This window comes from Robertmurraya mangrovi, from assembly GCF_034427655.1.
GTDB lineage: Bacteria > Bacillota > Bacilli > Bacillales > Cytobacillaceae > Robertmurraya_A > Robertmurraya_A mangrovi.
The window spans coordinates 1-57,671 of the sequence record NZ_JAXOFX010000005.1; the positions used below are offsets into that span (position 1 = coordinate 1).

Here is a 57,671-nt window from a genome sequence, read left to right on the forward strand (position 1 = left end):
CCGCCGCTAAGTTTCAAAAGCAAGCTTTTAAAACTTCGCTCGACTTGCATGTATTAGGCACGCCGCCAGCGTTCGTCCTGAGCCAGGATCAAACTCTCCAATAAAGAGTAAGATTTAGCTCTTAAAAAAATAAAAAAATTTAAACGTTGACGTATGATTTGTTCAGTTTTCAAAGAACAATTTATCCACCGCTCAAAAGCGACTTTATTAATTTACCACACCAGTAATTCAATGTCAATAACTTTCTCACTAATTTAATTTCAATTAGTAACAAGTAATTCCGGTGAGGACAAAAAATAATATACCATGATATATAAACAATTTCAATATACTTTCTTATTTTTTTAAAAAAACTAGTTTGTAGTCTATTACCTTCTATTAATTAATTCATATTGCAATTTTTTTATAAAGATGCTTTTGAAAGTAATAGTAATAGTAATAGAGTTAGCTTCATATAAGTGTATAGATATCTTTACAATTTGGAAAGGAAGGAATTAAATATGCTAGAATCTGTTGCACTCTATCTATCACTAGTCATGGCCATTTATTTATTTGCATTCTCTTTTTGGGAAGGTATAAAAATAGCTAATTCAGATGAAAAGGTATTTGGTGGTACTTTTATTATCTCCATTACGTCTGCTTTTATTTTCTCTGGGCTTACATACGCCTTTAATTAATATAAATTATTATAAAGCGAGTACTCTACAAAGAATACTCGCTTTGCTTAGTTATTTATAGGATTTTTTCTAAAACTTTGTTGCTTCTCATATATATAAATTTACCTATAATGTATACATGCTATATTGGGCTTAAAAGGTTATCAGATTTAGAAAAAGCCTTACCATCTAAATTTGTAGCACTCTTTAACTACTTAGGGGTAAAAATCGGCTTTTGGATTTTTACAAATAAGAACAATCATTACGAAAACAGCCTATTTAAAATAATCTTCCTTAAGGATAGCTGATATTGCTCCATCTAAAAAATTACCCTTTTCAAAAAATCTTTTTCTCAAAACTCCTTCAAAAATAAATCCGTTCTTCTCTAACACTTTCCGGGAAGCTATATTTTCCGGATCATAAAATGCCTCTACTCTATTTAACTCCATTTTATTAAATCCATAATCTAAAATTTTTGATATCACTTCTGACATAACACCCTTGTTCCAGTAATTAGGGTGTAACTCATAACCAATTTCTACTTTAGAGTGTTCTGGCTCAATACTATGAAAACCACAAGTTCCTATCAAATTATCAGTTTCCTTTAAGGCAATACCCCATCTTATTTGTTTCCCTTCTTCAAATCTAGTTAATAGGCGTTCAATCAAGTCGGTAGCTTGTTGTTCAGAAGTAAAAGTTGCTAAATCATAGTATTTAGTAACCTCATCTTTAGAAAAGTAATCAAACATGTTCGGTGCATCACTCATTTTTAATTTTCGCAAAATAAATCTATCTGTTTCAAGTTCAGGAAATTGTTCGAAAACGAAATCTAGATTCAACATTTATTTTACTCCCTCTCTCTTAATTGATTCCTCTAGCCTTTTATTTAGTAAGTGGAGATCATTCCATGAGTAGGCTATTTCTTTATGTACACCAGTACCAATTTTTATTTGTTCCTCCGCTATCATCTCAGGTTGGAAGCTTTCATAAAATCGCTTACTTGGATTTTCATTTAACACCCATACCATCAATGACTTAAGATTCAGCTTAAGTATTTGTTGTAAACCAGCATAAAATAGTTTTGAACCAACCTTCTGGCCTTTGTATCCATCTAACAAATAAATGGCATAAAGTTCAGCTTCAATGCCAAACTTCTTTGTTCTTTCCACACCGAAAGAAGCAAAACCTACAATTTCACCTGATTCATTTTTCGCTACATATGCGTATCCATTTTGTTCAGATTTAAGTGATTCCTTCCAAAGCTCATACCTAGATTCTTCTTTTAAGCTATCTAGAAACTCTTGATTAATTATTCCTCTATATGTCTCTCGCCAACTTTGAACATGAACGGATGCAATTCCTTTAGCATCTAGTTCAGTCGCTCTCTCTATTAACATCAAATCCCCCCTAAATTTTAATTTTCGATATTTCTCCCCGTTGTTTTGCTTTTCTTTCATCTAATAGGAAAAGTGAAACACCACCTATTACAACTAACCCTCCAACAATCTGTGTTAACAACACATGTTCGTCCAAAAGATAATAAGCTAAGATAGTAGCACCTACAGGTTCAAATAATATAGCCATAGAAATAGTAGAAGTGCTTAACCATTTAAGTGACCAATTAAACAATGTATGTCCAAGTAAGGTCGGAACAATAGCGAGAAGGATAAAGTAAACCCAGTCACTTGTGCCGTAACCAAGTAAAGGTTCCTTTGCTAATAAAACATAAATTAATAAAACAATGGTGCTAATCCCATAAACAACAAATGTATATGTAATAAGTGATAATCTTTGTCTAACGGTTTGACCAAACATTAAGTATGCAGTAACTAAAACACAGGCTAATAAGGCTAAAAAATCCCCAAACAATGCCATTCCGCTTATTCGGAAATCACCCCAACTTATAATAACGCTACCTATAACAGCAATAAAAGCACATGCAATAGCTTTAATAGAAAACTTTTCCTTAAAGAATAGGTATGTACCGATAAAAGCAAACAACGGTTGTAAGGTTACTAATACAGTTGAACTAGCGACAGATGTGTAATTTAAAGATTCAAACCATAGAATAAAATGAAAGGCCAGGAACACACCAGCGAGTATACAAAAAGCCCAGTCTCTCTTCGTAATAAGTTTTAACTCATGAACATACTTTATTAGGAACACTGGTAACATAAATAGAACCGAAAAAAACAAGCGGTAAAAAGCAATTACTCCTGATGGTGCTGTTGAAAACTTCACTAAAATAGCCGAAGCAGAAACAGAAATAACACCAATTGCCAAAACAAAATATGGATTAATCTTCTGCCCTTCCATTAAAAACCCCTTTTTCTGTATGAAATGATGTATACAATATTTTACAACGTTCAGAAGATAGATACTATTGTTTTTATTTTTAATGTTACTCTCACCTGACTGGAGGGATGAACATGGGTGCAATCGACATGGATATTCTAATGAAATTAGGAGTTTCAGCAATCCTTGGCCTTGTAATTGGTTTGGAGAGAGAATTAAAAAGAAAACCTGTTGGCTTAAAAACCAGTCTTGTTATATCAATTGTAAGTTGTCTTTTAACCATCGTTTCAATTGAATCTGCTTATCTCTTTCCAGGTGATGAGGATGTGAACATCACCATGGATCCTTTGCGTTTAGCCGCACAGATTGTATCTGGAATTGGTTTCTTAGGAGCTGGAGTTATACTTAGAAGAGGGAATGATAGCATTTCGGGTCTAACGACTGCAGCATTAATTTGGGGAGCAGCAGGAATCGGAATTGCGGTTGGTGCTGGCTTTTATATTGAGGCTATTACAGGAGTTATTTTATTAATTATAAGCGTTGAAATTATTCCCATAATTGTAAGTCTTATTGGACCAAGACAGTTAAGAGAGAAGGAAATTCGACTTCAACTAAAAATAAAAAATAAAAAGGACATCTCTGAAGTTATGCACGCTCTTAAGAAAGAGAAAATAATCATTAGAAATATTCGAATTAAAGATTTAGAAGATGGCGAGCATTTTGTGCAACTTTTAATCACTGTTAATTATAAGCGTAAAACAACAGACGTTTATTATAGTGCTTCAAGCATCGAAGGAGTTTACTCAGTAGAAATCGAGAGCTTGGATTAGGGAATTTTGTCGCAAAAAAAACTCCACAAGTTTGAAAATTCACTTGCAGAATGCTGCAAGTGAATTTATAATTTTCCTTACACGGGGCATTAGCTCAGCTGGGAGAGCGCTACGCTGGCAGCGTAGAGGTCAGGGGTTCGAGCCCCCTATGCTCCATATTAAATAAAAGGTCTCAAGCTCTTTTATAAGCAAACGCCCTCATTTAATGAGGGCGTTTGCTTATTTATTTTACCTTAAATAATAATGCAGAGTGTTGAAGATCATCTGCTAGTTGTGAAAGATTTTGCGTTGCTGATGTGATTTCGGTTAATGATGCATTATGTTGTTCTGCAGAAGCTGCAATATTTTGGGAGTGGTTAGAGCTTTCCTCTGCAGCATGTAAAATAGAATTCATTGATTCAACTAAATGCATTGTATTCTCATTATTAACGGTGATTACATTAGAAATATCATTCATTTGAACTGCCACAGTTTCAACTGAGGCTAGTATCTTTGAAAATGCATCTTCCGCTGTAGAAATGAGGGCTGTTCCTTCTGTCAATGAAGTGCTAGTTGAATTCATTGATTTGACAGCCTGATTTGTATCTACTTGTATTTCTTTGATTAACTGATTAATTTGTTCTGCTGCGGTTACTGTTTGTTCAGCAAGCTTTCTTACTTCATCCGCTACAATGGCAAACCCTTTCCCATGCACTCCAGCTCTTGCAGCCTCGATTGCAGCGTTTAAGGCTAATAAGTTTGTTTGGCTTGAAATATCTGTAATGATTGATACAATTTGGCCAACCTGAGAAGATTTCTCTCCTAATTTATTAATGATGTCTGCTGTCTCGTATGCTTGTTTATCAATATACCCCATTTGTTCAATTGTTCTTGAGACAATTTTATGTCCCTCTTCTGCTGATTTTGATGAAGAAACAGCAGCTGAAGTAGCAGATTCAACTCCTCCAGATAATTGTTTCATTTGATTAGTAAAGTGTGACAGGTGTTGATTCGCCAATTGGATACTTTCTACTTGTTGATCAATTCCTGAAGAAACTGTTTGAATCGAACTTGTAACTTCATCTGTTGCCCTTGAAAACTGTTCACTTGATGCAGCAATTTCTTCGGAAGTGGAAGCAACTAATAATGAGCTATTTGTAACCTTTTCTATTATCTCTCGTAAACCCTTAATCATTTCATTAAAATTGTGCGTTAATAGTCCTATTTCGTCTTTCGAATTGTACTCGCCAGAAACACGCAAATCACCTTTTTGTGCTAATGACATTAATGATTGAATCATGCTTATCGGTTTTTTAATACTTCTAGCTACTACAAATCCAATGAGCGAGCAAATAATAATGGCTGAAATACCAATAATTATTGTTAATAAAACCATTTGGTTAAACTTTTTTTGGTTTCCATCATTGGCAATTTTAGCATCTTCCTGATTTAATTGAACAATGGAAGATAATGCATTGACCATCTCTGAACGTATTGGTTTTAAATCAGAGGCATATAAGTTATAGGCTTCCTGACTTCTATTAACAGCTGCTAATTCATCAACCTTTGCTTTTGTTTCATTACTCATCCCAGCTAGCTCTTTATACTTTTTAAACTGCTCACTAACGGAAGGTGACATAGAGATTCCTTCAAGCTGTGGCCAAACTTCTTTATTAACAGATACAATGGCAAGAAATTCATTTTGTAACTCTTCCTGACGAGATGCATCCGTTGTTAATATTTGCTCCAAAATGATAGAATCAATTTTCGTATTATTCGTTAAAATCGTATTAAACATTTGGTTTATTACAAGCTTATCATTATAAATTGAGCTAGCACTTTTATTAATTGAGTTAAGTGCTACATAGTTAATTACACTGATTCCACCTAGAAACAGAATAGAAACAACTATTAGTGTAAAAATTTTAGTGGATACTTTCAAATTTCTAAACATAAATATTATCTCCCCCCCAGATTTGTTTGTTCTATATGTACCTTTGTGTCTCTCCTCAACAAAAATATTTTCCAATTTCGACAATAATCGTAATTATTTTCCAAAGGAATAAAGTAGATTCTAGCAAATAGGGGAACCGCTTTCAATACACGAAAAGGGACGATAGACCTAGAAAAAATAATATTCTAACAGATTAGTATTTTAATATCCTTTTTCAAGAATAAAACCTAACTATCCTATTAAAACTATTCTTTTTTTCGTTTTTTTAATATATCAATTTTTTTTTGCACAAATTTGAAGTTTTTCTTATAATTCTTCACTCTTTATCGATGCTAGTGATAATATTTCATCCAGAAGTAAGAGTTTTCCTCAACATTCAAGCCCATACCATGGAATGCTTTTTTCCAATTCGTTTACCATCGCAGACTCTTAATTTGTTGCTGTTATTTGTTCAGACTAGGCAGTAGACTTCTCAGAATTGGCTGAGACCTCTTGATTTTAATCCGATACTAAAAAGGCAGCTTCCCCTTTCTTTTACCTACCAATTTAAACATACTAGAAGGTTTTCCCTCCCATATAATTAGAAACCAATCATCTTCCTTTAGGACAAGCATAATATGTAAAGAATCTGTTTTTCTGAAAGGATGCATCTCCCATGACACAGTTCAATTCAAAGTTAACCGCCTCAACTTATGCAACGATGTCAATTAGTTTTTGGGGAGTCTCATTTGTATCCACAAAAGCTGTGTTAGGAAAAATTGATCCGTATACATTACTCGTCCTTCGATTTGGGATAGGAGCTTTATTCTTATTATTGCTATTACTTTTAATGCGTTATCGACTATCCATTTCCCTAAAACATGTCCCCCACTTAATTACATTAGGTATTCTTGGAGTTTTTGTTCATCAAGTGCTTCAGGCAACCGCTTTGTTAACAATTGAAGCTTCTTCAGCTGGCTGGCTCATTTCACTTTCACCCATTTTTACGGTTATTCTGTCCATGTTGTTTTTACACGAAAAAATGAGTGTTTCTAGAGCTGTTGGAATGTTACTTGCCATTATAGGTGTTCTCCTTATTACAACAACTAGAAGTGGGCAGTCTATTGACTTTACTCTAAATCTAGGCTTTTTTCTCATGATTTTAAGTACATTAAACTGGGCTGTTTACTCGATTCTTTTAAAACATCTAAAAATACCTTACCCAGCCCTTGTAGTTACTTTTTATATGAGTTTAATTGGTTTTATGTTAACCACACCTTTTATCATTAGAAACAAAGGTTGGGAATCCTTAACGTTATTAACTCAATCAGAATGGGCCCATTTAATTTTTCTTGGAGTGTTCGTATCTGGCATTGCCTATTGGTATTGGGGAAAGGCACATGAAGTATTGGAAGCTTCAAAGGTTTCTATGTTTCTTTATTTAGAACCGATATCCACTCTTATTGCCGCCATAGCACTCCTACACGAGAAAGTATTTTTTAGCAGTATTGCGGGTGGGATCATTATTATTATGGGAGTGATTACAGTTAATGGTCAGTTTATGCCTCTACTAATAAGATTGGTTTTTAGAAGAACCTAGTAATCTCTTTAAAATACAACTATATATAACAGAAGTTAATGATCAGATGTTTCAGCAAGTTGTTCGATTAAGACAACTGATTGAGGAATGTATTGAACAAGAGGTGGTCCCTACTCATGAAAAATATTATGAAGCCTTAAAAGGAGAGCAATAACCATCTGTACCACGAAATATATTGTGTTACAATCACTCCCTTTTACAAATTGTTGGTAAAAATCTACAACTAACATGCTATAATAGCTTTATCTATTTACCGGAAGTGAAGACGAATTGGACACACTAAATATAAATAACATCGTTAATACGAAAGTTACTGTTAAGGAAGCCATTGAGCTGATACCCTTTCCTACTCTATTAGGTAAAGACGGGTTCTTTGTCCATGCAAATCAACTTGCTCTTACTTTATTTGAAGCGGATGACTTATATCAAATTGTAGGAAAGTTTGCATTTGATTTTGCCTATAGTGATGAGGATGTACAACAGATCATAAATGATTTTGAAGTAGCCAAGCATCGTAAAGATCGTTTTTCTACTAAAAGAATTCTTACTGTAAAAAAAAATGTGAAGTTAGTAGAATCCACTTTAATACCTGTCCAAATGGATGGTATAGACTATGAATATATAATTGTAAAAAGTTATACAGAAGCTTCTGTTATTAAAGAACAATATTCGATGCAACAAAAACATTACCAAACATTAATAGATAACTCGATTGATACAGTGGCTCTACTGACTGATTTTACTTTTAAATATATAAATAAGGCTGGTTTAGAACTCCTAGGGGCTCAATGTGAAAGTGAAATAATAGGAAAGTCCATTTTAGATTTCATGCACCCGAAATACCATTTGGATGTAATTACAAGAGGGCAGAAGATAATACATAATCAAGAGGTTGATCTTGCTAAAGAGAGAGTCATGGTACGAATAGATGGTGAACCGATTTATGTTGAAACAGTAGTTATGCCGTTCTCTTTGGAAAACAGACCGTCCTTACAAGTAATTATTCGTAACGTAACGGAGCAAAAGAGAAGTCTTAAGCGAACCATTCAGACAGAAAAGTTGCTGACTGCAGGACAGCTTTCAGCCGGAATTGCACATGAGATTAGAAATCCGCTCACGGCTATAAAAGGATTTCTACAGTTTTTTGAAGGAAGCTTTCCACCATCACAATTACCGTTCTTAAAAATTGTAAACGATGAAATTGATAAAATTGAAAGAATAACCGGGGAAATGCTATCACTATCCAAGCCGCAAGCGATTATATATAGTAAGCATAATCCTATTTCTCTTATACATGAGGTTATAACCCTGCTAGAATCACAAGCTAACTTAAAAAATGTTGAATTACTATTAAATTATGATTGTAAAAATATTTTACTGAATTGTGATAGATCAAGAATTAAACAAGTATTTATTAACTTGATTAAGAATGCGATAGATTCTATTGACCAAAGAGGGGGAACAGTTACCCTAAATGTCCGTTGTCACGATGAACAATATGTCTTTATTGACATTTCCGATAACGGGTGTGGGATTCCCTCTGAACTATTAGAAAAAATCAACGAACCTTTTTACACAACAAAGGGTACAGGAACCGGTTTAGGCCTAACCATATGTAATAATATAGTTAAGGAACACTTTGGAGAGATATCTATCCAATCTAAAGTAAATGAAGGAACTACTTTTACTGTAAAGTTACCAGTTGATGAATTCGAACCTGAAGCATAGGTTTAGCAGAAGTAAAGAAGTAGAGCGTTTCTCGCTCTACTTTTTTTCTACCCGTAATTAGATTATTTATCCTTGGCCAAATTGACATCGGAAATCACTTCCAATACAATCAAAACTAAGAAGGTTTGTATAGCAACTATTAGCAGGTGATTGAATTGAAACTATCTCTTAACGACTATATTAGCATCTTTATTCACCAGACAGATTTGCTCCTTACTAACTATGTTAAAAACCAACTCGCACCTTTCAACATTGCTCCTGAACAGAATCTTATTATGATGGTTTTATGGGAGAAAGACGGTTTAACACAAAATGAAGTAGGACAAAAAGTTGACAAGGATAAGACCAACATAGCACGTATGGCTACCAGCCTTGAACAAAAGGGATTTATTAAAAGAAGTACTTGTCCCTATGATCGTCGGTCCCAGAGGCTTTACCTTACAGAAGAAGGACGAAAATTAGGAGAAACAGTAATTCCGATTGCTGAAGAGTTCAATAACATGGTTTGTAAAGGAATTTCAAATGAAGAGCTTATTGAGGTCAAGAGAATTTTATCTATAATGAGAAAGAACGTGCAGTAATGTATGTTCTCTCCGTTAGTTGCTACAACAACCTCTCATATTCTAGAAAAATACTATATCGGGGGAATCATTCATGTATGAAATTATTATTATAGGTGCTGGCCCAGCTGGAGCTAGTGCTGCACTTTTTGCGGCAAAAGCTGGTAAAAAAACATTAGTGATTGATAGTGACAAGGGAATGACGAAAAGAGCTTGGATTGAAAATCACTATGGAGTTAAAGAAATTACAGGCCCAGAACTAATCGAATTAGGAAAAGAACAAGCAACGAAATTTGGTGCCGAAATTATTCAAGGTGAAGTAACAAACATCTCTCAAACAGACCAAGGTTTTCAAGTTGAAGCGGAAACAGGAGTAGTAGAAGCAAAACATATCATTCTAGCAACTGGATTAGGTGTTGAGCTAGCGGAGAAGCTAGGTGTTCAAACAAAACCAGGTACGGAACCTCGTATTAAAACCATCATTGATGTTGATCCAAATGGAAAAACGAATGTAAATGGTTTATGGGCAGCTGGAACAGTAGCTGGAGTAAGTGTTCATACCATTATTACAGCAGGTCACGGGGCTACAGTTGCTATTAATGTAATCAGCGAATTAAACGGCGAGCGTTACGTTGATCACGATATATTAAAAGGATAATTAGTAATTAGAAAACTAGACTAGTAGAAATAACATGCACCTCCTTGCATGTTATTTTTATATTATATGCGGATACTAAGTTGATTGGAGTGGAGGGCGACGACTCCTGCGGGATGTAGTGTGAGCATTGAGACCCCGCAAGGAGCATGGCGACTGAGGAGGCTCAATTCACACCCCGCGGAAAGCGTTCGCCCGGAACGGAAATCAACGGTTATTTAGACATAACCTTCTAATTTGTAGAAGCAAACCATTCAGCCGTTTTACAGATTCCAAGTTCAATTAGTTGCTATAACAACTAGCTGTTTGTATAATGATTTTTGAGTTCAATTTAGATGAACGACACTTTTTTTATCAGATAGTTGCTATAGCAACATTATAAAATCATAACAACTTGGAGGATTAATCATGTCAAACGTATTGTTTATCAAAGCTAATTCTAGACCAAAAGAACAAGCAGTAAGCGTAAAGCTTTACCATGCTTTCTTAGATAGTTATAAAGAGTCACACCCTGAAGACATCATTACAGAACTTGATTTATTTAAGGAAAATTTACCTTATTACGATACCGATATGATCAATGGTATGTTTAAACTGGCAAAAGGATTTGATTTAACTAATTCAGAAAAAAATGCTACAGCGATCGTTAATAAATATTTAGATCAATTCCTTAACGCTGACAAAGTAGTATTTGCTTTTCCACTTTGGAACTTTACTATTCCAGCTGTATTGCATACGTATTTAGATTATTTAGCTCAAGCAGGCAAAACTTTCAAATATACACCAGAAGGCCCAGTTGGATTACTTCCTAACAAAAAGGTTGCCTTACTAAATGCAAGAGGTGGGGTATATTCCGAAGGTCCAGCACAATCAGTGGAAATGTCTGTTCACTATGTAACAACAATGTTAAACTTCTGGGGAGTTCAGGACATTACAACATTAGTGATTGAAGGTCATAATCAATACCCAGATCGAGCGGAAGAAATTATTGATGAAGGCTTAATAAAAGCGGCCACTCTTGCTAACCAATTCTAAGAATTTAAGGGCTTGCACCACATAGGTTCAAGCCCTTAACAATAGTTTTAGGATCACACCGTTACTTTATCATAAAAAGGTTCCAAATCAACTCGGACCTTGTCACCTTTTCTTAGTATTTCAAGTACTACTTGTGCTTCGTAGCCTACTGTAAAATCATAGATTTCTGCTTTTTCTCCTTTTATTGCCTTGATAACATGTGACAATATCCAAGGATAAGCAAAAGGTTCTTCTAACTCTACCTCTTCGATTGGAAAACCATTCTTCCCTGCCTTCACACCTTTAAAATCAAATACGACCGTTCCCTCTGAACCAAGGGCAGTTAGAGACACATTTTCATTGGCCGCTTCTGTTGTTCCATTTACTAAAACAGTTAGACCGTTAGCTAAAGTCATTGTCGCTTTTACTTTATTCTCTGATTCGTTTGGGGCAGGATAATGAACTTCACTTTGAATACTAGCAATTTTACCAAAAACTCGTTGGATTGCTTGTATAAAATGAATTCCTTGTTCAAGTAAAAATCCTCCATCGCGGGTTGATATCCAGTCATTCTGTTGATATTCCGGTGGCCAGCTACTATACTGCATATTCAAATTTACTTGCTTGATGTCCCCTATGTATCCGTCAGTAATCATTTTATGAAACTTATTCAGTGTAGGAAGATAATTTTGACCAAAATGTAAAGCATGGACCACGTTTGCTTGTTTAGCAAGGTCCTTCATTTCTTTGGCATCGTTAATGGAATTTGCTAATGGCTTTTCACACAAAACATGGATCCCTTTTTCAATAACTAGGCTTGTAATTTCCCCATGAGTAGAAGGAGGAGTAGCAATATAAACTAAATCTAGTGAGACGCTGTCTAACATTTTTTGATAAGATTCATACCAGTGAGGTATTTGATACTCATTCGCTATACTTTTTGCTCTTTCAAGATTGATATCACAAATCGCTACAACCTCAATCTCTTCCTTTGTATGAAAAAAAGAAATTGGATTAAGTATCCTCGCACCGAAACCGCCTAAACCGATAATCCCCATCTTAATAGGTGTACTCATTTGATCCACTCCTAAGTTTAAAACTAACGTTTGTTCATATATTATCACATGAATATTGCTCTCTCAATACTATTGCCAAAAATTTATGTAAAAAATAGGTTATTATTTTACAAGTTATGCATAGTTAAAATAATAGAAGTTTTGTCGAAAACTGTAGAATTCTTAAAATTCTGTAATATAATAGTACTATACCAAAAGATTACATCAGGAGAATATACCTAAATGAAGAAGTTTATATTTATAAGTCTGTTCGTTCTACTTATTCTGAATATTCCATATATGAATGGAGCAGCTGCAAATGACTCTATCATTCTCTTAAGCGATAACCTCTCACATGGTTTAACTAACGATATATATTATTTAGAAGATAAAAATCACGAATTTTCTATTCAGGATGTATCTGAGAAAGATGGAGAATTTCAACCCCTTACTACTAATTCCCCTAATTTCGGATATACTTCTTCAGCCTATTGGCTTCGCTTTACAATGAAAAATCAGTCCTCCATTTCTAACTGGATGCTTGAGGTTGGATCTCCACCATTAGATTATCTCTCATTGTACCTACCGAAAAAAGAAGGCACATTTAGCGAGATTCATTATGGAGACCTCTATCCTTTTTCAAAACGTGAGGTTAACTATAGGAATTTTATATTTAACTTGGAAATAAAGCCAGGTGAACAGCAAACCTACTATTTAAGAGTTGAAACCGAGGGTGCTATGAGCTTCCCTATTTCTATCCATACGGAGAAATCTATTTTGTCCAAAAGCCTAATACATACGGCCATACATTTTCTCTACTATGGGCTAGTCCTTATTATGTCCATCTATAATTTCTTCTTGTTTGTCTTTTTAAGAAACAAGAGTTACTTGTACTATGCATTGTTTTCACTATCATTTATGTTTATTCCAATGTCTAATTTAGGAGATGCTTATCAATGGCTCTGGCCTGATTCTCCGTGGTGGAATAATCGCTCTATTGTTTTCTTTATGTGTCTCTCTATTATTCTCTCTTGCGTATTTGTAATGAGATTTCTAGATACAAAAGAGTACTTACCAAAGTTTCATCTACTATTAAAAATATTTAGTTGCTTACAGTTAATTACAATCTTTATTTTATTATTTATCAGTTACCCTATTGCGCTTAAGGTTGTTGTTTTCACTTCCATCCTACATGCTCCATTATTTCTATTCCTTGGCATAAGGGCCTATTATAAAAAGCATATTCTTGCAAAATACTTTTTACTGGCGTGGGTTTTATTTTTAATAGGAAATACCATTTCGACATTAAGTGATGCGGGCATGATTAAAGAGATGTTTTTCACAAAGTATGCTGTGTTTATTGGTTCTTCTAGTGAATTATTGTTATTTTCCATTGGATTAGCTGCCCAAGTAGATCGAATTAGGAAACAAAAAGAGAAATTAGATTTCGAAGCTGTAGAAACACAAAAAGAAGTAGTCTTTACGATGGGAGAAGTAATTGAAGCACGTTCAAAAGAAACGTCTAATCATGTTAAAAGAGTTGCAGAGTACTCAAAAATTATTGCTCAAGGCTATGGGTTAGCAGAACGGGAATGTGAGTACTTGAAGATGGCTTCCCCTATGCATGATATCGGAAAAATTGGGATACCAGATGCGATTTTGAACAAGCCGGGGAAATTAACTTCGGAAGAGTTTGAATTAATTAAGACTCATACTACTATTGGTTACGGAATGTTAAAACATTCCTCAAGGGATATTTTTAAGATAGCTGCTGTTATTGCACATCAGCATCATGAAAAATTTGATGGGACAGGATATCCTCAAGGATTAAAAGGAAAACAAATAGACATTCATGCTAGAATAACCGCCCTTGCTGATGTTTTTGATGCATTAGGAAGTGACCGAGTTTATAAGAAGGCTTGGGAACTTGATCAAATTTTGAATTTAATCAATGAAGAAAGAGGGAAGCATTTTGATCCCAAATTAGTCGATGTTTTCTTTGAGAATATTGAAAGTTTACTAAGTATAAAAGAAAAGTTTCCTGATTAAACTTTTCTTTTATACTTTTTTCATTAGAGAATAACTATTAAATCGCTTTTTCAACCTGTGAATTATTTAGATAAATCTCTTGTTTATTCTTAGATAAATATATTTTATAAGATAGGTAGAAAAATAAAATACTTAATAAACAAATACTCGAAAGAACCAAATACATAACCCTTCCTCCGAACATATCTAAAATATATCCTCCTAGTATCGGAGAAAGAAACATTCCTAATAATCCGAAGTTTTGCGCTCCAAAGTAAGCACCTTTCATTTTTTCTGGTGATATTTGATCAATAATTACGTTATACATAGGGCCTACCAATGTTTCAGCAAGACTTAATATGCAAATAGCTGTCACTAGTATCACTACATTAAATGAGAGACTAAAGCCTAATAAACCTGCTGCTGCTAAAAGAACCCCCACTACGAGCGCAAAAATAGGGCTCTTCCCTTCTGACCATTTCGACATTGGGAGCTGGAAAACGATAATAACTACAGCATTAATAACGAGTAACAAGCCAAAAATCTCAGTTCCATTATCAAACGTACTAGTCACAAATTGGGATAATAATATTGGAAACTGCGCCCAAGCTATAGCCATAATAATGCTTCCGATTACAAACAAGAATAATGCTTTGTCTCGACTCATCATTTGAAGTGATTGCTTCATGCTCGATTTTTCTGTCTCCTGCTGTACATCTGTTTTAGTAATGACAAAAAATTGAAGCGCTATTCCCATAGCAATGGCATACACCATATATATTGAACCAGTCACAATAAACGGAGTTGCAGAGGCAGCAAGCCCAAACAGTACACCAATTACTGGTCCGATAGCCCAACCTATATTAAACGCTAAATTTTGTAATGAAAAAACCTTTACCCTCTGTTCTTGTGTAGATAAATCTGCTATCAATGCTCTAGATACTGTTCCAAAAATCGAGGAAGCAATCCCTCCTAAAAATATAAACATTACAATAAAAATGGTACTACTAGAAAAGGCATATCCAAAAAATACGGCACTGGACAAGCATAAAGATAAAATCAGTAATGATTTCCTCCCTATTAAATCGGACAACATCCCTCCGATAAATCCTCCAAATGCACCTGCTAATGGCCCTACCCCTATTACAGCTCCAATTACAGCTGCACTTAAATCTGTGTTTTTAGCCAAATATATAGCTAGAAACGGGCTACTCATTGAAATTCCAATAATCATAAAAACAGTCCCAGCTAAAAGTGTATTTACAATAGGATGGAACTGACGTAGTGAAACGATCATGTCTCTCATTTTATTTACTCCTAATTATGTAATTTAAAAATCTAATATAACAATGTCTAATATTTGTTAAACAGTTATTTAACATCTTATATTATTAAATAATAATTAATAAAATAAATTTGTCAATATATTTTTAACTTAATATTAATCTGAACAATAAAAAGAGGGGTCATAATAATTTTTTTATATGACTTCTAATTTTTATAATAATGGCAAAATTGTTTATTTCTGTTAAAAATTAATACTTTTGTCCTGGTAAATGTGGTAATGTTATTTAAAAGGTAATGCTTTTTACCTATATGTTGCTACTACTTTTAAATGTGTTGAGTTTTTCAAATTATATTTTTAGCCTATGGAGGAACTGATTTTGAAAAGCATTAAGTCAAAAGTTATGTTAGCTGTTACTTTATGTTCAATTGTTTCTGTTTTATTAGTAGGTTTGACAAGCATTTTTATTAGTAAAAATATGTTAGAGGAGTATTCTTATAAACACGCCGAATACTTAGTTAAAAGTGAAGCAAAAGAGTTAGATAATACGATTGGAAAAATTGAAACTTCTGTAGATGGACTAGCTTACTCAGTGGTTTCCATGCTGGATGATGTCGAGGCATTTAAGAAAGATTCAAAGTATGTAGAGGCATTTCAAGAAAAAGTTAGACCGATGGCAGAAGGCATAGCAAATAATACTGATGGATCGATGGCTTTTTACATTCGCTTTAATCCTGAATTCACTGAGCCAACATCAGGAATTTTTCATGCTGATACAAATGGAGATGCTGTCATTGAACAACTAGTTCCAACTGACTTTAGCCAATATGATCCTACTGACTTAGCACATGTCGGTTGGTATTATATCCCTGTAAATGCAGGGAAACCAGTTTGGCTTGACCCCTATCGTAACGAAAATATTGGAATTGATATGATTAGTTATGTTGTTCCAATCTTTAAAGATGGAGTTTCAATTGGTATTGTCGGTATGGACATTAACTTTGAACTCTTTACAAATACAATTAATAAAATTAAGCCATACAAGAGTAGTTATGGTGCTTTACTGAATAGTAATGAAAACTTTTTAATACATCCTTCGTATAAACAAACAGATAGTCTAAAGGAAATTAATCAATCCCTTTCAAAGGAAATTAACTCAAAAGATTTTGGAGTATCAAATATTTCCCTTGATAAGGCAGAATCAATGATTTCTTATGGTAAACTTTCAAACGGACAAACATTGTTAATCTCCTCCGCAAAGAAGGATATTTATAAAGATATTGATTATATGACACAAGTGTTAGTCATTGTTTTAGCTGGTGTTATTATACTAGCTATCCTTATAGCTATATTTATGGCCAGAACCATTTCTAAACCTTTAATCTCGTTAGTATCAGATATGAGGAAAGTAAAAGATGGAGATTTAACCGTTAGGACAAAAGTAAAGAGCAAAGATGAAATCGGTAGAATTGGTGATAACTTCAATGAAATGGTTAATGAACTAGGGAATCTTACTCGCAGCATTCATTTGATGTCATCCAATATTAAATCCTCCTCTATTTCTCTCAATGCTGTTTCTGAAGAGGTTACAGCTTCGGCGGAAGAGGTCACAGCCTCTGTTGAGGAAATAGCAGAAGGGAACAAGATTCAATCCATCTCTACTGAGAAATGCTCTGACATCGCATCGGAATTACTAAATCAATTTAACCAACTAAACACTAATTCTAGTACGGTATTAGGATTAATCAATAACATACATTCAGAGAACGAAACAAGCCAAAAACTAATAAACGGACTCGAAGAAAAAAATAGATCGAATCAACAGGCAACTGAAAACATTGAAAACATGATTGAAGAGCTGAACAGAAATGCTCAAAGCATAAATCAAATAGTAGAAACAATCAGTGCCATAGCCGAGCAAACTAATCTACTAGCTTTAAATGCATCTATTGAATCTGCAAGAGCTGGTGAATTTGGAAAAGGCTTTGGAGTCGTAGCAGAGGAAATTAGAAAACTTGCCGATCAATCTAGAAAAGCGACAGACGATATTAAAAAGATTATCTCTACCGTTCAAGAGGACTCTCTCCACACTGTTCATGCTATGGGGGAAGTGAAAGAAATAACATCTGAACAATCCCAAGCGGTTTTAGAGGTAAGTGAGGCATTTAACAAAATTTCTCATTCTATTAACGACATTACACATAAAGTAAATACTAACAGTGAATATATTACAACCTTAAACAATCAAACAGCTGAACTTGTAACGGAGATAGAAGGCATTTCAGCAATCTCCGAAGAAAGTGCTGCCTCTTCTAAACAGGTTGCTGTCACTATGCAGGAGCAATCCAATGGCTTTGAAACAATTGTCGAAGCGGTTGAAGACTTAAATCAGCTTGTTAGTGATTTAGATGATTTAGTTAAGAAATTTAAATTACAGTAATTCCCATGAGCAAGAGTGCCAGAATAATCTAGCACTCTTTTTTCATTACCACTTTTCATCAATATTTTTTGCATAAAAAGATAGCGCCCTTTTGTATGTGTTAATCCATTTGTCAGAAGAAGATTCAATAATGGTTTCAAGTAAATTCTCAACTGACTCTTTATATTCACCAATATTGTACAGAGTCATCGATAAAAACACCTTCAATGCATGATTATTAGGAAACTCTTTTAAACCTTCCTTAAAAATCACAAGTGCATGATCATATTCACCAATACATCGCAAACTACTCCCAAGTTGGACAAATGCTTTTTCCTTAAGCTCACCTTCCATGCCATTTTCTAAAGCCTTTTGGTAAAAGGGGATTGCTTCTCTTTCAAGCCCAAGTCCATCATGAGCTTCTGCACAGTAAAAATTAATTAAGTAGTCTTCTGAATTTTCCACTATTAAATCTAATAGCAATTCTTTTGCCTCTTTATAGTTGTTTTCCTCCATTAGTTTAACAGCACTATCTATCATCAAAATCACCTCAACTATGGGTTCTTCTCAAATATATATTATAAATAATATATCATCGTGGAATTGAATATGCTTCTAAGCCGCTCTCCTTTAAGAAAATCCCTAAGCTAGTGGTACTTTATTCTTTCACCATTGATAGTAAAATGTTTTCAAGCTCCTCTTGAGATAATAGGTCAGAAATAATAACAATTTTATAGCCTTGGTTTGTGTTCGTTAAACGCATCCCTTTTACTTTACTTCCATCAGAGTACTCATAATCTATCGTAAAATTCTCCAGTGTATAAGAATCTTTATGATCAAATACTCGTCTTTCTAGTTCATCTTCTTCCTTATTGGATAAAGAACTTTGGAAAATTCTGTATCCAAACTCACCATGCTCGTAATGTAATTCAATGGTCGGGTCCTGATTAATATTTTTCTCATTTGTTTTAGCAAGTTCATTTACTAATACATATCCTTCTGGTACAAAGCTCGGTTTTTGCATTGGATAAGTAACCATTTTCTGAGCTTCTTCAAATGTTTTTGTAGTTAATTGAGATAATCTTGAACGGAAAACTTCTATCTTTTTGCTAATGTTCTCGAACCTATTTTGTTCATCCTTGCTTAATAGCTCAGGATTTTGAATATCCTGCCCATTCTCTTTTACAGTCATCTTTTTAACTAATTGTGCAGCTTCATTATGTAAAGAAGCATATTGACTAAACTCATTTTCTGTCAAATGTTCTTTTGCTAGCTCTAAATGTTGTTCATAATTACCTATATCGTCAACACTTGCCTGAGGATAACTTTCTTGAATTTCATTTCTAGAGCCAAAGATTTTATTAATTAATGTCTCTGTTGCATCGACTCCTCCCACTGCCCATGTTCCACTAAACACAACAACTGCTGCCGCTGCACTTATCACTATTTTTTTCATCGGTAACCTCTTAGAATGCTTGTTTTTTTCCTCCATCCATGCCTGATTAACACCTAACTCAACCCTAGAATGAAGCTCTTTTGGAATTTCTATATTTTCGACTTCCTCTTTAAGATTAATTTTCACAAATATCATCCTCCTTTAAGTGAGTTCGAAGTTTGCCTAAAGCACGATATAGAATCGATTTGACTGTACCTAATGGAATATCTACTATGTTTGAGATTTCAATAAATGTGTGATCATAATAGTATTTTAATAGAACGATGCTTTTTTCATTTTCCGATAATTTTTCCATAACATCCTTTAAAGTAATCGAGAGGTTCATGTCCTCTTCAAGCGAAACAGACTCTATTAATTCTGGTACTAGTTGAACAACTTTCTTTTCTTTTCTAATTAAATCAAGCGCAGCATTAATGGTAATTTTTAATAACCATGTTTTAAAATACTCAGGTTGTTTTAGAGCCCCAATTTTACTAAATGACCGATAGGCGGTTTCTTGAACGACATCAAGAGCATCATCCTTATTTCTTACATATACATAGGCCATACGATAGATATCCTCTTCGTATTGTTGTAAAAGGGTTATGAAAGCTTTCTTATCTCCCTTTTGTGCCTTCTTTACTAAATGATTAATGATTATTGCCTCCTTTTTTTGTGTTTTATATCTATTAGACGCACGTGCTCTAAATTTAGCTGAAAATTTATAAAGAAATTTTTAAATATAAAAAAGAGCGAACCATAAAAGATTCACTCGTCCACTTTGCTTATGTTAATTAGCAAGCCATTTATCAAAGAAATTTTTATATCCTTCCTTCATTACCTTACTAGAGAATTTTCCAAATGCATATTCTCTGTTTTCCGTTGAGACCTTTTGATTAGAGCCCACTGCCATGTTTACAAGCTCAAACCAATTTTTTTCATTACCAGCAAAAGAATGCTTCGAGCTTATATGGTCATAGCATGGATGTTCTGGCTTTACGACGATTTTTCCCATCGCAAGTGCTTCCGTAAGCGGCATAGCAAACGTATCAAACTTTGAACTGCTCCAGTAAACTTTAGCTGAATTCATCAAAGAAAATACCTCATCCTGTGTTAGAGCAAATTGCAGTTTTACATTATTGGGAATATCGTATTTCTTCATGCTCTCTTTATAGCGCACTCCACCAAAAACCATATACACTTCTTTGTCTGGATTTTGTCTCGCGTACTCTAGAACTAGATCAGGGCGCCTATTTTCTTCATCTCTTCCTATCCAAAGAATTCGATTATCAACAATTTGAGATGGATTGTAATGCTTCTCTGCCAACTGTTCACTAAAACCAATCGGAATGACGGTTACATCTTCAATCCCAAAATTCGTGTTCATTTCTCTCTTTAGGAAATCTGTTTGAACAATGGCTTTATCAACTATTTGATAGAAAGGTTTCATCATTTCGTATCCCGTTAATGCAAGGTCAGGAAAGCTATGAGGGAATAGGACACTATTTTTAAGAAACATTTTTAAATACGTAAACCCGGAGACTGTGTAAATAACATGGTCAATGTTTTGGGAGTAAATTTGATCGAGAACAATATCATAATTTACTAGGTCTCCCTTTTCATGCTCATACCCTGGTACCCAATCGTATCCACTTACATGGCGCTCAGGTGAAATAAACACAATATCTACACCAAATTCTTTACTAATTTCTTTTAATCGGTCCGCAAATACTCTCGGACCTTGTGCTTCTGTGAATTGTATCTTTCTCATAACTAGTCCGACTTTTTTCATGACTTACCACCTAACAATATTTTTTCAATTGCTCCACACACTGTTCGAAACTTGAGGTAGTTTCTGCAAGCTGATTTTTCAATTGATCTTTCGGCCACTTTTCATCGTTTCTATTCAAATCTCCCTGTATAAGAGAAATCATCCAAATGGAAAAAACAGCTGCAAATACATAATATTCCTTTTTAAAAGCATCCTTATCTTGTGTAAATTCTATAATATTAACCTTATTTAAGTATTCATCTAAAACATGCTCTCTTAATTTTTGGGAAACCTCTTTAGGAAACAACGGATGAGACATATCTAACAAGTGGTACAAATCCCAAAATGGTATATTATAATGAGCATGTTCCCAATCTAAAACCACTAATCTATCCTGAACTATACAGTAGTTTCCTAAATGCAAATCACCATGTGAGAAAACCATTTTCTTAGAGAACTCAAAATGCTCGAGGAACGAGTAAACAAAGTCTAGAAACAATGCATGTTCTGGTAAGCTTTTCAACACTTCCGTTCTTTTTACCTTTAAATCAGCCACTATATCCTCTATAAAAGGTTTTGGCCCCTTTGAGTCTTTTTCTTTTATAGAAATATTAGAATTAGAATGCCAGTCCGCTATAAATTTAGACATTTTAGTGGCAATCTCTCCATTAAATTGATGCTGAAGATGGCCTAAATCTTCAAAGATAATCCAGTTACTATTAAGAACATTGCTTATGGACTTTTCAAAAACCCGAGGATAAATGGGTGGCAGAGATGGAAGAACTTCATCGTAAATCCATATTTCTTTGCCTAACTGGCTGTTATTTGTTAGTGGTTTAAATATAAAGCTTTGAGAATTAGAGACATAAAATCTCTCTACATTTCTACCGTTCGTTCCTTTATATACGATTTCACTTTTCTCTATCTTACTATAGTCAAGATAACCGCTGGGTAATACGATATCTTTTAGTAAATCCATATTAATCACTCATCTATGTGAAATTTTTATTCAGCTCAATGTTTCTAATCTAAACCAAAATTATATCATATTTTGGGATGAATTTTTTTATTTGCTTGTGGAACAGGATAAAATGTAAAAAAGGCATGTTGCTGGGAACATGCCTTTTACTAAGATTATAGAGTTTACATTGGTGGTTGGATTGGATGAGTTCCACCAGTGTTAATTTCAACATCTGAAAACTGCTGAGTGCTTCCAAAGGATCCTACCAAAACAAATCCTAATACCACGATGGAATAAAGTACTTTTTTCATATTTTTCCTCCTTAAATTAATTTATTCATATAATACAATGCTTCTTTATCCATTCCCAGTTGCTTATAGTGCTTAGAAAGAAGTTTATAGTATATAACAAGGGTATCCTTATGTTCATTCTTGCCTTCTAAAAATGGAATAACCGTTGTTATTAAATACTCAATAGATTCCTCATTTTCTTCTATAGACATAAGATTATATTTTGCTAGAATTTCATACTTCTTCATTCCAATTTCTTTTGCTATTCTTAATGATTCTTCAAAAGAATCTCTTGCTTTTTCATATTCTTGAAGAGAGTAGTATACTTCTCCAATGTCATATAATGTAATTAAGTAATGTGTATTGATATTCGACTGCATCGAAAGACTTTTCTGAAAAAAATGTAAGGACTCTCTTTCTTTACCCATCTTACTATAAAGAAAACCTAAATTATGATAAATTTGTGGAAGTAATCCTTTTTCATTCAAGAGCTCCGCATTTCTCACTAGATGTTGAAAACAACTTAGGGCTTCTTCATAGATTCCAGATTCAGTATAATTGATTCCCAACAACATAAGAGTATGTAGGATCCTGATAAAATTATGTTCATTCATATAAAACTGAAGTGCCATTTTACCAAAATGAATCGCATGACCTGATTCACCCATTAAACTTTTCACAAGTGCACGGTAGTAGATAATTTCACCGGAAGCAATATCGTTGTTAATTTGCAATAAGATAGAATCAAGCAGTTTATCCGCTTTTAAATGATTCCCCTTCAACATATACAATACAGCATTATAATATTGGAATAAATAGGTTTCACGTTGGGAAAATAACTTCTTTTGTTTATATAATAGATCCCTTTGCTCATCTGCCTCTTGAACCTTTCCACTAAACAAAAGATATCTAAATTTAGTTAGTTCATAAGGATATAGAAAAGCTGTAAAGGGTATGATTCCCTCGTACTCTTTTAACTCAAGCATAATCTGCTCTACTTCTTGCCTTTGATAAAAGTTAATCATCTGGTTTAACTGATGAAGATGTGTCCTGATTAACTCTTCCTTTTCTGTTACTTCCTTTATATCAATGTCTAGCCTATTTAGTAATAAAACAATCGTTTCTTCATTTGCGTCCTTTGTGTTATTCTCAATTTTACTTAGATGGGAAATTGAACATATGCCCTCGGCTAATTCTCTTTGTGTAATCCCTCTTTGATTTCGATAAAATTTAATTAAAGGACCATAATCCAACGTTCTCCCCCCAAATAACTAGTAATTGAGACTTTATATTGATTATATATAAAGTTATATAAATTTTTCAGATTTTTTAGCAAAATGGTAGTTTTGTCCTATGAAATTAGTAGAAGAAAACCATCTGAAGCTTTCCAGATGGCTTTCCTCCATTTTATTTTACTCGTGGGAAACCAAATCCTGATGCGTGATCATCACCAGTTTTAGCTCCAATACCACCTTTAATGTCATATAATTTTGCACGGTTTTGCAACTCTGCTCTAAGCGCTACGTGAGTTAACGAAGGATTAGCAGCCCAAATTTTAGCAGCTAAGCCTGACACATGTGGAGTTGCCATTGAAGTTCCGCTGATTGTGTTATATGAACCGTTATACCAAGTAGATTCAATTGCACGACCTGGTGCTGATACTTCTACATCCTTTTCTTGGATGACATAGTCCCCAGCAGTAGTTGGGATTCCTCTAGAAGAAAAATCTGCTACACGGTATGTACCGTTTTGTTGTACATTTTCTAATGCTGCAACTGCTACAGCGTTTACTAAAGCCCCAGGATATCCGATCGTATTATCTGCTGAACCACTGTTACCCGCTGCAGCAATGACAAGAACACCTTTACTGTAAGCATAATCTACTGCACTAGCAATCATTGAATCTTTTGCACTTGAACCTAGTGACATAGATAGAATCACTTTAGATCCTGTACGGACTGCTTCATCTGCAGCATGACGAATAGCTCCAGCAATATCATCAGAGTAGCCTGATCCTCTATCATTTAATACTTTATACGCCCACAGAGTTGCCTCTGGCGCCACTCCATAAATCCCTAATCCATCATTTCCACCATGTGCAAGAACAGAACCAGCAACATGTGTCCCATGACCATTTTTATCTGTACAACTTCCATTGACTAAAGGTGATTTAAATTGAGTAAAGTCTTTACATTGTTCAGCTGATCCAGCTAAGTCAATATGATTGGTATAAACACCTGTATCTAAGACCGCTACCTTAATGCCTTTACCACCAGAAGTAGCTTTAATTGTACTATCATTGTAGATAGCTTCAATTCCCCAAGGAGTTTGGTCACTTGGCAGCGCTTGTGCTGTTGTCCCTCCTGGTTTTGCATTCGTTTCAGGGCGCGTTTCTAGCTGAAGTTCTGAAACTAACTCTATTTTTAAATTCTTATTTTTTAGTAGAGCATGGTATTGATTTTCATTTACTGTAGTTGTAAAACCTTCTGTTCCAAAATCCCATCGAGCTCCGTAATGATCTTTTACTTTAACCTTTTCTTCGCTTGGCCCTTGGATATGAACCCTATACGTTTCTTTTGAGTTCATAGATTTTTGCTGACCAAAAGCTCCTGTTGTAAATAGTGAAAGTCCCATTGCTGCACTTAAAAGTGCCACCCCTAATGTTTTTCTTTTCTTCATGTAATAGCCCCTTTCACAAATGTAATGACAGCCATCAAGACTGTGTAATAACTATATTGCAAATTTTCTGACTAAATCAATGGTTTTTAGACATTAGGAGGTTGGGAAAATATTTAAATCTATAAAAATAGTGCAACTTATTTTCTTAAGTACTTCTGTTGGTAGTATTTTTAGGAATTCTATCTCACTCTCTAACAAATAAAAAGGTAATCAAATTGTGGAAGATTTATCAGATAACACTACTTACACATGTTTTAACACCCATATTCTGATATAATCTAGTAACTACCATTATTTTGAATAGGAGGTTTATACATGTCAGAAACAAAAAAAGTAGGAATTCTAAAAAGCTATCGGTTCCCCCTAATTTTGTTATTATCGATTATTATTGGTAGTTTAATAGGGATTTCCATGGGGGAAGATGCGGCCGTTCTACAGCCTTTAGGTGACTTATTTCTTAACCTAATGTTTACGATTGTCGTTCCATTGGTATTTTTCTCGCTAAGTGCCGTTGTAGCGAACATGCAAAACTTGAAACGTCTAGGCTCTATCATGGGTTCAATGATGCTTGTTTTTATTGTTACCGGTATTATCGCTTCTATGGTCATGATCGTAGCAGTTACCATGGTTCCACCATCAGAAGGAACAACCATTGAGTTAACTCAACCTGAAGAAGTGGAAGAACTAAGTCTTGGGGCACAAGTGGTAAAAGCCGTTAGTGTACCGGACTTTGTAGATTTATTTTCTAGAAGAAATATGCTAGCACTTATTGTATTTTCTGTATTATTCGGATTAGCAACCAACCTAGTAGGTGAAAAAGGCAGACCTGTTGCTACTTTCTTAGCTTCTGCTTCAGAGGTTATGGGGAAATTAGTTAAACTAGTAATGTACTATGCACCTATTGGATTAGCAGCCTACTTTGCTGCACTAGTTGGAGTGTTTGGTCCAGAATTATTAGGTAGTTATGCACGAGCTATGATTGTTTACTATCCCGTTACCGTTCTATACTTCTTTATTGGTTTTACGATTTATGCTTACATAGCAGGTGGTAAAAAAGGAATTAGTCGTTTCTGGAAAAACATTGCTGCACCAGCGATTACTTCTCTTGGAACTTGTAGTAGCGTAGCAACCATCCCAACCAATGTAGATGCAGCTAGAAAAATTGGGGTGCCTAAAGATGTTCGTGATGTTGTCATTCCGATGGGTGCTCAAATTCACATGGACGGTTCGGCTTTAGGAGCGATTTTAAAAATTTCCTTCTTATTTGGAATATTTAATATGAACTTTAGTGGAATTGAAACCTTTTTATATGCCATTGTGATCTCAATCGCAGCTGGAACGGTTATGAGTGGAGTACCTGGCGGTGGATTTATCGCTGAAATGTTTATAGTAACGATTTACGGTTTCCCAATGGAGGCACTACCTATCTTGGCTGTGTTAGGTACATTAATTGATCCACCAGCTACGATGGTAAATGCTACTGGAGACACGGTTTCTAGTATGGCTGTCACTAGATTGGTGGAAGGTAAAGAGTGGATTGAGTCAGATATTGAGGAATCCAACCAATTAACTGCGTAACACTTCATGAACTGGACTAGGATGAATTCATCATTCTAGTCTTTTTTTGTTTGGTTGTGAGCCTTTACAAAAAACATAATACTACCATATAATGTAAAGTGTAATCATATTTTTTAAAGGAGGAAAAGAGTCCGATGAGATTACCTGTTGTTTTTTGAATTGACCGAGCTTAAACGGGATAAGTATGTCCTTTTTTTAGCAAAGCCAATCGTGAAACAACAGACAATCTGGCTCTTTTCTTATATATACATTCGGCTTATGTGTATTTGTCGAAGTCACGGAAAGGGTAGAGTGTATTCACTGTACCCTTTTTTATATTTTTTTATCAGTACTCCAGCTTGTTTGTAAATATAAACACTTCTTCCCGTTTTACGATTGGTCTCAATACCAATTTTGAAGGAGACTACATTATGAGTATTTTATCAGTACAAAACTTAACACATTATTATGGAGCAAAATTAGTCCTTAAAAATATAAACTTTAACTTATTGAATCAAGAACGAGTTGGTCTCGTTGGAACAAACGGTTCTGGCAAGTCGACTTTACTTCAGATCCTGAACGGAACATTACTACCTGATCAGGGTGATATTGAATGGCTACCGAATGTAAAGGTTGGCTATCTAGATCAGCATATAAACCTAACCGAAGGAATAACCATTAGAAATTACTTGAGAAGTGCTTTTCAGTATTTATACGACGCCGAGCTTGAAATGCTAGAAATATCTAATAAAATGGCAGATTGTCTCGGTTCCGAATTGGATAAACTGTTGAATCGGTTTTCTGTTCTACAAGGGTTGTTAGACCATGGGGACTTTTATGGGATTGACTTAAAAGTTGAAGAAATTTCTGCTGGTTTAGGGATAGATGTATATGGTTTAGAAACGGATGTTAGTCAATTAAGTCGCGGTCAAAGAACCAAGTTACTGTTAGCTAAACTGTTGTTAGAAGAGCCTCATGTTTTATTGCTCGATGAACCAACGAACTATCTAGACTATGAGCATATTGAATGGTTACAAAGCTATTTAAAACAGTATCCACATTCATTCATACTCATTTCTCATGACACGCATTTCATGAACGAAGTGGTGAATATCATTTATCATCTTGAGCATCAAAATCTAACAAGATATATAGGAAATTATCATAAGTTTATGGAAGCTTATGAGTTTAGAAAACATCAAACATTTTTAGCCTACGATAGGCAGCAAGCTGAAATAAAAAAGCTTGAGACGTATATTAATAAAAACAAAGCTCGTGCTTCAACATCTAAACAAGCAAAAGCTAGGGAAAAGAAGCTGTTGAAAATAGATCGAATCGAAACACCTAGTCCACCTCCAAAACCTAAGTTTTCTTTTAAGGTTTGTGAAAGGCCAGCTAGTTTAATCGTTGAAGTAAGTCAGTTAGAGGTAGGGTATGATAAGGTTTTACTACCTCCTATGTCCTTTGCTTTAAAAAGAGGAGAAAAAGTAGCCATCATTGGTCATAATGGAATAGGAAAATCTACCACATTAAAAACCATTATGGGTGAGTTAAGTCCTCTAGGTGGTACCGTTTCATTTGGTCAAAATGTAAGCCCCTCCTATTTTGCTCAAGAATGGACCTCAACATCGCAGGAAACACCACTTGAGTACATTTGGTCATTACATGAGAGAATGACTCAAAAAGAAGTTCGGCAAGCACTTGCCAGAGCTGGCCTAAAGTCAGAACATATTTTTCAACCTTTACATTCTTTAAGCGGCGGAGAACAAACGAGAGTTAGGTTATGTGAATTAATGCTGGAGAAAAGTAACTGGCTCATTCTTGATGAACCTACCAATCATCTAGATATCCAAGCAAAAGAAATACTTGCTAAAGCATTACAGGCATATGAAGGAACTGTAATGGTAGTGTCTCATGAACCTGAATTTTATGAGCAGTGGGTTACTCAGGTGTGGAACATGGAAGATTGGCGCGTGTAGAACACTCTCCTTAAATAATGAGGTTGCTTCATATGTATCTCGTTGTAATCGATGAAGTTTGTTCGTATCGAAAAACCTGTCATTAAAATAACGACAGGTTTTTTTGAAATATTATTGAACTACTACTGCATCAGTAATAAGTTTCCCGTCCACTTTCAATGAGATGGTTAAAGTTGGGCGTTGGCCATTTTGATTGGCTGGTATTTTCATACTACCACCTATGGTAATACTCTCTCGACCTTCAACACTCTTAACCTCTTTCACTTCACTAACCAATCGACCATGTTTGTCGACTAATTCCATTACTAGTTCAACTTCTTTCGCATCAACCCAATTGTTTTTAATTTCAGTACTTAAGTTAATGTTTTGTTTTCTCTCTAAACTTTGAATGGTTTGGCCGTTTTCATCCGTGATGCTAGGTGTTGAAACAACGTACTCTACTGTCGGACGAATAAATGTAAAGTCTGAATCTACACGTGGTTTTACTTGGTAAACCCCTTTAAATTGACTAGAGATACCAGAGAGATTAATAACATCTCCATTTTGGAAATTAAATTGGTCGTACACTAAACCTGTACGGCTATCCACTCGAACCAAAATCGCTTCATTTTCTTTATTAATCGCTTTAAATTCAAATGTACCATTTGCATTTACTTTTTCTAAATCAGCAATAGTGACTTCTTCTAAAGTAATTAGTTGACCTTCATTTTCCTTCGAAGGATTGGCTACTATTGCAGCTGGTACTGGAGCAGTATCCACCTTTACTAGTTTAGTAACATTAGAAATTTGGAATTCCCCATTAAAATTTGCTGTTTTTCCAGTTATTTCAACCACATCTCCAACATTTACATCATTAGTAGTTTGATAGATATAGGCTGCACCCGTTTCATCTTGAAGGTAGAAGCCTTTTCCACCCCAAGCACCAGGTATTGTTGTAACAGTCCCTTTTACTGTTACCACTTTATTTGTAGTCAGTTGACGTGCTTCTGCAATTGTTGAAAGAGGGTTTGGCTGAGTCACTTGATCGGTCGTAATCTTAATTCTGCTACCTTCAACATAATCAATCGGACCGTTGTGATTTTTCACATACTCTACAATGGATTCCCAAACCTTCCCGTAGTTAGAGGCAGCTACCACTTCTGTACCTAAACTATAGAAAGCTCTTCCATGCATATAATCGTTATAAGCTACCGTATATGGTTTTGTCTCATCTAATGGTGAGCCATCAGGTAGAGTAACTTTTACATCCGAGATTTTTCCGTCTTTCTTTATTAATTCGTAATGCAAGCCGGACACTTGTAAGTCTGAACCATTATGGAATTGTGCTTGAGTTAGTAATATTTCTTTTACCTTTGCAACATTCGTTTTAACAACAACAATTTCATTTTTAAATGCATCTAAGTTCTCGATCTGCTTATCCGCAATATCACCAGGAGCAATATTACCTTCAACCGAAGAGTTATTCAGCATCCCAAAGTCCGCACCTGTTTTTGAGCGAACGGAGTCCGTATATAGATTACCTAAACTTGAATCTCCTAGTTTGTTGTTTGCTGATGATAAACCTTTTGAAGTCGATCCAATTACCGTTCCTTCAATTGGTGCATTTGCAGCAACTTCAATCTTAATACGCTCATTTGAATTGTAACTAATCGTTTTACCTAGTGAAGTTTCATGTTTGGCAAAAGCAATCATGGATTCTGTCATAAAACCGGATTTTGCTTCTAAAACCGTTCCGGCAAAGTTATATCCACTTCCACCTGAACCGATATAATCACCAACGGCAACAATATATTTTTTCGCTAAGTCAATAGGTTGACCATTAATCGTTAATTCTGAACCTACAAATTTACCTGTGTTGTTTGTTAAGATTTTGTAGTGTAAACCTGAAGTTTGTAAATCAACTGAACTACGACGATTATAAGAATAATCAATGACATCTTTTAAGGCTTGTCCAGTCATTTCGATTTTCATAATTTCGTTTGCAAATGGCTCAACTCGGTAAATATCACCTACCGTTAAACTTCCACTTGCAATATTGTCTCGAATTCCTCCGTTATTCGTTAAAGCAACATCTGCATTTGTAAAATAACGAATAGAATCTGTCCAAAAGTTACCTAATTGAGTATCGCGGTTTCCACTTCTAGATAGTCCGGTAGTTGTACCAATAACCTCTCCTAATAAAGGTGCCATTGCCTCTTTATAGGCATCAACTTTAGCCTGGATTGCGGGATCAGCTTCTTCTAAAAGACTTACTTTTTGCAAAAAGCCGTTTACTGAAACAACTTCTTTTGTTTCCGTATTATAAGAAATATTTAAGTTACCAACGTTTTCTGCATTCCCACCTGTTTGTACGATTGGAGTGCCATTGACTATCGCTGGAGCACTTAATGCTGTATGAGAGTGAGCACCGATAATAACGTCAAAAAAGTTAATAGCTTGAGCAATTTCTCGATCTTCACTATAGCCAACGTGTGTTAAAGCGATTAAAATATCAGTTTCATTTTTTAAAAATTCATATTGCTTTAATGTTTGAATTGGGTCATTAAATTTGATACCAACTACGTTTGCTGGTGCTGTTGATGGAGGCGTTTCTATTACAGATACTAAACCTACTTTTAATCCATTTGCCTCAAGAATCGTGTATGGGTTTGGTTGAGGGACTTCTTTGACTCTTGGGTTTTCTACTACAATATTAGCCCCTAGCCAAGGAAAGTTTGCTTGTAGCTGACGTTCAACATATTCTTCCTGGCCGTAATCAAAATCATGGTTACCTATTGCCATTGCTTGTAGTCCCATGTCATTTAGTAAATCAACAATGGGTTTTCCTTTTTGTAGATCTACAACAGGGTTTCCACTAAAAATATCCCCTGCATCAATATAAAGGGAATGACTTGCCTTACTTCTTTCGGATTGAATATAAGCTGCAATCTTTGCAAAATGATCAATCTTAGCATGGAGATCATTTGTATGTAAAATTTTTAAGTCAACAATGTTCCCCTCTTGAGTTTCTGAAGCCTCTGCAGTAAATTGAAAAATAGGTGTAAATAAGGAGTAAAATAAGATAGTAAATAAAACTAGTACAGAGGTAATCTTATTTTTCCTCGTTAAAAAGTAACGCATGATGTTCCTCCTCAATATTTAATATGACGCATGTATCCCACTATAAAGGCAGTGTGTAAATATAATTTTAAGATAATATTAAACATTCGTTAAATGCTGGTTTTCCCATCTATTTCCTATGTATTAATATCTATGAAAATGCTTTCATTACCAAAAGGTAAGCGGTAAGGACTACAGATTATTTTATTGATATATGAATATTTATTCACGACTAAAGGAGCGGGACGTATGAAAGTACTGATTAATCAAGAAGAAGTGGTGTTGTTTAGAGGGGCATCATTAAAACATGCTTTACTGAAGAAAAATCAAGGACTTTATAATCTTGTCTTAACAGGAGAAGCGACTATCTTTGATCAATATGGGAATGAAGTTGAAATGAATGGTGCTGCAGAGGAAGGTATGGCTTATACGGTGCAACAAATAAAATAGGGTTATACACCCATAGTCAAGTTCCCCTTGTATCCTGACTTTTATTTTTGGAAATAATAAAGTTAAAATATAGGGGGGAATAAATATGAAGGATCCTTTCAAATTTTTCAATCGGTTTCTCCATAACGATTTTGAACAAGAAGAGTATGATACTAAAGATTCTTTTGAAGATGATGAAATAGATGAAGATGACCATGATGATCGTTACATGGAGCGTGATTTCTTTTAAGAGTTATAAATAAAAGGGGCTGTCTAATCAGTAGCTAAGTAAAATATGAAGAGAGAAATGAATTCTCTTTCTCCGCTTCATTTTATATCTAGTATTAAGCACTTAGTTGATTGGAGGGGAAGGCACTTGACTCCAGCGGGATGCAGAGGAAGGTCGAGACCCCACAGACGGAACGGCGAGGAGGCTCGACTTCCTCCCCGCGGAAAGCAAGTGCCTGGACCGGAAATCAACGGACGAAATTACTAGAACAATTCAATTATCAATAGCCTAATAAAATATGGGCTGTTCCATAAATCATTTTATAATGACTTATGGGACAGCCTACTTTGTCATTTATTAAATTGGAGCACCACTTGTGTACATACAAACCAGGTTCCTTCCGCTTTGCTTTGCATTATACAATGCATGATCAGCTTCTTGGAAAAGCATATCAGGTTTACTAATTTTATTGTGATAGTTAGCCACACCAACAGATACAGTGAGATTTATTTTTCTATAGTCCGGTAAAATAAATGGATAATTCTCTACTGTCTCTCGTATTCTTTCTGCAATGTCTTTTACTTGTTCAATTGTACAATCTTGAAGAAGAATAGAAAATTCCTCTCCTCCATTTCTTGAAACAATGTCACCTTCTCTTGTTAGTTTAGTTAGTAAACTAGCAAGTTGTTTTAATACCTCATCTCCTGAATGATGTCCATATGTATCGTTGATTTTCTTAAAAAAATCTACGTCTACTAGACAAATCGCACATTCACTATTATCTTTTATAGCTTTCGATAAAAACTGGTTGTAATAATAAGCAAAGGATCGGACATTATACAGACCCGTTAAAGAATCGCGCCGAGCACTTTCTTTATATTTAAGATACAATTCAGTATTTCTACGGATATATAAAACAAAATAAAAAGTCAGTATTCCACCAAAAAATGCACTTATCACATGATAAAAGGCATACACAAGTACTTGTACATAATTTTCAGATACGATATATAAAGCTAACGAGAAAATGGCCTGACTATATATGATTAGCGTAACCCAAAGTTTCCATGGAGAAAGCTTTATCTTATGTACAATTAGACTGGAACCTACCGCGATTGTAAGCATCATAAATAAAGAAACGATGGAAGAAAAATTAAAATCGATTAAAAACCGTCCAATAGAAATGACGATTGAAGAAATGATGGTTGGGATAAAGCCCCCAAAAAACGCTACTAAAATAACAGGTATATGTCTTAAGTCTAGTATAGTAATGTCATTGACTTGGATACTATAGTGCATTAAAACAATTCCTAAAATCCCTGCTATTAAACCATCTAAAATTTTTATACTAAGAGGGGAATTAAAGGTGAGCCTATTATTACGAAATAACTCATGCCAAATAAATGTAAATGCCATTAAAATTGATATATTAACGACCAAATCACTAATCATTAACAATCTTCCCCTTAACCAAATTTTACCCCTAGGGTAAAATTGTACCATATTTATAAACTGGTATCATTTGTTTATCCTATTTACATGAAAAAAACCTGATGTTCTGAGCACCAGGTTTGATTTATTAGGAACGCTAAATTTCAGGGACAAAACAGTTCACTGCCCATTTCTGTGGTAATTCTTGTGTTTGGATGAGTTGTGCAATATTCTTGGCACAATGTTCTAAACTATCCTTATATGTATCCACCACGATATCATAGACTTCACTCTTATGTACATACTCTAACTGCTGCTTTCCTTGACCTATTCGTCTGTCTCCTCTTTGCATTTCTCTTCTCTCCAATTCTTCAATTGGACATTGAACTCCAACAAATAAGACAGGATAGTCTTTGAGAGTCTTGTAACAATCTTCTGTAGTAAATGAATCATGTAGAATTTGATCTACAATCAAATTTACTCCTTTGTCTGAAAACATCGCTATAGTACGGTGGAAGAAATATTCTGTTGGTACCGGAATCAATCTATCATTTTCTCGGTCCTCCATTCGCTCAATTACAATATCAAAATCATCTATACTCAAGTGATAATAATTAGGCAATATTTTCGTTAACTCTTTCGATAATGTTGATTTCCCTGAGCTTGACACTCCATTAAGTAAAATAATATTCCCTTTATCCATTTTAACGCTCCTTATTTTTTGCCGCTTATTTATTAGATTGATTGTAACAAACCGTTTGAAATATTTCGACACTTTATTTTTTCTCTCATTTGAAAACTAAATCCCCCCTGTTCATGGATTAACTCACTTTAATCATAGTTTTTGTATCAAGAGGGAATGTTATTTCTTAATGAAGTGAGCTATCATTTGTTTGCGTTATCCAACGAGAAGAAAGGAGTAAAAAAATGCGAAAGATAAATAATTCCTATTTTCCCCTTCAGTTACTTAACAGGAAAAAAGAATACATCTTTTTGTTTATTCTACTATTTTCATTTGCAATTCCCACCCAAGCAAATGAATCAACTTTATCAGAGGCACCTATTTTTATTGACGGTGACCCTATTAACACAAAATATCTAATGAGAAATGGACACTTACTCGTTCCAGCTCTGTTTTTAAAAAACACTGGTGCTACTGTAGATTGGGATGCTCAATACCGATCAATTGTATTCCAATCAAAGAACGTTAGGTTCGCAGCGCCTCTTGGGAAAAACTATACTGATGACTATATTCAACATTTAGGAACTTGGGTAAGAAATCCTTTAGCTACAGCAACAATAGAATTCGGCGGCGATTATTTTGTACCAATAGTAGATATTGCAAATAAATTAGGGATGAAGGTAAAATACGATTTTTCTATTAATCGAACCTTCATAACAACAAACATTGCATCTCCTACAATCACCTATCGTCAAGCAGAGAGCAGAGAAAAACTTGTAGCCATTACTTACGACGATGGTCCAGAGGATTATTATACTCCTCAAATTTTAGACATTTTAAAAGATAAAGGGGTCCCTGCTACATTTTTTGTACTAGGAAAGCAGGTCAAGGCAAACCCAGATCTAATGGAGAGAATCGTGAAAGAAGGCCATGGTCTAGCTAACCATTCCTACAATCACCCTGACTTAAGAAAGAATTGGAGTTCCGTTGTAAGACAAGAAATTTTATCTACACAAGATGAGCTGCAACGAGTGGTTGGAAAAAAACCAGATTTATTCCGTCCTCCATATGGAGCCTATACGAAGGCAGATGCCGTAGTTTTAAATCAAATTGGCATGAGAAACATCCTTTGGAACGTTGATACACTTGACTGGAGTGGGAACAGTGCCGAGGATATTTTATCGATAATTAAACGTGATACAAAACCGGGAGCCATTATCTTACAACATAATTTTAAAGAAAACAGAATGTTAGATGGAGCGATAGAGGCATTACCACAAATTATAGATGAGCTAAAAAAACAAGGCTATAAGTTTGTAACGATTCAAACCTTGCTTTCTAATCCATAAGAGGTGATTCCCCCTTACATAATTAAGGGGGAATCACCTCCGTACACGAATATTTCTTCTATTTATTATTGGAAGTATTAGTTAGTAGACTTGCACGCTTATTGTTTGTGGCAATGATATATACTGCTGCAAATGCAATGATGACTGCAATAAACGAACCTATGTTGAATATTCCTTTTTGTGAATACCATACAATGGAATACCCAACAGCTCCTGACAGTAAGGCATAGTAGGTGAATGGGAATAAAGTTTTTCGAATAACTGCTCCTTCTTTACCTACTAGACCTACTACTGCCGATGCCGCTACAACGTTGTGAACACAAATCATGTTACCAGCAGCTCCACCGACAGCTTGCAAAGCAACAATCCATGAAGGATCAACTCCAATTTGTGAACCAACATCATACTGGAATAAAGAGAACATCATATTACTTACCGTATTACTTCCCGCTATGAATGCACCCAATCCACCTATAAAAGTAGCAAAAATCGGCCAAAACTCACCTGCTAGTGCAGCAACACCATTCGCTAATTCAATCGGCATACGTTCAAAACCGGCGGCTCCACCTCCTGTATTTAAAAACACTTGTACCATCGGAACAGTAAAGATAAGAGCAGTTGATGCAGATAACATCGTTTTAGCTGATTGAGACCAAGCTCGACCGTAGGCACTTCCGTTCATTCCATGGATAAAGAACGTAATCACTGACACAAGGATAAAGATTGTTCCAGGTAAATATAATGGCTGGAAGCTAGCTGTAATAGCAGACCCGAAGATGTTTTCAAATTTTACGGTCCAAGATTGCATCCAACCTTGTAAAGGAAGCGTTTTCAATCTAGTTAATACTAAGAAAACACCAACTAACACGTAAGGTAACCAAGCTTTGAACATGCTCATGCTTCCGCTCTTATGTGAGATATCTTTAATTTCTAATTTACCAATCCACTCTGGGTCCCATTTAGACTTTTCTTCAAAATCCCAAGTATCTTCTTTTGGAGGTAAAAGGAATCCTTTTTTTGCTGCAAATACGACAATAGCCAATCCAACTAATCCTCCAATCATAGAAGGAAACTCTGGACCTAATACATTTGCCACAATGATATAAGGAATGGTCATGGCAAAAGAAGAGAACAAAGCAAACTTCCAAACCTTTAACCCTTCTGTGAATGATTTATTTTTACCAAAGAATCTTGTCATAAGAGCCACAACAAATAGGGGAACTAGTGTGCCCGCAATCATATGTAATAGGGCAACCTTTCCACCAATGGCTGTTACTAGAGCAAGGAAGTCAGTTGTAATAGTAGGATCAGCTGATAACCCACTTTGAACACCTACAAGCATCGGAGTACCGACAGCTCCAAACGAAACGGGGGTACTTTGTATAACCATCCCCGCTACTACTGCTGCCATCGCTGGGAATCCAAGACCAACCATAAGTGGTACCGCTACTGCAGCCGGTGTACCAAATCCAGCTGCACCTTCAATGAAGGATCCAAACAACCAAGCAACAATGATGACCTGAATACGGCGGTCTTCAGATATATCTGTGAAACCTTGGCGTATGGTCTTTATGCCACCGCTTTCTTGTAGAGTATTTAATAGTAGAATGGCACCAAAAATAATGTACAATAAGGTCCCGGCAACAACCAATCCATTGATTGATGCGGCCGCCACATTCACACCTGGAACTTTCCAAACATATAATGCTAGACCCACTGCAACGAGGTACGCAATAGGCATTGCTTTACTCGCTGGCCATCTTAATCCTACTAAAAATACCCCTACCGCAATGATAGGCAATAAAGATAAAAAAGCTAACATTCCAGTACTCATAAGACACTTTCCTCCTTTAGTTTGATAATAAGAAACAATAAATTCATTTGTTGCATATAAAACAACATTGCTATACAACGATAGAAAAATTGTTATACAGCAACGGTAAATCTAACCGTTTTAGTTCAAGTCAAATTGTTAATTTTGTTAATTTTCAAAATATTTATTTTACATTTTTATGAACCTAAAATATGCTCCTTCCCTCTTAATTATTCTTACTTAGAAAGTTGCTCTAGAAATAAATCATTTCTATATTTTTATCCGGAGTTGTAGGTCAAGTTGTACTAGATGCTTTTCTAAACAAAAAAAATTTGTTCGAAATAGTATTTCAATCTAATTTCGAACAAATTATTTATTAACCTTCTAGTTATCTCTTTTATTCTTTATTTAACAAAACCTAATCTAGCGGATATGCTTTTCCCTATCACAACCATTTTCTCCTGAAGTTCATGTAATCTTTCATCGGTCATTCTAATAGTAGGGCCTGAAATACTCACAGCCGCTACTGCTTTTCCTAAATGGTCAAAAATGGGAACAGCAATACATGTTATGCCATATTCATTTTCCTCAAGATCGAGTGCATATCCCCTTTGTCTTACACTAATAAGCTCTTCCATAAAGGTATCGATGTTTACAATGGTCTTATCCGTATGCATCGGCATTCCTTTTCGCTCAAGAATGTCGATCACTTCATTTGAAGGAAAATGAGCTATAATAGATTTCCCAACAGCTGTACAATGTATAGGGGCTCTTTTTCCAACCTTTGAATGCATGCGCAATGTTTCATTTCCTTCTAATTTTTCAATATAGACGACTTCCCCTTGATCATAAACCACTAAATGAATTACTTCATTTGTATATTTCCCTAATTCTTGTAACAAGGGCTTTGCCTCTGTTCGTAAATCAATTGATTCAAGTAATCTAGAGCTTACCTCTAAAAACTTATAACCTAATTTATATTTACCGGTCTCTTGATCTTGTTCAATGTATCCATATTGTACGAGTGTTGATAAAATCCGATAAACAGAGCTTTTATTTATATCTATCTGTTTTGCGATTTCTGTAACACCTAAACCACCTTTTTTCATCCCCACAAGAGTAATGATATCAAGGGCCCGGCTTACAGACTTCACCATATTCTCCCTTTCCACTTTAACCCACCTCAGAGCGTAAACATATTATTCGTATTATAGCATACCGTTATTTGACAACGGTTTGGTTTCAAGTCCATTTACGCCTTTACACTTACAGATGCAAAACTATTCCTTAATGTCCCAATTTCCTTAATCGTACATTCTATAACAGCACCTATTCCAACGAATTCCGCTCCAATAGGACTACCTGATAAAATTACATCTCCTGGTTTTAGGGTCATAACTTTCGATAAGTATGAGATCATTTTTCGAATGGGAATAATCATTAAATCTGTTCCACTATATTGTTTTTGCTCACCGTTCAATTTTGCCTCAACGGTTACGGTGAAAGGATCCAGATCGGTCTCAATGACTGGGCCTAACGGGGTAAATGTATCGAAAGATTTTCCAACCATCCAATGACCATCTTTGTGGAAAAATTGTGGTGCGGTTACGTCATTGCCAACCGTGTATCCAAACACATAATCGAATACATCTTCTTCAGAAACATGCTTTGCCTCTTTCCCCATAACAATAGCTAATTCTGATTCAAACTTTACTTGTTCAATTCCTTCTGGAATGATTATTTTTTCATTAGGACCAATGACAGAAGAAGTTGGTTTAAAAAAGAAAACTGGAATTTCAGGTAACTCAGTAGGCAGTTCCTCAAGCTTTGATACATAATTAGCACCGATTCCAATAATTTGATTCGGTTCTAGAGGTGCTAAAAATTGTGCTTCATCAGCAGGAAACTCTTCTCGTGTATATTTCCAATCCTCAAAAATATTTCCTTCAATGACTTTGAGTCGACCATCCGTTAATATGCCATTATATTGTTCTAACCCAATACTAAATCGTGCAAATTTCATTCTTACACTCCTTCCTATTGGACAACAGGGCATTACAGTTTAATGCCCCGTTTTTAATATTTATTGCTTTACAGAAAATTTTGCCTTCGCCTCTAAACGACGACGATGTAAAATCGGTTCTGTATAGCCACTTGGCTGGTCATAGCCCTTAAACACAAGTTCACAAGCAGCTTGGAAGGCTACTGAATCGTTATAGTTATCTGCCATCGGTCGGTATGCTGCGTCTCCTGCATTTTGCTCATCTACTACTTTTGCCATCCTCTTTAAAGTTTCTAGCACTTGCTCTTCTGTTACTACCCCATGGTGTAACCAATTTGCCATATGCTGACTAGAGATTCGCAGTGTCGCACGGTCTTCCATTAATCCCACATTGTTAATATCAGGTACTTTTGAACAGCCAATTCCTTGTTCCACCCAACGTACAACATAACCAAGGATTCCTTGTGAATTGTTATCAAGTTCTTGCTGAATCTCTTCTTTAGACCAAGTCGGATTGCTTTCAACTGGGATGGTTAAAATATCGTCTCTTAAATCTTGCACATCTTTTAAGAGTTCGTTTTGCACTTCTCTCACATCCACTTGATGGTAGTGAAGAGCATGTAAAGTAGCCGCTGTAGGTGACGGAACCCAAGCTGTATTCGCTCCCGCTTGTAGGTGACCCACTTTTTGCTTTAACATTTCTGCCATCATATCCGGCATAGCCCACATACCTTTTCCAATTTGTGCACGACCTTGGAAGCCGCTTTCTAATCCAACATTCACATTTGACTTCTCGTAACCTTGTAACCATTTAGACCCTTTCATATCATTCTTGCGGATCATAGGGCCAGCCTCCATAGAGGTATGCATTTCGTCCCCTGTACGATCTAAGAAACCGGTGTTAATAAAAACCACTCTTTCTTTTACTTGGCTAATGCAATTTTTCAAGTTTAGAGAAGTCCGTCGCTCTTCATCCATTACTCCGATTTTTAATGTGTTCCGTTCTAAACCTAGCAAATCCTCCACACGGTCAAAAAGCTCATTCGCAAAGGCAACTTCTTCTGATCCATGCATTTTTGGCTTAACAATATATACAGAACCTTTAGAGGAGTTTTGGTATTTACCGTTAGCCAGTAATGAATGCTTGGCAAGAAGACTCGTCATCACTGTATCCATTATGCCTTCAGGAAGCTCTTGACTATTCTCATCTAAAAGAGCATTTGTTGTCATTAAGTGACCAACATTACGTACAAACATTAATGAACGTCCTTTTAATGTAACTTCTTCCCCAGTAGGTGAAGTGTACGTACGATCTGGATTAAGAGTACGTGTTAACGTTTTATCGCCTTTCTTGAATTTTGCAGTAAGATCACCTTTCATTAATCCTAACCAGTTTCTATAGACAAGCACTTTATCTTCCGCGTCTACTGCAGCAACTGAATCTTCACAATCCATAATAGTCGTTAAGGCAGATTCTAAAAGGACATCCTTTACTCCAGCTGGATCCGTCTTTCCGATTGGATGATTAGCGTCGATTTGAATTTCAAAGTGCAGTCCATTATTTTTAAGTAAAACAACTGTCGGTTCCTCTGATTTGCCTTGATAGCCTACTAGTTTTTCCTCATTTACTAGTCCAGTTGTTTCTCCACTTTTTACGGTAACAACTAATTTTCCACCAACAACCGTATATTTCACTGCTTCCTTGTGTGAAAAACCATTTAAAGGAGCAGCTCGATCAAGAAATTCCCTCGCAAAAGTAATAACCTTTTCACCGCGAACAGGATTATAGCTTCCTTCACGAGTGGCACCATCTTCCTCACTGATTACATCAGTTCCGTATAGTGCATCATATAAGCTTCCCCATCTCGCATTCGCCGCGTTTAGAGCATAACGTGCATTATCTACTGGTACAACTAGCTGTGGTCCCGCTTGAAGCGCTACTTCTCCATCCACATTTTCAGTCGTCACTTGAAAATCTGCTACTTCAGGCTCTAAATAACCAATTTCCTGCAAGAATGCTTTATATTGATCAAAATTAAAATCATTATTGCTTTTGTGCCATGTATGAATTTTTTCCTGAATATCATCACGACGTTGTAACAAAGCTTTATTTTTTGGAGCAAGTTCATATACAAGTGTTTCTAAATCCGCCCAAAACTGCTCCTGATTGAGCCTACTGCCAGGAAGTGCCTCTGAATTAACAAATTGATAAAGTTGTGGTGCTACTTGAAGTTTCCCTACTTTTACGTAATCTCCCATTCTATAATCCTCCTTAATTTAGAAAAACCCATATTGTTTGTTATTACGAAACACCGTTTCGATTAATCTTTAAAAAATCATAGCACAATTTGGAATTCATTTTCAATTTATTTATCTGAAAAATGCGTCTATTATTTTTTATTAGTCGACCCGTACTGTTGTTTATCGTTCAAGTTGTTACCCGAACTAAGAAGTAGCCTTCTCCTTCAACTCTTTTTTTATCTCTACACAGCGACCCGGTGTCGGAAATAACTTCCCAGCATTTAATAGATTTCGAGGATTAAAGACCTCTCTAATATTGGTTTGAGCAATAATTTCCTCATCCTTGAAAACATAGCGCATTTCTTCTTTTTTCTCGATTCCAACTCCATGTTCGCCTGTTATCGTTCCACCTACATCTGCACAAACCTGTAGACATGCACTTCCTGCTTCTAATGCTTTTTCCGTTTCACCAGGAACTCTTGCATCAAACAGGACAAGAGGATGTAAGTTTCCATCACCTGCGTGAAAAATATTAGCAATCCTCAACCCAGAATCTTTACTAATTTGATTAATGCGTTCTAGTACTTCTGGTAATCGACTTCGTGGAATGACACCATCCTGTACTAAATAATCAGGTGAGATAGCTCCCATCGCTCCAAATCCTGTTTTTCGGTTTGCCCACCATCTTGCCCTTTCAGCTTCATCCTTCGCAGCTCTTACTTCACGGACATTTCGGTTTTTACAAACTTCTAATATTTGATTGATTTGCTCATCAATTCCCGCAGATATTCCATCCACTTCAATAAGCAAAACCGCTTCAATATCTTTAGGATGACCCACTGGATAGGCCGCAGCCTCTACTCCTTCAATCGCTGTTTTGTCCATCATTTCAAGTGCAGCCGGAACAATTCCAGCAGAGATAATATCAGACACAGCCTTACTGCCGTCCTCAACTTTATCAAAGTAAGCAAGTACGGTTTGCTTTGCTTCAGGATTTTTTAAAATACGGACCGTTATTTTTGTTACGATACCTAACGTTCCTTCCGATCCAGTCAATAATCCAAGTAAATCATAGCCAGGGGCATCTGGTATTCCGTTTGGGCTGATTTCAATAATTTCTCCATTTGGCAATACAACCTCGAGCCCTAGTATATGGTTGGTCGTTACACCGTATTTCAAACAGTGTGCTCCTCCTGCATTTTCCGCCACATTTCCACCAATTGTACAGCAGTACTGACTAGACGGGTCTGGAGCATAATAATAGCCTTTATCTGAAATAGAATTAGTAAGCTTGAGATTGACAAATCCCGGTTCAACTACGGCACGTCTATTTTCTAGATCTACACTTAAAAGACGCTTCATTCTTACTAAGCTAATGATGACTTCTCCATTAATCGGTATCGCTCCTCCGCTCAATCCCGTTCCTGCTCCACGTGCCAAAAACGGTAACGAGTTGTTTGAGCAATATTTGACAATTTCCGCTACTTCGCTTGTATCTTTCGGAAATACCACAGCATATGGTAAGTGCTTATGAATAGTAAAACCATCACAATCGTAAGCTATTAAATCTTCTTTTTTGTATAAAATAGATTGGGCATTTCCTACAATTTTTGCTAGATTTAAAATATGTTTATCGTTTGTCTTCATCCCCTTTAGCTTCATGATTTCCCCTCCTTACCATCTTCTTTTTGGTAAGCCCAATCTAGTAATTGAACGGTATGGACGATTTTTTGATTTCTACCGTATTTTTTTACACCCATTGCCATCTGAAGCATGCAACCAGGGTTCCCCATGGAAATCATTTCGACATCTTCAGGAACGTTTTCCATCTTACTTTCAAGAACCGCATTAGCCATTTCTGGATTGGTAATATTGTATATCCCTGCACTACCACAGCATCGGTCAGAATTTGGCATATGCACCATTTCTACACCAGGTATATTAATTAATAGATCACGAGGTTCTTGTCTAACTCCTTGACCATGGGCTAAGTGACAGGCATCATGGTATGTAATTCTTGTGTTTAACTCTCCCTTCGGTTTTTCATATCCTGTGTCATACAAGTATTTAGAAATATCCTCTACTTTTTTTGAAAACTCTTCTGCCTTTTCATGCCACTCTGGATCTTCTCTAAATAACTCTGGATATTCTCTTAACATACAGCCACAACCAGCAGCGTTAACAATAACCTTCTCTGAATCTTTGAAAGCCTCAATATTTTGCTTGGCCAGTTTCCTACCCATGTCACGGTCACCAGCATGAACATGCAAAGCTCCACAGCACGTTTGATTTTTCGGGATCACTACGTCATTGCCATTTCTCGTTAATACATTAATAGTCGATTCATTAATATCGCTAAACATAACATCCATTACGCAGCCAGTTAGCATAGAAACCTCGTGTTTCGTTTCTACTTTAGCTCTAATCACGTTTTCATTCTGATATTTTTTTCTGACTGAATCTTTTACTTCCGGCATAATGGATTCCATATCTACTAGATGTTGTGGCATGATATTTATAAGTCCCGTTTTTCGAACCACTTTCTGCAAACCACTTTTTTGATAAAACTTAAGTAAGCTGCCAAGAGTATTTAAACGATTTTGATGAGGAAATAACCCTTCTAAAAATACCTTGCTAACAGCACCCTTCATTCCAGTTAATGGTATCGCCTGACGAATTTGCCCTCTAGCTTCTTCAATTAAACCACCTACATCTACATCAGCAGGACAAGCTGTTGTACAGGCACGACAGTCTAAACAAGCAAACACTGGCTCCATGAAATGCTCGTTTACTTCAAGCTTCCCTTCAGCAACGGACTTGATTAGATGAACCCTTCCACGGGGAGAATGTTGTTCCTGGCCCGTCAAATCATACGTTGGACAGGATTCTAAACACATTCCACAGTGAACACAATCAGCCCATTTATTCTCATCAGGTGGATCACTCCAAAGATAATTACTTAAGCTTTTCGTTGTACATGTAGGATCTAATTTTAGCTCTGATTCGTTTACACTCATCTCTAAATTCCTCCCACGTATCGATTCACATTAAGAATTTGGTTTGGATCAATGGTTCTTTTAATGCCTTCTAATAAGAGAAAATAAGCTGGTTTCTCTCCCCAAGCTTTTACTTTTTGACGCAGATGAAATGGTAGATGTTTTACTACTACATAGCCCCCAATTGTTGACACAAATTCCCTTAAATGTTGAATAGCCGCAGTAACATCTTCGCTAGTACCCTTTAAATGTAGTTGACATAAACCATGACCTAATCCGCCATGTCCCTGAATTTCAAGTTTAAATGCATCGGCAGCTAGTTGACTCTCCTTTAACACAGTTAAAATATCTAAATTGACCACTCCAATTTTTAAAGTAGCCTCTGTTTGCTGTTGGTTAACTAGGTTGACACCATTAGGACCAATGTTATAAAAACGGTTCCAAAAATCTTCTGCTTCCTGTTTTTTTAATAGTGAAAAATTGGAGTTTGCTGGCTGAACTTTTTGGATATATTTTTCCTGATAGTGTACGGAGCTCTCTACATCTTCTAAACTAATTGCTAAAGTATAATTTTCTTTCCCTGTTAGCATTTTTGATAGAGTTGGATTTAATAATTCTAGACAAACAGGCTCCATCATGGAATCTAGCAAAGTAACAGCAAACGATTTTACCTCCTCCATAATTGTTTCTTGAAAGGAAATTAATATTAAACTTTCATACTTTGGTAAAGGTCTGAGCTTTAGAGTTAATTCTGAAATGACACCTAATGTCCCCATCGAACCAATAAAAAGCTTATTCATGTCATATCCGGCAACGTTCTTAACCACTTTCCCACCTGAACGGATCACTTTACCATCCGGATAAACCGTTCTTAGCCCTATAACAGCATCCCTTGCTGAGCCGTACCCTAATCTCTTTGGGCCACTATCATTTGCTGCGATAATTCCACCTATTGTGGCATACTCCGGCCAAAACGGATCTAAGGAAATTCTTTGTTTATACTTGGCTAAGTAATCCTGTAACTCTTTAAAAGGTGTACCCGCCCGTACCGTTAGCGTCATATCACCCACCGTGTGTTCAACAATGCCTTTATAATTCGCTAGTGAAAGTAGAATATCAGCAGACTCCATTTCACCGCCGAAACCTCTTTTAGTACCACCGCTAACAACATTTATCTTTAATCCATGTTGATTAGCAAGTTGTAAAATCTTTGAGATTTCACTTTCTAATGTTGGATAGACGGTAATCTCTCCATTGTTCCCTAGATGGTGAGGGTTACCTTCTACTATGAGAGTATTAGGAAGTAATCCTTTGAGGTCAGCTGCTGTTTTCGTTTCTACCAATGAATACGCACCTCCAATTGTTTGTTACAAAGCAGCGTTTCTATAAAATTACTAAAAAGTTTCATTACCCTTGTTTGGAGCATTCTAAAATACTATTTTGTAAGATTTCTTCCACAAAATTCAGGTGCTTAATCATATTTTCCTTTGCACTCTGTGGGTTGTTATTTTTGATTGATATGAATATTTCTTTATGCTGTTCGAAAATGGTTTGGACAATGGTAGGATCTTGTTGGATAAATTGGTGAAAGTCGTTCATTGCTTTTTTGGTGGTGGATGAGATGAATTGAATTAATTGATGGATGATTTCATTACCTGATGCTTGAGCAATAGTACGATGGAAGTGATAGTCTGATTCCCACCCTGGATGGTCAATGACCTCTTGCATTTCGTTCAGATCTTGATTAGAGCGATTTATGGCTGCCATTTCAGCAATGCCTGCTTCTAAGATTTTTCTTACTTGAAAAAGTTCACTGATATCCTTGGATGAAGGTAGTAAGAGAGTCTGGTTAAATAATTTGTTTGAATTTAATTCAAGTACAAATGTCCCTTCTCCTTGTTTTACATCAACCATTCCCTTTCCTTTTAAAGTGGTTAATGCATCACGAATAGCCGAGCGTCCAACCCCAAAGAGATCACAGAGTTCACGAACAGATGGGAGTTTTTCACCGGGTTTGGCTGCCCCTGAGAGAATCATATTTTCTAATTGTTCAGCTACTGATTCAGACACTTTTTTGACAGCAATTTTTTCTAACATAGATTCACCTCCATTGGTATGGGATATCACATATCAGATATGTTATATCTTACAACGACCCAATCAATAATATGCCTATTTTAATGAAGTTATATTTAAAGCTATTACTAACTAGAGAATAAACAAAAAAGACAAACCTGTATCTTTAACAGATTTGTCTTTTTGATTAGTTTATACTATTGAGGCTGCCCATCTGCTGTTTCTTCTTCAGTAGTTGCTTCTTCCTCTGGTAAATTCATATTTCTATTCTCTTCATATTTTACAAATGCTTCAATTGAGCGGTTCGCGATTTTTTTGTTAATTGGGTACTGGTCATTGGAAGCCCAAGGTACAACTACCGAAATAGCAACCTTAGGATTCTTCGAAGGATAGTATCCAACAAACGTTAAGTTATATGTTGCCTGCCCCCATTTTGAGCGGTCAGGACCATAATAGAAGGTTTGGGCTGTTCCTGTTTTACCAGCTACATCATGCTTGAATGAAGTATACGCTGTTCCACCAGGCTCTTGAACTACTTGACGGAAACCTTCTTGAACCCTCTTAATATCATCTTCAGTGTTTAAAATATTATTTAATACTTCCGGTTGGATAGGCTGAATAATCGGTCCTAAACCAACTTCTCTTGTAGGTTCATGAATACTAGATACTAGATGTGGCTTTACTCTCATTCCACCATTTGCAATGGCTGATACGTACTGCGCCATTTGTAGAGGAGTATACGTGTCGAATTGTCCAATGGACATGTCTAGTAATAGACCTGGGTTAGTCGGATCTCCTTGGAAACCTTTCCCTTCATTAGGTAAATCAATACCTGTAGGAATTCCTAAACCAAACTGTTTATAAATGTTTCGTAACTGTAAGAAAGATTCATTTTTAATTGGTAATCCACCATGCGGTACATAATTTACCCCAGCCATTTTCATAACCGTTTTAAACATATAGACGTTACTTGATTGTTTTAGAGCAGTAAGATCAGAAATATTCCCCATCGTCTTCCAACTCTGTTTTGGTTTTGGAGCTCCAGCTAGATAAACAGGGGCATCATGTAGAATTGTTCCATGTCCAATGGCACCTGTTTGGTAACCTGCTAAAACCGTAGCTCCTTTAATCGTACTTCCTATTTCATATTGACTCGCAAATGTACCAACAGAATAATCTAAGAAGGCACCTCTTTTTTCAGGATCTGTCATTTTACCAGCAATACTGAGAACTTCACCAGAATATGGATCCATCATGACAACAAATGCTCGGTCTAATAATCCGTTCCCTCTTCCTGACTTTGCATCAGCAATTTCTTCTTCTAATATTTTCTCTACCTCTTTTTGAAGTTGAGCGTTCACACTTAATCTTAAATCATTTCCTCTTGATCCTTCTGAGACAAGAACTTCATCTACTACATTTCCGTTGCGGTCTGTAATATATTTCTTCTTCCCTTTTTTCGGATGTAAAAGTTCTTCATACTGATACTCTAGATAACTTTTTCCAACTCGGTCATTCCTTGAATAACCTCTAGAAAGATAATAGCTGCTACGTTCTTCTAAAATCCCTTGTTGGGCAGATGTTACGCTTCCTAATACTGGACGGAACATCTCGCCAAATGGATACTTTCTTTTCCAGTCTGTTAAAATATCTACCCCTGGAAGATAGGCAAGATTCTCTGAGACTTTAGCCATTTCTTCCTTTGTTAACCCTTCTGACTTTAAAATCTGGATTTCATACATATACCCGCTCGTCATTCTCTTGTAGAGAATAGCTTCAGCTAGTTCATTTTTCTTAACGGCTTTCTTTGCTTCTTCAGAAACTCTCTCCACTTGAAGTGCATATGTCTCTTTTGGAGTTAGTTTCAACTCTTCATCAGTTAAAAGCGCTTTAGCTTCCTCTGGATAGGCTGCTAGCCAATAGTCAATTAAATCACGATCTTTGTATTTCTCATTCTTTAAACTTATTAGTTTAGCAAGCTTTCTAGCTACATCAATTTTATCAGCTGCTTTCATACCCGGTTCTTCCGAAAAAGCAACTGCATCCATGCCTTCGTTATCAACGATAATCTCTCCGTGACGGTCAAACATCTTACCCCGTGGCGCCGGAAGGCTTACTACAGTAGCATCTTGGCGAGTAACTTCTTTTTTATACGACTCACCAAATACGATTTGAACTACACCGAGCCTAACAATTAACATCGTAAACAAGCAAAATATGAAAAAGAATAGTAAGTTCAAACGAAAAACTCTAGTTTTCGTATACTTTTTCTTTCTTTGTCTTTCCTCAGGCACCTTTGCAACCCCCTTGTATTATATAACTAAATCAAATAAAAAATTTACAAATACATAGACGATTTTTTAACCAAAAGGTTTTAAAAGAGTAAAGAATTATTTAATCTTTTTAAAACCTCCTCTGCTTATTTCATAATGGCGCATAACATAAAATTTGTAAATTAATAGGTTAATTTCTATACTTCAAGTGCAATTATTTTAACTAATAAGCCTTACTATTATATCAGGGTACAAATAATGTTCCATCTATCAAATATTAGGAAATAGGATGTTGGATATTAATCCCCATAAATACATAATAGTGGCTTTCTATTTAGAAAGCCACTATTACAATATGAATATGAAAATAAGTTACTTTTAGAGATCTTGTGAATTTAATTCTTCAGTTGATTCCAATTTATACATCATTAGTGAGTTTCCAACTAATGTTAATTGGTAGACTGATTTAAATTCCTTATATTTACCTGTACCATCATTATAATAGATTTCATATTCTTCATTCATTTTCACTCTGTATCCATCATCTGTTTCTTCATATGAAAGTAAATTAGCACTTAGCAACTGTTCCGTTATTCCTTTTGAAACTAAATAATCCAGGTAATCTTTGGATTCGTCATAAGTTTTACCATTTGGATCATGGAAATGTTCAACAATCGAGAAGTCACCTTCATTAATTGAATATACGGATGTAGACAAATAGTCATACATGAAATTTTCTAGTTCACTTTCACTATAATTGACTGTTTGTTCTTCCTCAAACTCCTCTTCTTCAAACCAAAGATAGACTTCATAAGAATCAGTTATTTCAATTACTTCTGATTTTAACATTCCATTTTGTCCATTGGCTTCTGCATGTAGCTTTATAGATCCATCAGTGCTAATAGGACCGAAGGAACTTAATTCCGAAACTGTTTTGCCTGTACTCTTTCCATTTACAAAAAGAACAGCATCTTCTCGATTAGAATATAGAGCAATATATTCTCCCTCAATAGGAAGATAAACTTCTATAATATTGCCTGATGCGTTACTTGCGTCAATAGTTTCTTCTGCTTTTAACGTTACATACTCACCTTTATAGATACCTTCAACAAGGTGAGCCCCAGGCAAGAGGTTACCAACTACTTGGTATTCCTCCGCATTATTTAATTTCTTCAGTTTCTCTTCATTAATTTGTACTTCAACATTATCAAAAGGGGATGCAACTTTGATCTTAAAAGGAACAGCTTTTATAGTATATTGTTGATAAAGGAAAAACCTTTTTTCTCCTTTTTTAATTTCTAAGATAGAATTCCCATATTGATCTACAATTGGGTCCGTTTCTCTACTATTATTCGCCTTTCTAAGTTCCTTTTGTAAGCCTTTATTTATTTCATCTAGGTCATTTACAGTTAAGTAGTCTATAAATGCTTCAACACTTTTGTCAGATAAATCGACAGAAGTGCCACCGTCCTTTAAAAGCTTTTGCACTGTCTGAATGTCTCCATCCTTAACAGCTGTCTCAAACTTATAAATGATCTTGTCAGCATTATAGATAGATGATAAAACTAAATGACTTATAACTAGTATAATCGCTAGTATTACAAGCATTAAAACTGAAACTATCATTTTCTTAGATAATTTTGGATTGTTGTTTGCTCTTGTAACCTTTGTTTCTCCCTCTCTTGTTACAGCGATTTCTTTTAATTCAATTTTTGTCCCACAATTGGAACAAAATGGCTGTTGTGAAATAATTTTTTGACCACAATTTTTACAGAAAGCCATTCCTATACTCCTTTTAACTCTCTTTTAGTTTCCGTAACCATGTTCCTAAATAAGCTAACAAAAATGCAAATAGGAAACTACGAATAAATGTACCTACCGGACTATAGCCTAAGAACATCCCCATTTCCATTTTCTCACCTGAGGAATAGGTCATATCTTTAAAAATCCCTGAAAAACCTAAATCGGTCAAGGAAGCAAGTCCACCCATTAATAACGCATATATAATGCTAAAAACCGCCAATTTTATATACAGCTGGTTACTCTGTTTTGCAATGTTAAATCCTGCCCATAATAATAATAAAATTGGTACAAGTAACCCTAACTTTAAATATAGACTTACATCTGAAGATTCAAATACTTTCTCTAACATATAAATGTCGCTGTCCTTTGCTTCTCCATCGGTTGTAAAGCCAGAGAAAATAGAGTATGTAATAGAACCTTTTTCTCCCTCTTCGTTTAATGAAAATGTTAAAGGTACCAAGTGAAGCAAGTTCCAAACATATGAACCGATTTGTGCTCCCGTAGTAGTAATAAATATATAACTCTTGTCTAAAAGTTCTTCTAAAGGAGTTGAGTTAATAATAAAACCAAGGTCATCTTTAAATTCTTTTACTTTAACTGATAAGATTGCTATAACTACTACGATTGTTAAAAGGACACCTCTAACCACTGTAGAGAAAGCTTGGTGTACTGCTTCACCATACGATGAGAACTCCGCTAAATGACCTGTGGTCTTACGGTAGTTATTAGCGAATAATGTACCTAGTCCTGCGAAAATAAAGGCTAAAACAAAGCCTAACAGTAAGGAAGTAAAGAATGAGTAATCAGTACCTATATCAACGGAAATATTAAAATATTCCTCATTAAACTTTTCCTTGAAACTAAATCCTGAAAATAAAGAAACAATAGACAGTATTAATGCGTATAGGATGGAAAAAATAAGAGTAAGACTAAGTTTGCTACTATTAGATCGGTTTTGGACTCCTAATACAACTCCACCTATGAACAAAGAGATAAAAGGAATTAATAAATAGATAATTGAACCATTTTCAATCTTTAGTTCTCCCTTCATACTTCCTTCTTCACCATCATAATCCCCTTTTATTTCCATATTGAAATTCAGGTTTTGAAGGTTTGAAAGCATGACCATATCCATTATTCCAAAGATTTCATCCATTTTAGGTATGTCTTTATCTGTTTCTTCTGCTAACATATCAAGCATGTAATTAATGTCAAATTCCTCAGTACCTTCTTCTACAAGACTATTCATAAAGTTTTGAGAAGTAGACAACACAGCAAATGCTAGTAAAAAAAGTACAATAAATGAAACGATAACTGGAATAATAGCATTTTTAATTGTACCAAGACTAAAGCTTGGAATTTTAATAGAGGAATTTAAATTTTCTTTTAACTGACTTACTTCGACCTTCGGAACAGTAACTCCCCCTAGGGCAACAGCTTTACTTTTGGCAAACTGCGTCATACTGCTCCCACAACTTAGACAATAATTATCTTGCCCATTCCCTTTAGAACCGCAATCCTGACAAAATTGCCTTTTTCCAGATGCTTTGAATTTAACATTTATCGGGGATAACAGTGTCCCATCATTTATACAATATAAAGATTTAGGAGAGCCTTTCTCCCCACATGTTTTACAATACATTTTTACGCCTCCTTAACCAGCTAAACGATTTCCACAACAGCTACAAAATGCTCCATTAACAGGAACCTGTTCTTCACAAGTTGGGCAAGCTGCCATTTCTGCTACTTCTGTAACCTCTACTCGCTCTACCTTCTGTCCACAGCTTCCACAGAATTTATCATCGCTTGTAAGTGACGTACCGCATCCTGAACATGAACTATTATGTTCTGTTTTCATCTTAAGTTGAGCTAACATTACTTGAGCCTTGTAAATTGTTTGGTCATATTCAACCACTTCTTTACCAATATTATGTAAATCTGAATCTTGAATTTCTCCACTTCTAATCTTTCTATATATTGTTTCCCCAAGCTTAAAAATTACTTCTGCTCTTTTTTCTGCCGTTTCACTTATTAATTTGTTATATTGGCTAATCTCTTGAGCAATTTGAAGTTTTTGCTTTCCTTGTTGTAAAGAATCTTGAATCTTATTAATTCCTCCACCAAGCTTTGTCTGTAGATCACTCATACTTTCTTCCCCCTCTTTTTTTAAAACATTAATATTCTACCATGTTTTATCTTACTAAAGGAGTAATTTCTTGAAAAAAATCCCTTTATTTTTGGGTAATTAATTCCTTTTAAGTGTTAATTTAACAAGAAATATATCCTCTTAACCTATGATATGCTATGTTAGAATCAAAAAGGACTATTTTACTTGTTTTGGTAACTCATCATAATTGAATAGGCTTAATTACCCATTAGTTAAATTGTTCCATTTTTTAACAGTTTAGTCGTCTATTTACTTTTCAGAAATGGCGTTGAGCTACCAAACTATAAGAATAGAACCTTCTAAATTTATTTGGATATATCGGGGTGATAACATGAGTTTTTGTAAAAATTGTGGAAATGATTTAGGTAATAATAAGTCATTCTGTACAAATTGCGGTCAAAAAATAGAAACTATTCAAGTTAAAAAATTATTTTGTAATCATTGTGGAGAGGATATCACTGAGAATGGAGCTCACCAATGCACTACTAAATTATCTCCAACCATTTTTTCTCAGACTGAACGAAAAGAAAAGAGATTATTAATTAGCCTCTCCATTTTTATCTTTATCCTAATAAGTGGCGGAACTGGATTTTTCTTTTACGTTAAAGCAGCATCTAATCCAACACAATTAATCAACCAGTACATTACAGCACTCAAATCCGAAGATATTGATACTCTTGCATCACTAACGATCCAGCAAGATACTAAAAAAGGGATTGGGCTTACTGCCATGCAAACACTTGTTGAGCAACTTAAAGAGCAACCTGAGATTTTAAAAAATGTAGAGAAAAATTTAATAGAACAGAAAGATAGCCTAATTAAAAATAATATCAAAGACACAGAACCATTTATATTTAAAGTAACAAAGAAGGATAAGAAGAAATTATTATTTGTGGAACAATTTGAAATAGTAATTGTACCTGTTACTTTAAAATTATCAATAGATTCAGATGCCCAATTGTTTATTAATGATAGAGAAATAAACAGAGCTGAGAAAAGTGTTAGAACTATGGAGAATCTAATGCCTGGTATATATACGCTTAAGGCTTTAAAAAATAATGAATTTGGTCACTTTGAAGCAAAACAAACAGTTCCATTATGGAATAGTCCTACTGAAGAAATGGAGCTAACCTTTGACCAAGATTATATTATTGTTGAAAATAAATATAATGAAATGACTCTATATATCGACAATGAGGAATTAACTTCTAGTGAACCTGAAATTAAAATTGGTCCAATCCCAGCAGGTAAAAAGGTTACAATTCAAGCTGTTGTTAATTTCCCCTGGGGTGAAGTATATTCGAAAAAACATGTTGCAAGTGCAAAGGACAGAGTCAACCCTAGTTTTGATAATGTCTATACTGAGATAGAATCTGGTATATATGAAAGTATTCTTAACTACAATAAATCATATGTTGATGCAATTACATACTTAGATTCTTCGTATTTAGTAAACGTCTCTGAAAATAAATTGGAAGAAACGCTAGAAATTATTCAAGATTTAGAAAATAGGGACATTTATTATGTAGGAGAATTAAACAGTCTTGTTTTTGATTCATCTACCTTTACACTAAAAGAAAACGATAGTGAATATGAAGTAAAGGTGAATGTTGAAGAAAATTACCATAGTGGATGGGTTAAGAGAGGTTCAGAAGAAGAACCTGATTTCGAAACAAAAAAATATTACTATACTTATACACTGAAATACGACACTTACGCAAATACTTGGAATGTAACAAACACAAAAAAATTAAAAAAGACAAAAATAAGCAAACCATTTGTTTACCGACCATAATTATTAATATATAAAAAACTCATCTTCTCAATAAAGAAAGATGAGTTTTTTATATAACTATTTTATCTGTACTAACCAAGTCCCCAAATCTTCGTCAAAAAATGGTTTGGATGCTGCCGACATGACTTCGCCGTATGAATCCACAAAGATGTTTCCTTCAGGATCAATCATTCTAAATTGGTCGCCAACGTCTAGGCTCTCATAGGGTACTTCTTCCCAATTTCCATCTCTCATAATTTCGATTTTATGTAAATCCATGCCATTCATGCCTAAACACCCCTTTTAGCCATCTATTTGTTATTAATATTTATAACAAAATTCTCATTGTTTTATACCATATCTTACTCTTTCTTTATTAAATCTTTACAATTTGTCCGTTCCTTTTCGCTCCACTAACTGCTTAGAATGTTAAGTATCAATAAATCCAATAGTGACAAAACTGTAAGGTTCATGTAAGGATAAGTTATGGTTGCCTGATTTGAAATTTTTTATATTAAACCTATAAGGCGAAAACAGCCTACATATAACAATTTTAAATAAGGGGAAATGACGATGGAACCAGTTTTACATGCAAAAGGGCTTAGAAAGGTTTACGGTTCGAAAGGGCATACGTATACAGCCGTTCAAGATATTGAATTAGATATCCATAAAGGGGAATTTGTTGGGATCATGGGTCCCTCTGGGGCAGGAAAATCTACGCTCCTAAACATTCTATCCACCATTGACTCTCCAACATCAGGAACATTACATGTGAATGGGAAAAGAATTCATCAGTTAAAAGACGAAGAATTGTCTAATTTTCGAAGAGATAAACTTGGCTTCATTTTTCAGGATTTTAATTTATTAGATACCTTAACAGTGAAGGAAAACATTTCTCTCCCTCTCGCCTTAGCTAACGTTGCATCAAGAGAAATCGAAAGTAGAGTGAAGGAAGTAGCAGCCATCTTTGGAATCGAACGAATTCTAAACAACTATCCATATGAGATTTCCGGTGGCCAGCAGCAAAGAACTGCTACAGCGAGAGCCATTATTACAAAACCAAGCTTAATTTTCGCAGACGAGCCAACGGGTTCACTCGATTCTAAATCTGCCTTTAACTTGCTACAAACTCTAACACACCTAAACGTACAAGAACAAGCAACTATTTTAATGGTAACTCACGATGCCTATGCAGCAAGTTTTTGTTCACGTGTTTTATTTATTAAGGATGGAGCTATCTATACAGAAATTCGTAAAGGAGAAAAAAATCGCAAAATTTTCTTCCAACAAATTATCGATATTTTGACGACTCTCGGGGGTGGTCAACATGACGCTATTTGATATTGCAAAAAGAAACCTTAAAACGAATTCTAAACAGTATTTGCTCTATTTTTACCCAATGGTGTTCAGCATTGTTATATATTTTACTTTTGTATCTTTACAATATAATGAGCAAATTCAGGCATCTGCCACCACTTTAGGTAAGATTGAGCCTGCCTTCTTAATGTCTTCCATATTGCTATTTATATTTGCAGCTATTTTTATTTGGTATTCAAATGCCTATTTTACACGAAAAAGAAAAAAGGAAGTCGCTTTATATTCTCTTTTTGGGATGAAAAAGAAACAAATTGCACAGCTTCTATTTTACGAAAATTTAATTTTAGGAATGATTGCTCTAGCCATTGGTATTGTAATTGGTACACTGTTATCCAAGCTATTTGTCATGTTACTCATGAAGTTAATGGGATTTACTTTAATCACTTCTTTCACATTATCTTCTAAAGCAGTCATTCAAACCATAATAGCATTTATGACCATTATTATGATCACATCTGTATATAACTATATGTTAATTTATCGACATTCATTGTTACAGCTCTTTAAAGCGGAAAAACAAGGAGAAAAAATTCCGAAGTCAACAAGTATTATGGCTATATTCTCCCTCCTTCTTCTTGGAACTGGATATACGTTAATCCTTCAACCAAGTGATTCGGATATTTGGTCAGAGCTAGGTGGACTAGTCTTCTTAGGTGCATTACTATCAATGATTGTAGGAACTTACTTTTTCTTAAATTCCTTTATCTTGTTCACATTAAAAAGGCTTTCAAATATCAAAAGCGTTTATTTAAAAGGAGTGAATTTAGTTAGTATTTCTCACTTATTATTCCGAATTAAAGGGAATGTTCGAATACTAACTGTGATTGCTTTATTAAGCACCTTTACCCTTTTTGCGACTGGAACGACTTTTAGCCTATATTACAATTTAAATAATATTACGGATTCAAACTTCCCCTTTAGTATTATATATACCGTACAAGATGAGAAAAAGGAGAAGGAGATTAAGAATCTTATTAACAATAGCTCACAGCATGATGTAAAACTTTCAATTAAAATTCCTTATCTAAAAGGAACAGGTGACCTTACTTCAACATCAAGATATCCAAGTGACTATCCTGTTATTGTCATATCAGAAACTTCTTTCATGGAAATGGGGCATCATACACCATTAGACTTAGGAAGCAACGGAGCCCTTGCTTTTAACGATGGAAACTTAGACCAAAATAAGGACCCTTACACAAATAAAGACATTCAAATATT

General features: G+C 35.2%; 47 protein-coding genes, 1 tRNA gene and 1 rRNA gene (1 of these 49 running past the window's edge). 18 read left to right on the forward strand and 31 right to left on the reverse strand.

The window, feature by feature from the left end:
• Nucleotides 1-104, reverse strand: a 16S ribosomal RNA gene (locus SM124_RS09560); the annotation flags it as partial.
• Nucleotides 105-500: 396 nt separating this feature from the next.
• Between SM124_RS09560 and SM124_RS09565 the strand changes: the two genes are divergently transcribed.
• Nucleotides 501-677, forward strand: a complete 177-nt coding sequence (locus SM124_RS09565) for a hypothetical protein (protein WP_322446301.1) — start codon at nt 501-503, stop codon at nt 675-677.
• 254 nt (nt 678-931) lie between these two features.
• Here the strand turns inward: SM124_RS09565 and SM124_RS09570 are convergent, their stop codons facing one another.
• From SM124_RS09570 to SM124_RS09580, 3 genes are read right to left on the reverse strand one after another with little or no spacing between them, the layout of a single operon-like run.
• Complete coding sequence (locus tag SM124_RS09570) at nt 932-1,498, reverse strand: GNAT family N-acetyltransferase (protein ID WP_322446302.1); 567 nt, start codon at nt 1,496-1,498, stop codon at nt 932-934.
• Complete coding sequence (locus tag SM124_RS09575) at nt 1,499-2,053, reverse strand: GNAT family N-acetyltransferase (RefSeq protein WP_322446303.1); 555 nt, start codon at nt 2,051-2,053, stop codon at nt 1,499-1,501. It abuts the gene before it with no gap.
• A 10-nt stretch (nt 2,054-2,063) separates the two neighbouring features.
• Nucleotides 2,064-2,972 carry a DMT family transporter gene (locus SM124_RS09580; RefSeq protein ID WP_322446304.1) on the reverse strand — a complete coding sequence of 303 codons (909 nt, stop codon included), beginning with the start codon at nt 2,970-2,972 and terminating at the stop codon, nt 2,064-2,066.
• A 122-nt stretch (nt 2,973-3,094) separates the two neighbouring features.
• Between SM124_RS09580 and SM124_RS09585 the strand changes: the two genes are divergently transcribed.
• Both SM124_RS09585 and SM124_RS09590 read left to right on the forward strand, forming a co-directional pair.
• Nucleotides 3,095-3,781 (forward strand): MgtC/SapB family protein, encoded by a 687-nt coding sequence (locus SM124_RS09585; RefSeq protein ID WP_407691396.1) that lies wholly within the window; start codon nt 3,095-3,097, stop codon nt 3,779-3,781.
• 83 nt (nt 3,782-3,864) lie between these two features.
• A tRNA-Ala gene (locus SM124_RS09590) sits at nt 3,865-3,937 on the forward strand.
• 67 nt (nt 3,938-4,004) lie between these two features.
• Here the strand turns inward: SM124_RS09590 and SM124_RS09595 are convergent.
• Nucleotides 4,005-5,714, reverse strand: a complete 1,710-nt coding sequence (locus SM124_RS09595) for a methyl-accepting chemotaxis protein (protein ID WP_322446306.1) — start codon at nt 5,712-5,714, stop codon at nt 4,005-4,007.
• A 655-nt stretch (nt 5,715-6,369) separates the two neighbouring features.
• On the opposite strand from SM124_RS09595, the gene SM124_RS09600 reads away from it, so the two are divergent.
• The 5 genes from SM124_RS09600 to SM124_RS09620 all read left to right on the forward strand — a co-directional run bounded on the left by SM124_RS09600 (nt 6,370) and on the right by SM124_RS09620 (nt 11,271).
• Entirely contained in the window at nt 6,370-7,293 is a 924-nt protein-coding gene (locus SM124_RS09600; RefSeq protein WP_322446307.1) for a DMT family transporter, read from the forward strand.
• Between the two features lie 270 nt (nt 7,294-7,563).
• Nucleotides 7,564-9,021: an ATP-binding protein gene (locus tag SM124_RS09605; protein ID WP_322446308.1), complete on the forward strand. Its 1,458-nt coding sequence runs from the start codon at nt 7,564-7,566 to the stop codon at nt 9,019-9,021.
• Nucleotides 9,022-9,167: 146 nt separating this feature from the next.
• Nucleotides 9,168-9,602 carry a MarR family winged helix-turn-helix transcriptional regulator gene (locus tag SM124_RS09610; RefSeq protein ID WP_322446309.1) on the forward strand — a complete coding sequence of 145 codons (435 nt, stop codon included), beginning with the start codon at nt 9,168-9,170 and terminating at the stop codon, nt 9,600-9,602.
• A gap of 73 nt (nt 9,603-9,675) precedes the next feature.
• Nucleotides 9,676-10,239, forward strand: coding sequence for an FAD-dependent oxidoreductase (locus tag SM124_RS09615; RefSeq protein ID WP_322446310.1), 564 nt, complete (start codon nt 9,676-9,678; stop codon nt 10,237-10,239).
• 405 nt (nt 10,240-10,644) lie between these two features.
• A complete protein-coding gene (locus tag SM124_RS09620) occupies nt 10,645-11,271 on the forward strand; it encodes an FMN-dependent NADH-azoreductase (protein ID WP_322446311.1) in 627 nt (208 codons plus the stop codon).
• Nucleotides 11,272-11,324: 53 nt separating this feature from the next.
• Here the strand turns inward: SM124_RS09620 and SM124_RS09625 are convergent, their stop codons facing one another.
• Nucleotides 11,325-12,326, reverse strand: coding sequence for a Gfo/Idh/MocA family protein (locus SM124_RS09625; RefSeq protein WP_322446312.1), 1,002 nt, complete (start codon nt 12,324-12,326; stop codon nt 11,325-11,327).
• A 222-nt stretch (nt 12,327-12,548) separates the two neighbouring features.
• Here SM124_RS09625 and SM124_RS09630 point away from each other — a divergent pair, with 222 nt between their 5' ends.
• Entirely contained in the window at nt 12,549-14,354 is a 1,806-nt protein-coding gene (locus SM124_RS09630) for a 7TM diverse intracellular signaling domain-containing protein (RefSeq protein ID WP_322446313.1), read from the forward strand.
• Between the two features lie 37 nt (nt 14,355-14,391).
• Here SM124_RS09630 and SM124_RS09635 read toward each other — a convergent pair whose 3' ends face one another.
• Entirely contained in the window at nt 14,392-15,639 is a 1,248-nt protein-coding gene (locus SM124_RS09635) for an MFS transporter (RefSeq protein WP_322446314.1), read from the reverse strand.
• 358 nt (nt 15,640-15,997) lie between these two features.
• On the opposite strand from SM124_RS09635, the gene SM124_RS09640 reads away from it, so the two are divergent.
• Complete coding sequence (locus tag SM124_RS09640) at nt 15,998-18,058, forward strand: methyl-accepting chemotaxis protein (RefSeq protein ID WP_322446315.1); 2,061 nt, start codon at nt 15,998-16,000, stop codon at nt 18,056-18,058.
• 45 nt (nt 18,059-18,103) lie between these two features.
• On the opposite strand, the gene SM124_RS09645 is transcribed toward SM124_RS09640, so the two are convergent.
• From SM124_RS09645 to SM124_RS09680, 8 genes are all read right to left on the reverse strand, one after another.
• Nucleotides 18,104-18,577 carry a tetratricopeptide repeat protein gene (locus SM124_RS09645; RefSeq protein WP_322446316.1) on the reverse strand — a complete coding sequence of 158 codons (474 nt, stop codon included), beginning with the start codon at nt 18,575-18,577 and terminating at the stop codon, nt 18,104-18,106.
• A 118-nt stretch (nt 18,578-18,695) separates the two neighbouring features.
• Nucleotides 18,696-19,619, reverse strand: coding sequence for a hypothetical protein (locus SM124_RS09650; protein ID WP_322446317.1), 924 nt, complete (start codon nt 19,617-19,619; stop codon nt 18,696-18,698).
• Nucleotides 19,609-20,127, reverse strand: a complete 519-nt coding sequence (locus SM124_RS09655) for a sigma-70 family RNA polymerase sigma factor (protein WP_322446521.1) — start codon at nt 20,125-20,127, stop codon at nt 19,609-19,611. The genes SM124_RS09650 and SM124_RS09655 overlap by 11 nt, the downstream gene beginning before the upstream one ends.
• A 135-nt stretch (nt 20,128-20,262) precedes the next feature.
• Nucleotides 20,263-21,264, reverse strand: coding sequence for a glycosyltransferase (locus tag SM124_RS09660; RefSeq protein ID WP_322446318.1), 1,002 nt, complete (start codon nt 21,262-21,264; stop codon nt 20,263-20,265).
• Between the two features lie 10 nt (nt 21,265-21,274).
• Nucleotides 21,275-22,222 carry a phosphotransferase family protein gene (locus SM124_RS09665; protein WP_322446319.1) on the reverse strand — a complete coding sequence of 316 codons (948 nt, stop codon included), beginning with the start codon at nt 22,220-22,222 and terminating at the stop codon, nt 21,275-21,277.
• 164 nt (nt 22,223-22,386) lie between these two features.
• Nucleotides 22,387-22,515 (reverse strand): hypothetical protein, encoded by a 129-nt coding sequence (locus tag SM124_RS09670; protein ID WP_322446320.1) that lies wholly within the window; start codon nt 22,513-22,515, stop codon nt 22,387-22,389.
• Between the two features lie 11 nt (nt 22,516-22,526).
• Nucleotides 22,527-23,747, reverse strand: coding sequence for a tetratricopeptide repeat protein (locus SM124_RS09675; RefSeq protein WP_322446321.1), 1,221 nt, complete (start codon nt 23,745-23,747; stop codon nt 22,527-22,529).
• A 154-nt stretch (nt 23,748-23,901) separates the two neighbouring features.
• Nucleotides 23,902-25,173 (reverse strand): S8 family peptidase, encoded by a 1,272-nt coding sequence (locus SM124_RS09680; RefSeq protein ID WP_322446322.1) that lies wholly within the window; start codon nt 25,171-25,173, stop codon nt 23,902-23,904.
• A gap of 315 nt (nt 25,174-25,488) precedes the next feature.
• Here SM124_RS09680 and SM124_RS09685 point away from each other — a divergent pair, with 315 nt between their 5' ends.
• Together SM124_RS09685 and SM124_RS09690 are read left to right on the forward strand one after the other, a co-directional pair.
• Nucleotides 25,489-26,751, forward strand: a complete 1,263-nt coding sequence (locus tag SM124_RS09685; protein ID WP_322446323.1) for a dicarboxylate/amino acid:cation symporter — start codon at nt 25,489-25,491, stop codon at nt 26,749-26,751.
• 410 nt (nt 26,752-27,161) lie between these two features.
• Entirely contained in the window at nt 27,162-28,709 is a 1,548-nt protein-coding gene (locus SM124_RS09690) for an ABC-F family ATP-binding cassette domain-containing protein (RefSeq protein ID WP_322446324.1), read from the forward strand.
• 111 nt (nt 28,710-28,820) lie between these two features.
• Here SM124_RS09690 and SM124_RS09695 read toward each other — a convergent pair whose 3' ends face one another.
• Nucleotides 28,821-31,829, reverse strand: coding sequence for a 5'-nucleotidase C-terminal domain-containing protein (locus tag SM124_RS09695; protein ID WP_322446325.1), 3,009 nt, complete (start codon nt 31,827-31,829; stop codon nt 28,821-28,823).
• A 228-nt stretch (nt 31,830-32,057) separates the two neighbouring features.
• Between SM124_RS09695 and SM124_RS09700 the strand changes: the two genes are divergently transcribed.
• Together SM124_RS09700 and SM124_RS09705 are read left to right on the forward strand one after the other, a co-directional pair.
• Nucleotides 32,058-32,258 carry a hypothetical protein gene (locus SM124_RS09700; RefSeq protein WP_322446326.1) on the forward strand — a complete coding sequence of 67 codons (201 nt, stop codon included), beginning with the start codon at nt 32,058-32,060 and terminating at the stop codon, nt 32,256-32,258.
• An 85-nt stretch (nt 32,259-32,343) separates the two neighbouring features.
• Complete coding sequence (locus SM124_RS09705; RefSeq protein WP_322446327.1) at nt 32,344-32,487, forward strand: hypothetical protein; 144 nt, start codon at nt 32,344-32,346, stop codon at nt 32,485-32,487.
• A 336-nt stretch (nt 32,488-32,823) separates the two neighbouring features.
• Here the strand turns inward: SM124_RS09705 and SM124_RS09710 are convergent, their stop codons facing one another.
• Nucleotides 32,824-33,918: a diguanylate cyclase gene (locus tag SM124_RS09710; protein WP_322446328.1), complete on the reverse strand. Its 1,095-nt coding sequence runs from the start codon at nt 33,916-33,918 to the stop codon at nt 32,824-32,826.
• A 136-nt stretch (nt 33,919-34,054) separates the two neighbouring features.
• Complete coding sequence (locus SM124_RS09715) at nt 34,055-34,600, reverse strand: chloramphenicol phosphotransferase CPT family protein (RefSeq protein WP_322446329.1); 546 nt, start codon at nt 34,598-34,600, stop codon at nt 34,055-34,057.
• A gap of 224 nt (nt 34,601-34,824) precedes the next feature.
• Here SM124_RS09715 and SM124_RS09720 point away from each other — a divergent pair, with 224 nt between their 5' ends.
• A complete protein-coding gene (locus SM124_RS09720; RefSeq protein ID WP_322446330.1) occupies nt 34,825-35,928 on the forward strand; it encodes a polysaccharide deacetylase family protein in 1,104 nt (367 codons plus the stop codon).
• Nucleotides 35,929-35,986: 58 nt separating this feature from the next.
• Here SM124_RS09720 and SM124_RS09725 read toward each other — a convergent pair whose 3' ends face one another.
• The 12 genes from SM124_RS09725 to SM124_RS09780 all read right to left on the reverse strand — a co-directional run bounded on the left by SM124_RS09725 (nt 35,987) and on the right by SM124_RS09780 (nt 53,278).
• Nucleotides 35,987-37,762 carry an L-lactate permease gene (locus tag SM124_RS09725; protein WP_322446331.1) on the reverse strand — a complete coding sequence of 592 codons (1,776 nt, stop codon included), beginning with the start codon at nt 37,760-37,762 and terminating at the stop codon, nt 35,987-35,989.
• 383 nt (nt 37,763-38,145) lie between these two features.
• The gene (locus SM124_RS09730; RefSeq protein ID WP_322446332.1) at nt 38,146-38,913 is read right to left on the reverse strand and encodes an IclR family transcriptional regulator; all 768 of its coding nucleotides are present in this window, start codon (nt 38,911-38,913) and stop codon (nt 38,146-38,148) included.
• An 80-nt stretch (nt 38,914-38,993) separates the two neighbouring features.
• A complete protein-coding gene (locus SM124_RS09735; protein ID WP_322446333.1) occupies nt 38,994-39,764 on the reverse strand; it encodes a fumarylacetoacetate hydrolase family protein in 771 nt (256 codons plus the stop codon).
• A 60-nt stretch (nt 39,765-39,824) separates the two neighbouring features.
• Entirely contained in the window at nt 39,825-42,002 is a 2,178-nt protein-coding gene (locus tag SM124_RS09740) for a malate synthase G (protein ID WP_322446334.1), read from the reverse strand.
• 186 nt (nt 42,003-42,188) lie between these two features.
• Nucleotides 42,189-43,646 (reverse strand): FAD-linked oxidase C-terminal domain-containing protein, encoded by a 1,458-nt coding sequence (locus SM124_RS09745; RefSeq protein ID WP_322446335.1) that lies wholly within the window; start codon nt 43,644-43,646, stop codon nt 42,189-42,191.
• Entirely contained in the window at nt 43,643-45,001 is a 1,359-nt protein-coding gene (locus SM124_RS09750) for a (Fe-S)-binding protein (protein WP_322446336.1), read from the reverse strand. Before SM124_RS09750 ends, SM124_RS09745 begins: the two co-directional genes overlap by 4 nt.
• Nucleotides 45,002-45,003: 2 nt before the next feature.
• Nucleotides 45,004-46,323: an FAD-binding oxidoreductase gene (locus SM124_RS09755; RefSeq protein WP_407691393.1), complete on the reverse strand. Its 1,320-nt coding sequence runs from the start codon at nt 46,321-46,323 to the stop codon at nt 45,004-45,006.
• Between the two features lie 64 nt (nt 46,324-46,387).
• Nucleotides 46,388-47,077 (reverse strand): FadR/GntR family transcriptional regulator, encoded by a 690-nt coding sequence (locus SM124_RS09760; protein WP_322446337.1) that lies wholly within the window; start codon nt 47,075-47,077, stop codon nt 46,388-46,390.
• Nucleotides 47,078-47,253: 176 nt separating this feature from the next.
• Nucleotides 47,254-49,350, reverse strand: coding sequence for a peptidoglycan D,D-transpeptidase FtsI family protein (locus SM124_RS09765; RefSeq protein ID WP_322446338.1), 2,097 nt, complete (start codon nt 49,348-49,350; stop codon nt 47,254-47,256).
• Between the two features lie 357 nt (nt 49,351-49,707).
• On the reverse strand, nt 49,708-51,111 hold the full coding sequence (locus SM124_RS09770; protein WP_322446339.1) for a zinc ribbon domain-containing protein: 1,404 nt from the start codon (nt 51,109-51,111) through the stop codon (nt 49,708-49,710).
• Nucleotides 51,112-51,124: 13 nt separating this feature from the next.
• On the reverse strand, nt 51,125-52,774 hold the full coding sequence (locus tag SM124_RS09775; protein WP_322446340.1) for a hypothetical protein: 1,650 nt from the start codon (nt 52,772-52,774) through the stop codon (nt 51,125-51,127).
• 12 nt (nt 52,775-52,786) lie between these two features.
• A complete protein-coding gene (locus tag SM124_RS09780) occupies nt 52,787-53,278 on the reverse strand; it encodes a zinc ribbon domain-containing protein (protein ID WP_322446341.1) in 492 nt (163 codons plus the stop codon).
• 352 nt (nt 53,279-53,630) lie between these two features.
• Here SM124_RS09780 and SM124_RS09785 point away from each other — a divergent pair, with 352 nt between their 5' ends.
• A complete protein-coding gene (locus SM124_RS09785; RefSeq protein ID WP_322446342.1) occupies nt 53,631-55,094 on the forward strand; it encodes a YvbJ-related protein in 1,464 nt (487 codons plus the stop codon).
• 57 nt (nt 55,095-55,151) lie between these two features.
• On the opposite strand, the gene SM124_RS09790 is transcribed toward SM124_RS09785, so the two are convergent.
• The gene (locus SM124_RS09790) at nt 55,152-55,361 is read right to left on the reverse strand and encodes a hypothetical protein (protein WP_322446343.1); all 210 of its coding nucleotides are present in this window, start codon (nt 55,359-55,361) and stop codon (nt 55,152-55,154) included.
• 285 nt (nt 55,362-55,646) lie between these two features.
• Between SM124_RS09790 and SM124_RS09795 the strand changes: the two genes are divergently transcribed.
• Entirely contained in the window at nt 55,647-56,414 is a 768-nt protein-coding gene (locus SM124_RS09795; protein ID WP_322446344.1) for an ABC transporter ATP-binding protein, read from the forward strand.
• Nucleotides 56,401-57,671 carry the 5' portion of an FtsX-like permease family protein gene (locus SM124_RS09800; RefSeq protein ID WP_322446345.1) on the forward strand. 646 nt of this gene lie beyond the right edge of the window, so 1,271 of the gene's 1,917 nt are visible here — the first part of the coding sequence; its start codon is at nt 56,401-56,403; its stop codon lies beyond the right edge, outside the window. Before SM124_RS09795 ends, SM124_RS09800 begins: the two co-directional genes overlap by 14 nt.

Coding starts and splice junctions, on each gene's coding strand:
- SM124_RS09565 (WP_322446301.1), top strand. CDS start 501: ATGCTAGAATCTGTTGCACTCTATCTATCACTAGTCATGGCCATTTAT.
- SM124_RS09570 (WP_322446302.1), bottom strand. CDS start 1,498: ATGTTGAATCTAGATTTCGTTTTCGAACAATTTCCTGAACTTGAAACA.
- SM124_RS09575 (WP_322446303.1), bottom strand. CDS start 2,053: ATGTTAATAGAGAGAGCGACTGAACTAGATGCTAAAGGAATTGCATCC.
- SM124_RS09580 (WP_322446304.1), bottom strand. CDS start 2,972: ATGGAAGGGCAGAAGATTAATCCATATTTTGTTTTGGCAATTGGTGTT.
- SM124_RS09595 (WP_322446306.1), bottom strand. CDS start 5,714: ATGTTTAGAAATTTGAAAGTATCCACTAAAATTTTTACACTAATAGTT.
- SM124_RS09600 (WP_322446307.1), top strand. CDS start 6,370: ATGACACAGTTCAATTCAAAGTTAACCGCCTCAACTTATGCAACGATG.
- SM124_RS09615 (WP_322446310.1), top strand. CDS start 9,676: ATGTATGAAATTATTATTATAGGTGCTGGCCCAGCTGGAGCTAGTGCT.
- SM124_RS09620 (WP_322446311.1), top strand. CDS start 10,645: ATGTCAAACGTATTGTTTATCAAAGCTAATTCTAGACCAAAAGAACAA.
- SM124_RS09625 (WP_322446312.1), bottom strand. CDS start 12,326: ATGAGTACACCTATTAAGATGGGGATTATCGGTTTAGGCGGTTTCGGT.
- SM124_RS09630 (WP_322446313.1), top strand. CDS start 12,549: ATGAAGAAGTTTATATTTATAAGTCTGTTCGTTCTACTTATTCTGAAT.
- SM124_RS09635 (WP_322446314.1), bottom strand. CDS start 15,639: ATGAGAGACATGATCGTTTCACTACGTCAGTTCCATCCTATTGTAAAT.
- SM124_RS09645 (WP_322446316.1), bottom strand. CDS start 18,577: ATGATAGATAGTGCTGTTAAACTAATGGAGGAAAACAACTATAAAGAG.
- SM124_RS09660 (WP_322446318.1), bottom strand. CDS start 21,264: ATGAAAAAAGTCGGACTAGTTATGAGAAAGATACAATTCACAGAAGCA.
- SM124_RS09665 (WP_322446319.1), bottom strand. CDS start 22,222: ATGGATTTACTAAAAGATATCGTATTACCCAGCGGTTATCTTGACTAT.
- SM124_RS09670 (WP_322446320.1), bottom strand. CDS start 22,515: ATGAAAAAAGTACTTTATTCCATCGTGGTATTAGGATTTGTTTTGGTA.
- SM124_RS09680 (WP_322446322.1), bottom strand. CDS start 25,173: ATGAAGAAAAGAAAAACATTAGGGGTGGCACTTTTAAGTGCAGCAATG.
- SM124_RS09685 (WP_322446323.1), top strand. CDS start 25,489: ATGTCAGAAACAAAAAAAGTAGGAATTCTAAAAAGCTATCGGTTCCCC.
- SM124_RS09690 (WP_322446324.1), top strand. CDS start 27,162: ATGAGTATTTTATCAGTACAAAACTTAACACATTATTATGGAGCAAAA.
- SM124_RS09695 (WP_322446325.1), bottom strand. CDS start 31,829: ATGCGTTACTTTTTAACGAGGAAAAATAAGATTACCTCTGTACTAGTT.
- SM124_RS09700 (WP_322446326.1), top strand. CDS start 32,058: ATGAAAGTACTGATTAATCAAGAAGAAGTGGTGTTGTTTAGAGGGGCA.
- SM124_RS09705 (WP_322446327.1), top strand. CDS start 32,344: ATGAAGGATCCTTTCAAATTTTTCAATCGGTTTCTCCATAACGATTTT.
- SM124_RS09710 (WP_322446328.1), bottom strand. CDS start 33,918: ATGATTAGTGATTTGGTCGTTAATATATCAATTTTAATGGCATTTACA.
- SM124_RS09715 (WP_322446329.1), bottom strand. CDS start 34,600: ATGGATAAAGGGAATATTATTTTACTTAATGGAGTGTCAAGCTCAGGG.
- SM124_RS09720 (WP_322446330.1), top strand. CDS start 34,825: ATGCGAAAGATAAATAATTCCTATTTTCCCCTTCAGTTACTTAACAGG.
- SM124_RS09725 (WP_322446331.1), bottom strand. CDS start 37,762: ATGAGTACTGGAATGTTAGCTTTTTTATCTTTATTGCCTATCATTGCG.
- SM124_RS09735 (WP_322446333.1), bottom strand. CDS start 39,764: ATGAAATTTGCACGATTTAGTATTGGGTTAGAACAATATAATGGCATA.
- SM124_RS09740 (WP_322446334.1), bottom strand. CDS start 42,002: ATGGGAGATTACGTAAAAGTAGGGAAACTTCAAGTAGCACCACAACTT.
- SM124_RS09745 (WP_322446335.1), bottom strand. CDS start 43,646: ATGAAGCTAAAGGGGATGAAGACAAACGATAAACATATTTTAAATCTA.
- SM124_RS09750 (WP_322446336.1), bottom strand. CDS start 45,001: ATGAGTGTAAACGAATCAGAGCTAAAATTAGATCCTACATGTACAACG.
- SM124_RS09760 (WP_322446337.1), bottom strand. CDS start 47,077: ATGTTAGAAAAAATTGCTGTCAAAAAAGTGTCTGAATCAGTAGCTGAA.
- SM124_RS09770 (WP_322446339.1), bottom strand. CDS start 51,111: ATGGCTTTCTGTAAAAATTGTGGTCAAAAAATTATTTCACAACAGCCA.
- SM124_RS09775 (WP_322446340.1), bottom strand. CDS start 52,774: ATGTATTGTAAAACATGTGGGGAGAAAGGCTCTCCTAAATCTTTATAT.
- SM124_RS09780 (WP_322446341.1), bottom strand. CDS start 53,278: ATGAGTGATCTACAGACAAAGCTTGGTGGAGGAATTAATAAGATTCAA.
- SM124_RS09785 (WP_322446342.1), top strand. CDS start 53,631: ATGAGTTTTTGTAAAAATTGTGGAAATGATTTAGGTAATAATAAGTCA.
- SM124_RS09790 (WP_322446343.1), bottom strand. CDS start 55,361: ATGAATGGCATGGATTTACATAAAATCGAAATTATGAGAGATGGAAAT.
- SM124_RS09795 (WP_322446344.1), top strand. CDS start 55,647: ATGGAACCAGTTTTACATGCAAAAGGGCTTAGAAAGGTTTACGGTTCG.